The 55,099-nt window shown below is 69.0% G+C and carries 54 protein-coding genes, 1 tRNA gene and 1 riboswitch (2 of these 56 only partly in view); of the genes, 36 read left to right on the top strand and 19 right to left on the bottom strand.

From position 1 onward, the window contains the following. The 3 genes from AC1D2O_RS08090 to AC1D2O_RS08080 all read left to right on the top strand — a co-directional run. On the top strand, positions 1-343 hold the 3' portion of the coding sequence (locus AC1D2O_RS08090; protein ID WP_478156679.1) for a DUF2946 family protein. The gene continues 14 nt to the left of window position 1, outside the view; only the last 343 of its 357 coding nucleotides appear in the window; its start codon lies off the left edge, out of view; its stop codon occupies positions 341-343. A gap of 101 nt (positions 344-444) precedes the next feature. Then, positions 445-2,769: a TonB-dependent receptor gene (locus AC1D2O_RS08085; protein ID WP_478156677.1), complete on the top strand. Its 2,325-nt coding sequence runs from the start codon at positions 445-447 to the stop codon at positions 2,767-2,769. Positions 2,770-2,791: 22 nt separating this feature from the next. Further along, positions 2,792-3,676, top strand: a complete 885-nt coding sequence (locus AC1D2O_RS08080; RefSeq protein ID WP_478091064.1) for a copper chaperone PCu(A)C domain-containing protein — start codon at positions 2,792-2,794, stop codon at positions 3,674-3,676. Between the two features lie 5 nt (positions 3,677-3,681). Here the strand turns inward: AC1D2O_RS08080 and AC1D2O_RS08075 are convergent, their stop codons facing one another. Further along, entirely contained in the window at positions 3,682-4,386 is a 705-nt protein-coding gene (locus tag AC1D2O_RS08075) for a Crp/Fnr family transcriptional regulator (protein WP_478091063.1), read from the bottom strand. Positions 4,387-4,529: 143 nt separating this feature from the next. On the opposite strand from AC1D2O_RS08075, the gene AC1D2O_RS08070 reads away from it, so the two are divergent. Continuing rightward, positions 4,530-4,985 carry a hypothetical protein gene (locus AC1D2O_RS08070; protein ID WP_478091062.1) on the top strand — a complete coding sequence of 152 codons (456 nt, stop codon included), beginning with the start codon at positions 4,530-4,532 and terminating at the stop codon, positions 4,983-4,985. A 43-nt stretch (positions 4,986-5,028) separates the two neighbouring features. On the opposite strand, the gene AC1D2O_RS08065 is transcribed toward AC1D2O_RS08070, so the two are convergent. From AC1D2O_RS08065 to AC1D2O_RS08055, 3 genes are all read right to left on the bottom strand, one after another. Next, entirely contained in the window at positions 5,029-6,540 is a 1,512-nt protein-coding gene (locus AC1D2O_RS08065; protein WP_478091060.1) for a tripartite tricarboxylate transporter permease, read from the bottom strand. Positions 6,541-6,632: 92 nt separating this feature from the next. Continuing rightward, a complete protein-coding gene (locus tag AC1D2O_RS08060; RefSeq protein ID WP_478091059.1) occupies positions 6,633-7,193 on the bottom strand; it encodes a tripartite tricarboxylate transporter TctB family protein in 561 nt (186 codons plus the stop codon). A 184-nt stretch (positions 7,194-7,377) separates the two neighbouring features. Then, the gene (locus tag AC1D2O_RS08055) at positions 7,378-8,337 is read right to left on the bottom strand and encodes a Bug family tripartite tricarboxylate transporter substrate binding protein (protein ID WP_478091057.1); all 960 of its coding nucleotides are present in this window, start codon (positions 8,335-8,337) and stop codon (positions 7,378-7,380) included. A gap of 114 nt (positions 8,338-8,451) precedes the next feature. Here AC1D2O_RS08055 and AC1D2O_RS08050 point away from each other — a divergent pair, with 114 nt between their 5' ends. From AC1D2O_RS08050 to AC1D2O_RS08035, 4 genes are read left to right on the top strand one after another with little or no spacing between them, the layout of a single operon-like run. Beyond that, entirely contained in the window at positions 8,452-9,132 is a 681-nt protein-coding gene (locus AC1D2O_RS08050) for a response regulator (RefSeq protein ID WP_478091055.1), read from the top strand. After that, a complete protein-coding gene (locus tag AC1D2O_RS08045) occupies positions 9,129-10,544 on the top strand; it encodes a sensor histidine kinase (protein ID WP_478156676.1) in 1,416 nt (471 codons plus the stop codon). Before AC1D2O_RS08050 ends, AC1D2O_RS08045 begins: the two co-directional genes overlap by 4 nt. Before the next feature lie 3 nt (positions 10,545-10,547). Beyond that, the gene (locus tag AC1D2O_RS08040; protein ID WP_442282684.1) at positions 10,548-10,976 is read left to right on the top strand and encodes an RNA-binding S4 domain-containing protein; all 429 of its coding nucleotides are present in this window, start codon (positions 10,548-10,550) and stop codon (positions 10,974-10,976) included. Positions 10,977-10,990: 14 nt separating this feature from the next. Then, complete coding sequence (locus AC1D2O_RS08035) at positions 10,991-11,797, top strand: PPK2 family polyphosphate kinase (protein ID WP_478156674.1); 807 nt, start codon at positions 10,991-10,993, stop codon at positions 11,795-11,797. Between the two features lie 30 nt (positions 11,798-11,827). On the opposite strand, the gene AC1D2O_RS08030 is transcribed toward AC1D2O_RS08035, so the two are convergent. The 7 genes from AC1D2O_RS08030 to cysS all read right to left on the bottom strand — a co-directional run bounded on the left by AC1D2O_RS08030 (position 11,828) and on the right by cysS (position 17,931). Then, positions 11,828-11,995 carry a hypothetical protein gene (locus AC1D2O_RS08030; protein WP_478089425.1) on the bottom strand — a complete coding sequence of 56 codons (168 nt, stop codon included), beginning with the start codon at positions 11,993-11,995 and terminating at the stop codon, positions 11,828-11,830. Positions 11,996-12,436: 441 nt separating this feature from the next. Beyond that, positions 12,437-12,529 (bottom strand) — tRNA-Ser (locus AC1D2O_RS08025). A 22-nt stretch (positions 12,530-12,551) separates the two neighbouring features. Further along, complete coding sequence (locus AC1D2O_RS08020) at positions 12,552-13,820, bottom strand: aspartate kinase (protein WP_478089426.1); 1,269 nt, start codon at positions 13,818-13,820, stop codon at positions 12,552-12,554. Between the two features lie 85 nt (positions 13,821-13,905). Next, entirely contained in the window at positions 13,906-14,856 is a 951-nt protein-coding gene (gene tilS / locus AC1D2O_RS08015; RefSeq protein WP_478089427.1) for a tRNA lysidine(34) synthetase TilS, read from the bottom strand. Between the two features lie 37 nt (positions 14,857-14,893). Further along, positions 14,894-15,874: an acetyl-CoA carboxylase carboxyltransferase subunit alpha gene (locus AC1D2O_RS08010; protein ID WP_478089428.1), complete on the bottom strand. Its 981-nt coding sequence runs from the start codon at positions 15,872-15,874 to the stop codon at positions 14,894-14,896. A gap of 12 nt (positions 15,875-15,886) precedes the next feature. After that, positions 15,887-16,537 carry a DNA-3-methyladenine glycosylase family protein gene (locus tag AC1D2O_RS08005; protein ID WP_478156704.1) on the bottom strand — a complete coding sequence of 217 codons (651 nt, stop codon included), beginning with the start codon at positions 16,535-16,537 and terminating at the stop codon, positions 15,887-15,889. Between the two features lie 17 nt (positions 16,538-16,554). Next, positions 16,555-17,931, bottom strand: a complete 1,377-nt coding sequence (cysS, locus tag AC1D2O_RS08000) for a cysteine--tRNA ligase (protein ID WP_478089429.1) — start codon at positions 17,929-17,931, stop codon at positions 16,555-16,557. A gap of 194 nt (positions 17,932-18,125) precedes the next feature. Between cysS and AC1D2O_RS07995 the strand changes: the two genes are divergently transcribed. The 5 genes from AC1D2O_RS07995 (at position 18,126) to AC1D2O_RS07975 (ending at position 21,512) form a co-directional block, all read left to right on the top strand. Continuing rightward, positions 18,126-18,719, top strand: a complete 594-nt coding sequence (locus AC1D2O_RS07995) for a tetratricopeptide repeat protein (RefSeq protein WP_478156672.1) — start codon at positions 18,126-18,128, stop codon at positions 18,717-18,719. A gap of 100 nt (positions 18,720-18,819) precedes the next feature. Then, a complete protein-coding gene (locus tag AC1D2O_RS07990) occupies positions 18,820-19,359 on the top strand; it encodes a peptidylprolyl isomerase (protein WP_478089437.1) in 540 nt (179 codons plus the stop codon). A 14-nt stretch (positions 19,360-19,373) separates the two neighbouring features. Then, positions 19,374-19,883, top strand: coding sequence for a peptidylprolyl isomerase (locus AC1D2O_RS07985; RefSeq protein ID WP_478089431.1), 510 nt, complete (start codon positions 19,374-19,376; stop codon positions 19,881-19,883). A gap of 55 nt (positions 19,884-19,938) precedes the next feature. Further along, positions 19,939-20,718, top strand: a complete 780-nt coding sequence (locus AC1D2O_RS07980; RefSeq protein WP_478089432.1) for a UDP-2,3-diacylglucosamine diphosphatase — start codon at positions 19,939-19,941, stop codon at positions 20,716-20,718. After that, positions 20,718-21,512, top strand: coding sequence for a M90 family metallopeptidase (locus tag AC1D2O_RS07975; RefSeq protein ID WP_478089433.1), 795 nt, complete (start codon positions 20,718-20,720; stop codon positions 21,510-21,512). The genes AC1D2O_RS07980 and AC1D2O_RS07975 overlap by 1 nt, the downstream gene beginning before the upstream one ends. A 36-nt stretch (positions 21,513-21,548) precedes the next feature. Here the strand turns inward: AC1D2O_RS07975 and AC1D2O_RS07970 are convergent, their stop codons facing one another. Next, on the bottom strand, positions 21,549-24,353 hold the full coding sequence (locus AC1D2O_RS07970) for a DUF349 domain-containing protein (RefSeq protein ID WP_478156670.1): 2,805 nt from the start codon (positions 24,351-24,353) through the stop codon (positions 21,549-21,551). A 90-nt stretch (positions 24,354-24,443) separates the two neighbouring features. After that, complete coding sequence (locus AC1D2O_RS07965) at positions 24,444-28,274, bottom strand: DUF748 domain-containing protein (protein WP_478156668.1); 3,831 nt, start codon at positions 28,272-28,274, stop codon at positions 24,444-24,446. A gap of 593 nt (positions 28,275-28,867) precedes the next feature. On the opposite strand from AC1D2O_RS07965, the gene AC1D2O_RS07960 reads away from it, so the two are divergent. From AC1D2O_RS07960 to tolA, 19 genes are all read left to right on the top strand, one after another. Then, on the top strand, positions 28,868-29,698 hold the full coding sequence (locus AC1D2O_RS07960; RefSeq protein ID WP_478090294.1) for a lytic transglycosylase domain-containing protein: 831 nt from the start codon (positions 28,868-28,870) through the stop codon (positions 29,696-29,698). A gap of 37 nt (positions 29,699-29,735) precedes the next feature. After that, positions 29,736-29,864: riboswitch (ZMP/ZTP riboswitch) on the top strand. Between the two features lie 41 nt (positions 29,865-29,905). Further along, positions 29,906-31,150 (top strand): serine hydroxymethyltransferase, encoded by a 1,245-nt coding sequence (gene glyA, locus AC1D2O_RS07955; protein WP_478090295.1) that lies wholly within the window; start codon positions 29,906-29,908, stop codon positions 31,148-31,150. Between the two features lie 16 nt (positions 31,151-31,166). Beyond that, the gene (gene nrdR / locus AC1D2O_RS07950) at positions 31,167-31,610 is read left to right on the top strand and encodes a transcriptional regulator NrdR (RefSeq protein WP_442282704.1); all 444 of its coding nucleotides are present in this window, start codon (positions 31,167-31,169) and stop codon (positions 31,608-31,610) included. Positions 31,611-31,790: 180 nt separating this feature from the next. After that, a complete protein-coding gene (locus AC1D2O_RS07945; RefSeq protein ID WP_478090296.1) occupies positions 31,791-32,351 on the top strand; it encodes a GspH/FimT family pseudopilin in 561 nt (186 codons plus the stop codon). After that, positions 32,345-32,887, top strand: coding sequence for a type IV pilus modification protein PilV (locus AC1D2O_RS07940; RefSeq protein WP_478090297.1), 543 nt, complete (start codon positions 32,345-32,347; stop codon positions 32,885-32,887). The genes AC1D2O_RS07945 and AC1D2O_RS07940 overlap by 7 nt, the downstream gene beginning before the upstream one ends. Next, positions 32,874-33,656 carry a PilW family protein gene (locus AC1D2O_RS07935; RefSeq protein WP_478090298.1) on the top strand — a complete coding sequence of 261 codons (783 nt, stop codon included), beginning with the start codon at positions 32,874-32,876 and terminating at the stop codon, positions 33,654-33,656. Before AC1D2O_RS07940 ends, AC1D2O_RS07935 begins: the two co-directional genes overlap by 14 nt. A gap of 9 nt (positions 33,657-33,665) precedes the next feature. Continuing rightward, positions 33,666-34,271 carry a pilus assembly PilX family protein gene (locus AC1D2O_RS07930; protein WP_478090299.1) on the top strand — a complete coding sequence of 202 codons (606 nt, stop codon included), beginning with the start codon at positions 33,666-33,668 and terminating at the stop codon, positions 34,269-34,271. Positions 34,272-34,274: 3 nt separating this feature from the next. Beyond that, complete coding sequence (locus AC1D2O_RS07925) at positions 34,275-36,443, top strand: pilus assembly protein (RefSeq protein ID WP_478156666.1); 2,169 nt, start codon at positions 34,275-34,277, stop codon at positions 36,441-36,443. Further along, positions 36,440-36,868 carry a type IV pilin protein gene (locus tag AC1D2O_RS07920; RefSeq protein ID WP_478090301.1) on the top strand — a complete coding sequence of 143 codons (429 nt, stop codon included), beginning with the start codon at positions 36,440-36,442 and terminating at the stop codon, positions 36,866-36,868. The genes AC1D2O_RS07925 and AC1D2O_RS07920 overlap by 4 nt, the downstream gene beginning before the upstream one ends. Positions 36,869-36,882: 14 nt before the next feature. Further along, entirely contained in the window at positions 36,883-38,031 is a 1,149-nt protein-coding gene (gene ribD / locus AC1D2O_RS07915; protein ID WP_478156664.1) for a bifunctional diaminohydroxyphosphoribosylaminopyrimidine deaminase/5-amino-6-(5-phosphoribosylamino)uracil reductase RibD, read from the top strand. 44 nt (positions 38,032-38,075) lie between these two features. Continuing rightward, a complete protein-coding gene (locus AC1D2O_RS07910) occupies positions 38,076-38,729 on the top strand; it encodes a riboflavin synthase (RefSeq protein ID WP_478091338.1) in 654 nt (217 codons plus the stop codon). Next, positions 38,726-39,886: a bifunctional 3,4-dihydroxy-2-butanone-4-phosphate synthase/GTP cyclohydrolase II gene (ribBA, locus tag AC1D2O_RS07905; RefSeq protein WP_478091337.1), complete on the top strand. Its 1,161-nt coding sequence runs from the start codon at positions 38,726-38,728 to the stop codon at positions 39,884-39,886. The genes AC1D2O_RS07910 and ribBA overlap by 4 nt, the downstream gene beginning before the upstream one ends. Then, positions 39,886-40,350 carry a 6,7-dimethyl-8-ribityllumazine synthase gene (ribH, locus tag AC1D2O_RS07900; RefSeq protein ID WP_478091335.1) on the top strand — a complete coding sequence of 155 codons (465 nt, stop codon included), beginning with the start codon at positions 39,886-39,888 and terminating at the stop codon, positions 40,348-40,350. The genes ribBA and ribH overlap by 1 nt, the downstream gene beginning before the upstream one ends. Next, positions 40,347-40,880 (top strand): transcription antitermination factor NusB, encoded by a 534-nt coding sequence (nusB, locus tag AC1D2O_RS07895; RefSeq protein WP_478091334.1) that lies wholly within the window; start codon positions 40,347-40,349, stop codon positions 40,878-40,880. The genes ribH and nusB overlap by 4 nt, the downstream gene beginning before the upstream one ends. Further along, positions 40,877-42,076, top strand: a complete 1,200-nt coding sequence (locus AC1D2O_RS07890) for a pyridoxal phosphate-dependent aminotransferase (protein ID WP_478156662.1) — start codon at positions 40,877-40,879, stop codon at positions 42,074-42,076. Before nusB ends, AC1D2O_RS07890 begins: the two co-directional genes overlap by 4 nt. A gap of 61 nt (positions 42,077-42,137) precedes the next feature. Then, a complete protein-coding gene (ybgC, locus tag AC1D2O_RS07885; RefSeq protein WP_478091331.1) occupies positions 42,138-42,599 on the top strand; it encodes a tol-pal system-associated acyl-CoA thioesterase in 462 nt (153 codons plus the stop codon). After that, entirely contained in the window at positions 42,596-43,312 is a 717-nt protein-coding gene (tolQ, locus tag AC1D2O_RS07880) for a protein TolQ (protein WP_478091329.1), read from the top strand. Before ybgC ends, tolQ begins: the two co-directional genes overlap by 4 nt. A 15-nt stretch (positions 43,313-43,327) precedes the next feature. Further along, a complete protein-coding gene (locus AC1D2O_RS07875) occupies positions 43,328-43,765 on the top strand; it encodes an ExbD/TolR family protein (RefSeq protein WP_478091327.1) in 438 nt (145 codons plus the stop codon). Then, positions 43,765-44,730: a cell envelope integrity protein TolA gene (gene tolA, locus AC1D2O_RS07870; RefSeq protein ID WP_478156660.1), complete on the top strand. Its 966-nt coding sequence runs from the start codon at positions 43,765-43,767 to the stop codon at positions 44,728-44,730. Before AC1D2O_RS07875 ends, tolA begins: the two co-directional genes overlap by 1 nt. Positions 44,731-44,734: 4 nt before the next feature. Here the strand turns inward: tolA and AC1D2O_RS07865 are convergent, their stop codons facing one another. Continuing rightward, positions 44,735-45,277, bottom strand: a complete 543-nt coding sequence (locus tag AC1D2O_RS07865) for a phosphatase PAP2 family protein (protein ID WP_478091325.1) — start codon at positions 45,275-45,277, stop codon at positions 44,735-44,737. Between the two features lie 19 nt (positions 45,278-45,296). Beyond that, positions 45,297-48,797, bottom strand: a complete 3,501-nt coding sequence (gene dnaE, locus AC1D2O_RS07860; RefSeq protein WP_478156658.1) for a DNA polymerase III subunit alpha — start codon at positions 48,795-48,797, stop codon at positions 45,297-45,299. Between the two features lie 62 nt (positions 48,798-48,859). On the opposite strand from dnaE, the gene AC1D2O_RS07855 reads away from it, so the two are divergent. Next, the gene (locus tag AC1D2O_RS07855) at positions 48,860-49,645 is read left to right on the top strand and encodes a sulfurtransferase (RefSeq protein ID WP_478093274.1); all 786 of its coding nucleotides are present in this window, start codon (positions 48,860-48,862) and stop codon (positions 49,643-49,645) included. Between the two features lie 4 nt (positions 49,646-49,649). On the opposite strand, the gene AC1D2O_RS07850 is transcribed toward AC1D2O_RS07855, so the two are convergent. The 4 genes from AC1D2O_RS07850 to AC1D2O_RS07835 form a co-directional block, all read right to left on the bottom strand. After that, positions 49,650-50,537 carry a pirin family protein gene (locus AC1D2O_RS07850; RefSeq protein ID WP_478093276.1) on the bottom strand — a complete coding sequence of 296 codons (888 nt, stop codon included), beginning with the start codon at positions 50,535-50,537 and terminating at the stop codon, positions 49,650-49,652. Positions 50,538-50,679: 142 nt separating this feature from the next. Then, positions 50,680-51,231 carry a flavodoxin family protein gene (locus AC1D2O_RS07845; RefSeq protein ID WP_478093278.1) on the bottom strand — a complete coding sequence of 184 codons (552 nt, stop codon included), beginning with the start codon at positions 51,229-51,231 and terminating at the stop codon, positions 50,680-50,682. Positions 51,232-51,319: 88 nt separating this feature from the next. Beyond that, the gene (locus AC1D2O_RS07840; RefSeq protein WP_478156656.1) at positions 51,320-51,760 is read right to left on the bottom strand and encodes a DoxX family protein; all 441 of its coding nucleotides are present in this window, start codon (positions 51,758-51,760) and stop codon (positions 51,320-51,322) included. A gap of 35 nt (positions 51,761-51,795) precedes the next feature. Then, a complete protein-coding gene (locus AC1D2O_RS07835) occupies positions 51,796-52,497 on the bottom strand; it encodes a pirin family protein (RefSeq protein WP_478094694.1) in 702 nt (233 codons plus the stop codon). Positions 52,498-52,642: 145 nt separating this feature from the next. Here AC1D2O_RS07835 and AC1D2O_RS07830 point away from each other — a divergent pair, with 145 nt between their 5' ends. The 3 genes from AC1D2O_RS07830 to gluQRS all read left to right on the top strand — a co-directional run. Continuing rightward, positions 52,643-53,596, top strand: coding sequence for a LysR family transcriptional regulator (locus AC1D2O_RS07830; RefSeq protein ID WP_478156654.1), 954 nt, complete (start codon positions 52,643-52,645; stop codon positions 53,594-53,596). Positions 53,597-53,686: 90 nt separating this feature from the next. Further along, positions 53,687-54,757 (top strand): NAD(P)/FAD-dependent oxidoreductase, encoded by a 1,071-nt coding sequence (locus tag AC1D2O_RS07825; protein ID WP_478090584.1) that lies wholly within the window; start codon positions 53,687-53,689, stop codon positions 54,755-54,757. Positions 54,758-54,950: 193 nt separating this feature from the next. Continuing rightward, positions 54,951-55,099, top strand: partial view of a tRNA glutamyl-Q(34) synthetase GluQRS gene (gene gluQRS / locus AC1D2O_RS07820; RefSeq protein ID WP_478090583.1) — the beginning only. It continues 766 nt past the right edge of the window; 149 of the gene's 915 nt are visible here — the first part of the coding sequence; it begins with the start codon at positions 54,951-54,953; its stop codon lies off the right edge, out of view.

The following is a 55,099-nucleotide window of genomic DNA, read 5'->3' as shown; positions in this document are numbered from 1 at the left end:
CCACGCCCGCCTTCTCGCCAGCTTCGTGCTGGTGTGGTTCGCGCTGTCGCTCGGCGTCGCGGTGGCGTCGCCGCTGGTGCAGCCCAAGCCGATGGAAATCGTCTGCTCGGCCGCCGGCGCCTCCATGCTGGTGGTGCTGACCGACGACGGCGCGCAGGCGCCCGCTGCCGGCCACCTGGACTGCCCGCTGTGCCTGCCGACCGGCGCACCGCCGCCGGCCCTGCCGCTGGCCGAGTTGCCGACAGCCCAGCCCCTGGGCCATGCGGTCCAGCCGATCCCGGCCGCGCGTATCGCCGCGGCCACCGCGGCGCCGCTGCCGGCGCGCGGCCCCCCACGCTCCTGAGCTTGCTTCAGACCTGATGCACGAGGCGCCCTGGCGGGTGCTTCGCTGCGCTTTTCCAGCAATGCATCGGCACCGGATGAGGTGCCGAGGGGATTCTTCCAATGAACAAGACCATGCTGTCGCTCGCTTTGAGCGCTGCATTCCCATGGTGGGCCCTTCCCGCCGCGGCACAGGACTCGCAGAGCGCGCGCCCGGCCGACGAGGCCCCCGAGCGCACGCGCTCGCTCGGCGTCGTCACCGTGACCGGCGGCCAGCCGACCTCGCTGCCGACCCAGATTCCGACGACCATCGAAGGGGTGACGCGCGAGGAGATCGAGACCCGCATCAACGCCACCGACAGCGAGGACGCGCTCAAGTACCTGCCCAGCCTGCTGGTGCGCAAGCGCTACATCGGGGACTACAACCACGCGATCCTGTCCACCCGCGCCTCCGGCACCGGCAACAGCGCGCGCTCGGCGGTCTATGCCGACGGCATCCTGTTGTCGAACTACCTCGGCAACGGCATCGCCAACGGCACCAACTACGCGCCGCGCTGGGGCCTGGTGACGCCCGAGGAGATCGAGCGCGTCGACGTGATGTACGGCCCCTTTTCCGCCGCCTACCCGGGCAACTCGGCCGGCGCGGTGGTCGACTACGTGACGCGCATGCCCTCGCAGCTCGAGGCGCACGTCAAGATGGGCTACCAGTCGCAGCCGAACGACCTGTACAACACCCACAAGACCTTCAACAGCTGGCAGACCAGCGCCTCGCTCGGCAGCCGCAGCGGCGACTGGGCATGGTTCATCGACGTGAGCCGGGGCGACAGCCAGAGCCAGCCGCTGACCTTCACGACCGCGACGCTGGCTTCGGGCACGCCCGGGCGCGCCGGCACCCCCGTGGTCGGCTTCGTGCCGGGCCTCAACACCACCAACACGCCCTGGTACATCCTGGGCTCCGGCACCCAGTACCACGCCGTCCAGGACCACGCGAAGCTCAAGCTGGCCTACGACTTCTCGCCCACGGTGACCGCCACCTACACGCTGGGCTGGTGGCAGAACAGTTCGGAGGGCCGGCCCGAGAGCTACCTGAGCAATGCCGCCGGGCAGTCGGTCTACAGCGGACCGATCAACATCCTCGGGCGCAGCTTCACGCTGGCTCCGACCGCCTTTCCGCTCACCAACGACGCGCAGACGCACTACATGCACGGCCTCTCGGTCAAGAGCAATACCCAGGGCGAATGGGACTGGGAGGTCGCCGCCAGCCTCTACGACTATTCGACGGACCAGCAGCGCGCACCCACGGTGGCGCTGCCGCTGGCGGCCTTCGGCGGCGCCGGGACCCTGCAGGACCAGGGCGGCGCCACGGGCTGGAACACGCTCGCAGCCAAGGGGACCTGGCGGCCGCAGGGGATCGCCGGGGCGCACATCGTCGACTTCGGTGTCGGGCGCGATGCCTACAAGCTCGGCATCCTGAAGTCCAACGCGATCGGCAATTGGATCACCGGGCCCTCGGGCACGCGGGTCAGCGATGTGGGCGGCAACACCGAGACCGTCGCCGCATGGGCACAGGACAGCTGGTCGTTCGCTCCGCAATGGAAGGCCGTGCTGGGCCTTCGCCTGGAAGACTGGCAAGCCAGCAACGGCTTCACCTCCACCGCGACGAACACCTTGACCTACGCGTCGCGCAGCGAATCGGATGCATCCCCGAAGGCCGCGCTGGCCTACCAGCTGACGAAGGACACGGTGCTCAAGGGCTCGCTGGGCCGTGCCGTGCGTTATCCGACCGTGGGCGAGTTGTACGGCGCGACCACCGGCGGCGCGCTCTCCTTCATCAACGACCCGTTCCTCAAGCCGGAGAAGTCCTGGACCAGCGAACTCACGGCCGAGAAAGACCTCGGCAACGGCCTGGCCCGCGCCACGCTGTTCCACGAGACCACGCAGGACGCGCTCTACAACCAGCTCATCCCGAACACCAGCATCTCGCGTGTGCAGAACACCGAGAAGGTCCGCACCACCGGCGTCGAGCTGTCCTACAGCGGGCAGGACGTATGGATGCGCGGGCTCGACATGGGCGCGAGCCTCACCTATGCCAACTCGAAGATCGTGGAGAACCCGCTGTTCCCGGCCAGCGTGGGCAAATGGCAGCCCCGGGTCCCGCAGTGGCGCTCCACGGTCTACGCCACCTACAAGCCCGACGCCCACTGGGCCTTCACGGCGGCAGCGCGCTACAGCGGCCGGCAGTACTCGACGCTCGACAACAGCGACGTCAACGGCTTTGCCTATTTCGGCGCCAGCAAGTACTTCACGGTCGACCTGCGCGTGCGCTATCAGATCGACCGGCAGTGGTCGGCCGCCTTCGGAATCGACAATGCGAACAACTACCAGTACTGGAACTTCCACCCCTACCCGCAGCGCACCTACAGCGCCGAGCTGCGCTTCGACCTTTGACCCCCGACCCAAGGAGACTTCGATGACCGTTCCCTTCGCCACCCGATCGCTCGCCGCCTGCGCGGCCCTCTTCAGCGCGGCCGCCCTGGCCCACGTCAGCCTGCCCGCCGGCGGTGCCGCCGCCGGCAGCGAGTACGACGCCGCCTTCCGCGTCGGCCATGCCTGCACCGACGCCAAGACGACCACCGGCCTGCAGGTCCAGCTGCCCCAAGGCTTCACGCTGGTCCAGGCGCAGCCGCGCACCGGCTGGACGCTCACCGCCACGCCGCGCGAGGTGACCTGGAAAGCCGACTCCGCACAAACCGCCCTGCCCGGCGCCGAGCGCGCCGAGTTCATCGTGCGCGGCAAGCTGACCGACACGCCCGGCCCGCTCTACTTCAAGGTGCTGCAGAGCTGCGATGTCGGCAGCGCCGACTGGGCCCAGCTGCCGGTGGCCGGCTCGAGCGCGAAGCTGGCCCTGCCCGCAGCCCGCCTCGACGTACTGCCGGCGGGGGTCGCGGCGGTCGATGTGCGGGATGCCTGGGTGCGCCAGACCGTGCCCGGCCAGAGCGGCACCGGCGCCTTCATGAAGCTCACCGCGCCCTCGGGCGCCCGGCTGGTGGGCATCTCCACGCCGGTCGCCGGCGTGGCCGAGGTGCACGAGATGAAGATGGAAGGCGACACGATGAGAATGCGCGAGGTCCCGGGCGGCCTCGCGCTGCCGGCACGGGAGACCGTCGAACTCAAGCCGAGCGGCCTGCATGTGATGCTGATGGACCTGAAGCAACCGATCGCCAAGGGCGACACCATCCCGCTCACCTTGCGTTTCGAGGACGCCAAGGGCGCCAAGAGTTCGCTCAAGGTGGACGTCCCGGTCGGCGCGCCAGCCGGCAGCGCAGCCGAATCGCACGGCCACACGCACAACTGACCGGTTCAGGCGAAGCCCCGCACCTCCGCGACCAGCGCGGCCAGCCGAGCCACATCCGGCACCACCAGCGCCTTGCCGTCCTTGGCGAGCAGCCCTTCGCGGCGCAGCGCGTTGAGCTCCCGCGTCACCTGTTCGCGGTTGGTGCCGATCCGGCTGGCCAGGTCGGCATGGGTCGGCGCCGGCTCCAGCCGCCCCCTGTTGTCGATGACGCCAGCCAGCCGCGCCAGTCGCAGCAGTTCGGCGTGCACGCGGTTCTGCACCCCGAGCGTGCTCAGGTCGATGACCCGCTCCGACAACTGCCGCACCAGCGCCGCCAGGCCGCGCATCACGCGCTCGGCGACCACCGGCTCGTCGCGCAGCAGGCCCAGGAATGCACCCCGGTCCAGGTGGGCGACCACGGTGGGCGTGAGCGTGACGACGTCGGCCGATCGCGGCTGGCCGTCGATGGCGGCGATGTCGCCGAAATGCTCGCCCTCCTGCGGGTCACGAAAAGTGACCTGCCGGCCGTTGGCCGAGTACGAGGTCACGCGCAGTGCGCCGGAGACGAGGAAGTAGACATCGCTGTTGCGCTCCGAGCGCAGCAGCACCGGCGTCCCGGCCGGCAGGCTCTTCCAGTGGCAGTGCTGCGCGAGCCGGTCCAGCCGCTCGGCCGACAGTCCTTCCAGCAGCGCGATCTGCTGCAAGCCGAGACTGGATCGTTGGAGCGTCATGGCAGACCTCCCCGGAGTGTCGGATCGATTGCGAAAAGCCGTGCGCAAACGCACAGCGTGACAGGCTCCGGATCGCCACAGTTGCGTCCTGTGATGACCGCGATGTCCGTGGCCGCACATCCAAGCCTTCAGGAGATTTCATCATGAATGCCAAGCAACTTCTCGGTGTCTGCGCATTCGCACTGGCCAGCGCCACGGCCTTTGCCCAGACCGTCCCCGCCGAGCAGTGGGTCGGCACGCCGATCGCCACCGCGGGCAGCGCCTCCAGCCGCTCGGCCGTGACGGCCGACTACGCGGCCAGCCGGTCGATGGCCAGCGCGCCGTCGGAGTTGCGCGTCGGCCCCGCCGACACGGCGCCGGGCGCGATGAGCCGGGCCGAAGTCAGCGCCGACCTGAGCCTCTGGATCAAGTCCGGCATGAGCCAGGTCGCCAACCAGGAGAGTTACGACCCGTCGAGCGGGGCGTACCGCGCGCAACTGGCGGCTTACCAGCGCATGCGCAACGGCCCGGAATTCGTGGCCGAGGTGCAGCGCCGCAAGGGCGCCAGCACACCGATGGCCACCACCGCGAAGTACGGCTCGGGAGCCGAAGAGAACTGAGCCTGCGCGCTCGTTTTGGCGTCTCGTCTCGCGTCCGCCGCCGTCAATGAGCGGCGGCGACGCGCCGTTCGGCGATGCGCTTGGCAACGCGCGGGAGGATCATCACGGCCAGCACGATGATCACCAGAACGATCGACATCGGGCGCTGGAAGAACACCGCCGCACTGCCCTCGCCGATCGACATCGCGTTGCGCAGCTGCGCTTCGGCCAGCGGGCCGAGGATCATGCCGACCACCACCGGGGCGGTCGGAAAATCGAAGCGCCGCATGATGACGCCCAGCACGCCGATGGCGTAGAGCAGCACCAGGTCGAAGGCGCTCTGGCGCATGCCGTAGGCACCCACCGTCGCGAAGATCAGGATGCCCGCATAGAGCTGGGGCTTCGGGATCTTGAGCAGCTTGACCCACAGGCCCACCATCGGCAGGTTCAGCACGAGCAGCATCACGTTGCCGATGTAGAGCGACGCGATCAGTGCCCACACCAGCGCGGCCGAGGTCGTGAACAGTTGCGGTCCGGGCTGGATGCCGTAGTTCTGGAAGGCCCCCAACAGGATCGCCGTGGTGTTCGAGGTCGGGATGCCCAGCGTGAGCAGCGGAATCAGCGCGGCGGTCACGGTCGCGTTGTTGGCGGCCTCGGGGCCGGCCACGCCCTCGATCGCACCCGTGGTGCCGAACTCGGCCTTGGCGTCCGCGTCCTTGGCCAGCTTCTTCTCGGTGGCGTAGCTCAGGAAGGTCGGAATCTCGGTGCCGCCGGCCGGGATGCAGCCGAACGGCGTGCCGATGGCGGTGCCGCGCAGCCAGGCCGGGATCGAGCGTTTCCAATCGCGCGCCGTCATGTGGACGCGGCTCAGCTTGTTCTGGGCCTCGACCACCTTGCCCTCGTAGAGCACCGCATACAGCACCTCGGCCACCGCGAAGAGGCCCACCGCGACCAGCACGATCTCGATGCCGTCGAGCAGCTCGGGGATGCCGCCGGTGTAGCGGCCCTGCCCCGAGATCTGGTCGAGACCGATGCAGCCGGCCGCCAGGCCGATGAACAGCGCCGTCATGCCGCGCAGGGTGCTCTTGCCGAGCACCGCGCTGACCGTGGTGAAGGCCAGCAGCATGAGCAGGAAGTACTCGGGCGGGCCCAGCTTGACCGCGAAATCGGCGACGAAGGGCGCGAACAGCGTGACGATCACGGTGGCGATGGTGCCGGCCACGAAGGAGCCGATCGCAGCCGTCGCGAGCGCCGCGCCCGCGCGCCCGCTCTTGGCCATCTTGTTGCCCTCCATCGCGGTCACCATGCTGGCGGTCTCGCCGGGCGTGTTGAGCAGGATGGAGGTGGTCGAGCCGCCGTACATGGCGCCGTAGTAGATGCCCGAGAAGAAGATCATCGAGGCCGTGACGTCGACCTTGCCGGTGATCGGCAGCAGCATCGCGACCGCCACCGCCGGGCCGATGCCGGGCAGCACGCCGACCGCCGTGCCCAGGGCGCAGCCCACCAGGCACCAGAGAAGGTTCGCGGGCGTGATCGCCAGCGCGAAACCGTGCATCAATGCGTTGAAGATTTCCATGTCAGGCCTCCCGCCGGGCCGCCCCAAGGGAGGCCTGCGCCCCCTCGGGGGGCAGCGAATACACGAAGTGATGAGCGTGGGGGTTTGTCATGTCAGAGCCACCCGGTGCTGGTGAGACCCGGCAGATTGATCGCCAGGAACTGCGTGAACATCCAGAACACCGGCGCCGCGATCAGCAAGCCGGTCACGAGGTCGATGAGCCAGGTGCGCGGCGCATTGACGCCGCCCTGCCCGCTGGCGCGGCGCAGGCCCTGCACCGCAAGCACGTAGCACAGCGTGCAGCTCAGGATGAAGCCGATCGAGGTAATCAAGGCGGCGTTCAACAGGAGGCCCGCCGACACCCACGCGAAACCTGCCCAGTACGAGCGGACCGCGCCCGAGGGCGCGTCCATGTCGCGAAAGCCGCCGGTGCGCGCCTCCCAGATGATCCAGCCGCCGCACACCGTCAATGCGATCGAGACCAGCCAGGGCAGGAAATTGGGCCCGACGCCGCCGTAGCCGGCCTCGGAGGAAATGCCGATGGCGCCGAAGGCGAGGGCCAGGCCGGTGACGAGCACACCGACGCCGACCAGCGTCTGCGGCCAGATCGCCGGCGGTTCGGACGGGGACGCGTGCAATACGTGCGCGCTCAAAAGGGGGTCAATGTTGGACATTGTTCTGGACCTCGCGTGTCAATGAAAAAAGGAGCACGCCGCCCCGTACTTCGAGCAAGCGCGCTTGATCAGGCCTGCGCCGGGCCGCCAGCGCGGCGAAGTCCGCGCTTCGCGTGGACCGGCGGCCTGCGACTTCCCCCTCGGGGGGCAGCGAGTACACGAAGTGACGGAGCGTGGGGGCTCGTCAGACCATGCCGGACTTGACCATGGTGGCGCGCAGGCTCGCGAACTCGTCGTCGACGAACTTGGCGAAGGCCTCGCCGGACAGCACCGCAGGCGTCCAGTCGTTCTTCTTCAGGGCTTCGCCCCAGGCCGGCGTCTTGAGCGCCGCCAGCACCATGTCGGTCAGTGCCTTGCGCTGCTCGGGCGTGATCCCGGGCGCGCCATAGACGCCGCGCCAGTTGCCGATCTCGACGTCGATGCCCTGCTCCTTGAGCGTCGGCACGTTGATGCCCGGCAGGCGCTGCGCCGAGGTGACCGCGATCGCGCGCATCTTGCCGGCGTTGATGTATTCGGCGAACTCGCTGAAGCCGCTGCCGCCGACCGTGACGTTGCCGCCCAGGATCGCCGCCGTGGCCTCGCCGCCGCCCCGGAACGCGACGTAGTTGATCTTGGACGGATCGACGCCGACCTTCGACGCGATCATCGCGGCCGCGATGTGCTCGGTGGAGCCGCGCGAGCCGCCGCCCCACTTGACGCTGCCCGGGTCCTTCTTGAGTTGCTCGATCACGTCCTTCATGGTCTTGAGCGGCGAACTCGCGGGCAGCACGAAGACGTTGTACTCGCTCGTGATGCGGGCGATCGGCGTGGCCTGCGACAGGCTCACCGGCGGCTTGCCGGTGATGATGCCGCCGAGCATCACGGCGCCCATGATCATCATCGCGTTCGGGTCACCCTTGGAGCCGTTGACGAACTGGGCCAGGCCCAGCGCGCCGGCCGCGCCGCCCTTGTTGTCGTAGGTCACCGTGTCCGCCAGCTTGCCGTCGGTCAGCGCCTTGCCCAGCGCCCGCCCGGTGGTGTCCCAGCCGCCGCCCGGATTGGCGGGGATCATCATCTTGACGTTGGCGGCGGCCCAGGCCGACAACGGCAGGGCTCCGGTGGCGGCCAGGGCGGCCAGTGACTTCAGGAAGGTATCGCGACGCATGCATGTCTCCTTGGATGTATGGGCAAGCTGAGAGGAAGCTGACGCCGCTATGATGCGCCGCCCCGCTGTCAGTTGGCTGTCCGCAGCACTGGGGTAAACACCGAAAATCGCGGAATGAAGCTGCTGCTAATCGAAGACGATCCGTCGATGCAAACCACCCTGCAGCGCACGCTCGGACGCCGCCAGATCGACGTGCGCATCTGCGGCGACGGCGCCCGCGCGCTGGCGCAATGGCAGGAACTCGAGCCCGACGTGGTCGCGCTCGACCTGAGCCTGCCCGGGCTCGACGGCCTGCAGGTGCTGGCCCAGGCCCGCGCGGCCGGCCTGCGCACGCCGGTGCTGCTGCTGACCGCCCGCGGCACCGTGGGCGACCGCATCGTCGGCCTGAACGCCGGGGCCGACGACTACCTGCCCAAGCCCTTCGACCTCGACGAGCTCGAAGCCCGCATCCGGGCCCTGAACCGCCGCCACCAGGGCGCCGGCGCCGACTCGCCGGCGCGCCTGCCGGAAGTCGGCGGCCTGCGCTACGAACCCGACAGCGGCGCGATCTACCATCGCGCCGAGGTGCTCGAACTCACGCCGCGAGAGCTGGCGCTGCTCAAGGCGCTGATGGTCAAGCCGGGCCACGCGGTCAGCAAGGAGCGCCTGTTCGAGCTGGTGTTTCCGGGCGAGGCGGACGTGCAGTACGAAGCGGTCGAAGTCGTGGTGTATCGCCTGCGCAAGAAGCTGGCCGCCACCGGCGCCACCCTGATGACGCTGCGCGGGCTGGGCTACCTGCTGCGCGAAGAGACATGATGCGGGCGGCCTCGCTGCGCGCCAGGCTGCTGCTGGGCATCCTGGCGCCGATCGCGCTGTTCATCGTGATCAACAGCGTGAGCCTCTATCGCCAGAGCCTGGCGGCCGCGACCACCGCCTACGACCGCACCCTGCTGGCCTCCGCCAAGACCATCGGTGAGCAGCTCGACGTCGAAGGCTACGACCAGGCCGCCTCGCTGCGGGCCATCGTGCCCTACTCCGCGCTCGAGGCCTTCGAAGCCGACAACCAGAGCCGCATGTACTACCGCGTCTCCGGGCTCGACGGCCAGATGGTCTCGGGCTTCGCGGAACTGCCGTTCTGGCGCGGCAAGCTGCCCGACCGGCCGCCCTACGCGGCGCTGGTCGATTTCTACGACGCCGAGTTTCGCAGCATGCCGGTGCGCGTGGCGGTGCTGCTGCAGCCGGTCGCCAGCGCCCGCGGGCGCGGCATGGCCGTGGTGCAGGTGGCCGAGACGCTGGAGCTGCGCGAGACCCTGGCGCGCAAGCTGCTGCTCGACACGCTGTGGCGGCAGTTGGTGCTGCTGGGCGTGATTGCGGCGGTCACCGTCGTCGTGGTGCAGCGCGCCACCCGTCCGGTGCGGGCGCTCGGCGAGACGATCCAGGCCCGCGCCGCCGACGACCTCTCGCCGATCGAGGCGCCCGACGCGCCGCGCGAACTGCGGCCGCTGATCGATGCCACCACCCAGGTCATGGGCCGCCTGCAGCGCCTGCTGGACCATCAGAAACGCTTCGTGCGCGACAGCGCCCACCAACTGCGCACGCCGCTCGCGGTGCTCAAGGCGCAGGTGCAGTCGGCACGCCGCGGCGACGTGCCGCCCGACCAGGCGCTGGGCGAAATCAGCGAGACCGTGGAACGCGCCACCGCGCTCGCCAACCAGATGCTCTCTCTCGCCAAGGTCGAGCAGTTGCGCCAGCAGCCGGAGTCGGTCACCCTGGACCTCGGCGAGGCGGTGCGCGAGATCGCACTCGACCTGTCGCCGCTGGTCGCGGACAAGGCGCTCGATTTCGAGCTCTGCACGGATCCGGCGCCGGTGCCGGTGCGCGCCCACCGCTGGATGCTGCAGGAGCTCGCACGCAACCTGCTGCACAACGCGATCAAGCACAGCCCGCGCGGCGCCGCGCTGACGGTGAGGGTGCATGCCGAAGGCGACACGGCGCTGCTGGTGGTGAGCGACCACGGCCGGGGCATCTCCGACGAGTTGCGGCAACGCCTGTTCGCGCCCTTCGCAGCCGGCGACGTCGCCAGCGGCTCCGGCCTCGGGCTGGCGATCTGCCGCGAGATCGTGCTGGCGCTGGGCGGCAGCATCGCGCTGGAGAACCGGACAGCCGACGGACGGACCATCGGGCTCGACGCTGTCGTGCGATTCCCGCAGGCGCGCGACAATCGCTGACACATGGACCGTCTTCGCATCGACAAATGGCTCTGGGCCGCGCGCTTCTTCAAGACGCGCTCGCTCGCCGCCGAGGAAATCGGCAAGAACCGCGTGCAGGTCAACGGCGACGTCGCCAAGGCCTCGCGCGAAGTCAAGGTGGGCGACACGGTGACGATGCGGCTCGGCAGCCTGTCGCGCGTGGTGCGGGTGCGCGGCATCAGCGGCCAGCGCGGCCCGGCCCCGGTCGCGCAGCAGCTCTACGAAGAGACGCCCGAGAGCCTGGCGGCGCAGGCCGCCGCGCGCGAACAGCGCCGGCTCGGCAGCGAACCGGCGCTCGCCATCGAGCAGGGCCGGCCCACCAAGCGCGACCGGCGCGAGCTCGACGGCGCCCGCCGCGCCGACTGGGACAACCGCTGGAGCGCCTCGCTCGAGCCCGACGACAACGAGTGAAGGAACCCCCACCGATGGCCAGCTTCAAGAAGTACCGCGTCGACAGCAAGTTCAGCCTGGCGGGCGTCGACCCCGCCGAGACGCCCTTTCTCGAGGGCAACGACGATGCGCAGCGCGCCGAGCTCGATGCCCTGGCCATCGAACTCGACACGCTGCAGAACCTGCTGCACGCCGAAGGGCGGCGCAAGCTGCTGCTGGTGCTGCAGGGCCTGGACACCAGCGGCAAGGACGGCACGATCCGCTGGGTGTTCTCGCGCACCTCGCCGCTGGGCGTCAAGGTAACCGCTTTCAAGGCCCCGACCGAGGAGGAGCGCGCGCACGACTTCCTGTGGCGCTGCCATGCCGCGGCGCCGCGCACCGGCGACATCACCGTGTGGAACCGCAGCCACTACGAGGACGTGCTGGTGCCGGTGGTCGAGGGCACGATCGGCAAGGACGAGACGCGGCAGCGCTTCGCGCTGATCAACGACTTCGAACGGCTGCTGACCCAGACCGGCACCGTGATCGTGAAGTGCATGCTGCACATCAGCAAGGACGAGCAGCGCGAGCGCCTGCAGGCCCGCATCGACGAACCCGGCAAGCAGTGGAAGTTCGCGCTGGCCGATCTCGAGGTCCGCAAGAAATGGGATGCCTACCAGCAGGCCTACGACAAGGCGCTGGTCGCCACCTCGACCGACGAGGCGCCCTGGCACGTGATTCCGGCCGACAGCAAGCGGCACCGCAACCTGATGGTCGCGCAATTGCTGGTCAAGACACTCAAGGGCATGAAGTTCAGCGTGCCCGAGGCCGACCCGGCGTTGAAGGGGCTGATCGTCGAATAGCGAGGGTCGTCTCCGAACCCCGACCCTGGCTCAGAACCTCGGCACGATGCCGTACGCGATGATGGCCAGGAAGCCCACGATGCCGACCATCATGAGCGCCGGACCCCACTTGCGTTCGCGCCAGGCGAAGCCGACGGTCATGATGGAGGCAAAGGTCACAGCGACGACGGAGGCAAGTTCGAGGGTGAATTCGGGCATGCAGGGATGTTACCCGGCGACCTGGACCACCCTACGCAACGCGCCGCAACGCAGCCATGACCTCCGCTGCCGGCGGTAGCTCGCTGGTGTGCCAGACCAACCGGGCCTCGCGATCGAACACATAGACCTGGCCGGTATGGCGGTCACCGGCGGCCGCGCCCCCTTGAACAGCGAGAGCATCGGGTCCAGCGCCTCGGGGACGGGTGCCTCCTTTTTCATCGTCATCCGACGTGCGCGCAGCTTAGTCCTCGCGCGATCGAGAAGCAATGAGAAAGTACTCAGGAGAAATGGCCGGAGGCCACGCTGTGCCCCGAAACCGAGCGTGAACCGATTTCACCCGCCGCCCCGCCGCGCTGGTTCGACGATGGATGCGGTCCCCAATGGAAAAAGCCCCGCAGCACGAATGCAGCGGGGCTTTTTGGGATCGTCCAAGACGATGTCTGGCGGAACCGGAGGGATTCGAACCCTCGATGAGGCTCTACACCCCATACTCCCTTAGCAGGGGAGCACCTTCGGCCACTCGGTCACAGTTCCTGAGCCGTCGATTATGCCACGTTCAAGCCGTCGGCAGGTCCAGATCGAAGGCTTTGTGCAACGCGCGGACCGCGAGTTCCATGTATTTTTCGTCGATCACGACCGAAGTCTTGATCTCGCTGGTCGAGATCATCTGGATGTTGATGCCCTCTTCGCTGAGCACGCGGAACATCTTGCTCGCCACGCCGACGTGGCTGCGCATGCCGATGCCGACGATGCTGACCTTGCAGATCTTGGTGTCGCCGACGATGTCGGCCGCGCCCAGCGTGGGCAGCACCTTGTCCCTGAGCAGGTCGATCGCCTTGGCGTAGTCGTTGCGATGCACCGTGAAGCTGAAGTCGGTGCGACCGTCCTTGCTCAGGTTCTGGATGATCACGTCGACCTCGATGTTGGCGTCCGCGACGGCGCCGAGGATGTGGTACGCGATGCCCGGCTTGTCGGGCACGCCGAGCACCGAGATCTTGGCTTCGTCGCGGTTGAAGGCAATGCCGGATACGACGGCTTTTTCCATGTTTTCGTCTTCCTCGAAAGTGATCAGCGTGCCGGACTTGGCTTCTTCCTCGATGTCGATGTCCCAGGGCGTGAAGCTCGACAGCACGCGCAGCGGCACCTTGTACTTGCCGGCGAATTCGACCGAGCGGATCTGCAGCACCTTGGAGCCCAGGCTCGCCATCTCGAGCATTTCCTCGAAGCTCACGGTCTTGAGCCGGCGCGCGTCGGGCTCCACGCGCGGGTCGGTGGTGTAGACGCCGTCGACGTCGGTGAAGGTCAGGCACTCGTGGGCCTTCAGCGCCGCCGCGATCGCCACCGCCGAGGTGTCGCTGCCGCCGCGCCCGAGGGTGGTGATGTTGCCGCCCTCGTCCACGCCCTGGAAACCGGTGATGACGACGACGCGGCCGGCGTCGAGGTCGGCGCGCACGCGATCGTCGTCGATGCTCTCGATGCGCGCCTTGGTGTAGGCGCTGTCGGTCTTGACCTGGACCTGCCAGCCCGCATAGCTCACGGCCTCGAGGCCCTCGGCCTGCAGCGCGATCGCCAACAGGGCCGATGAAGCCTGCTCGCCGGTGGCGGCAAGCATGTCGAGTTCGCGGGCGTAGGTGGTGCCGGCATTGCCGGGCGCCAGTTCCTTGGCCAGGCCGAGCAGGCGGTTGGTCTCGCCGCTCATGGCACTCGGGACCACGACCATCTGGTGGCCGGCGCGCGCCCACTTGGCGACGCGTTTGGCGACATTGCGGATGCGCTCGGTCGAGCCCATCGACGTGCCGCCGTATTTATGAACGATCAATGCCATGGGTGAAGTCAAAGAGAAGGGTTCGGACGCCGCAATGCCGGAATCCGTGCGCCCGCCGAGCCGAACTCAGCGCCAAGGCTGCGGGCTACGACAAGGGCGAAGCATTGTACCAACGCAGCACGCCGCCTTCCCGCTCGACCCGCCCGGCCGCGATCTTGAGGCGGATCCGGTGCCCCCGCGTGCTGCAGGCGGCGATCTGCGCCTGCAGCTGCAAGAGCTGCGCTTCACTGGGCACCGCGCCATGGTCGCGCCGCAGCCAGTGGCGCAGCGCATTGGCCAGACGCTCCTGCGGCAGCGCCCGCAACACGGCCAGCGCCGGCGGCGAACCGGCCTCGGCCAGATCCTGCTCGGCCAGCCCCGCGAGCAGGACGGAGGCCCTGGCGGCATTGCGTGCCGAGCGCGCAAAGGTGTCGCGGTACTGCGGCAGCGCCGCCTGCAGGGCCGGCAGCAGCAACTGGCGGATCCGGTTGCGCGTGAAGCGCAGATCGCTGTTGCTGGGGTCTTCGATGTGGCTCACGCCGGCGGCGGCGAGCCATTCGCGCAGCGCATCGGCCCGGAGTTCCAACAGCGGCCGGTGAAAGCTCACGCCGTGCCGCTCCATGCGGCGCGGCATGCCGGCCAGCCCGTCGAGCCCGGCGCCGCGGCCGAGCGCGATCAGCATCGTCTCGACCTGGTCATCGGCGTGCTGGGCCAGCGCCACGTGCCGCAGCCCCTGCGCCAGCGCCAGCGCCGCCAGCGTGGCGTAGCGAGCGCGGCGCGCGGCATCCTCCGGGCTCTCGCCGCTCGCGTGGCGGGCATCGACGCGGGCCGCGTGCAAGGGCACGCCCAGGGCCGCGCAAGTGGTCGCGCAATGGCTCTCGAAGCGATCGGCCGCCTGCTGCAGCCCGTGATGCACGTGCAGCGCATGCACCTGCCCCGGCCAGCGCGCGGCGGCGGCATGCAGCAAGGCGGTGGAATCGGCGCCGCCGCTGTAGGCGACCGCCAAAGGCAGCGGCGCCGGCCAGGCCGCGAGTGCGTGGACGGCGGGGTTTTCCATGGCGACGGGCGAAACGGCGGCCAGCGGCCGCGGCGCCCTACTTGCCGCTGTCGGCCTTGGTGTCGGCGAAACGGCCGTAGCTCTGCAGCCGCTCGTAGCGGCGGTTCAGCAGGTCCTTGGTCGACAGGTCGCTGACCTGGCGGAACGAGTCGTTGAGCGCGCGCTTGAGGAAGGCCGCCATCTGGCGGTGGTCGCGATGCGCGCCGCCGACCGGTTCGTTGACGATCTTGTCGACCAGGCCCAGCGCCTTGAGGCGGTGCGCCGTGATGCCCAGGGCATCCGCGGCTTCCTGGGCGCGATCGCTGGTCTTCCAGAGGATCGAGGCGCAGCCTTCGGGGCTGATCACCGAATAGATCGAGTACTGCAGCATCACCAGCTGGTCGCCGACCGAGATCGCCAGCGCGCCGCCGGAGCCGCCCTCGCCGATGATGGTGACGATGATCGGCACCTCGAGCTGCGCCATCTCGAAGATGTTGCGGCCGATGGCCTCCGACTGGCCGCGCTCCTCGGCGTCGATGCCCGGATAGGCGCCCGGTGTGTCGACGAAGGTGAAGACCGGCAGCTTGAACTTCTCGGCCGTCTTCATGAGCCTGAGCGCCTTGCGGTAGCCCTCGGGCTTGCTCATGCCGAAGTTGCGCGCGGTGCGCTCCTTGGTGTCGCGGCCCTTCTGGTGGCCCAGCACCATGCAGGGCGTGCCGTTGAAGCGCGCCAGGCCGCCGACGATCGACAGGTCGTCCGAGAAGTGGCGGTCGCCATGCAGCTCGACGAAGTCGGTGAAGATCTCGTTCACGTAGTCGAGCGTGTAGGGGCGCTCGGGATGGCGGGCGATCTTGGTGATCTGCCAGGGCGTCAGGTCGCTGTAGATGTCCTTGGTGAGCTGCAGGCTTTTCTTGCCCAGCTGATCGATTTCTTCAGAGATGTCGACCGCGGATTCGGTCTGTACATAACGCAGTTCTTCGATCTTGCTTTCGAGCTCGGCCACGGGCTGCTCGAAGTCGAGAAAGGTTCGTTTCGCCAACGTCTTCTCCTGTTATTCAGTAACGACCGGTTGCGGGTCGAGCGATCGCCAAATATACCAAGTCGCCACGCTGCAATACGGCGCCCAGGCGACCGCCACCTCGCGGGCGTCGCTGCGGCTGACCGGATCGCCCGAAAAATAGTTCTGGCTGATGCCGGTGATCAGGCCCGGATCGTCCAGCGGCAGCACGTTGGGCCGCATCAGGTGGAAGATCAGGAACATCTCGGCGGTCCATCGAGAGATCCCGCGGATCGCGATCAGTTCCGCGATGATCATCTCGTCGGACATGTTTTCCCAGGCGTCGACGTGCACCGCGCCCGAGTCGAAATGGATCGCCAGGTCGACCAGGTATTCGACCTTGCGCACCGAGAGGCCGGCGCCGCGCATGTCGTCGACCTTGAGCTTCAGCACGCTGGCCGGCGTCAGCTTGCGCGGCAGCTCCACGAAGCGGCGCCAGACCGTCTGCGCCGCCGGCACCGAAATCTGCTGGCCGACGATACTGCGTGCGAGGGTCGTGAATGGGTCGCCGCGCGACTCCAGGCGGACGTCGCCGAAGCGCGGGATCAGCCGCTTCATGACGCGGTCCTTCCGGGCCAGGTGCTTGCAGGCGTCCTCCCAGTAATCGGGCGTGAAGACCTGGACGATCGGCTCTTTGGCGGCCATGGTGCGGGTGGCGGCGCTCACTGCGCCGAGGTCCAGGTGGTGCCGCTCGCCGAGTCCTTCAGCACGATGCCCTGGGCCAGCAGCTCGCCGCGGATGCGGTCGGCCTCGGCGAAGTTCTTCGCTGCCTTGGCATCGGCGCGCTGCTGGATCAGGGCCTGGATGGTGGCCTCGTCGAGCGTGCTGCCGGCCTGCAGGAAGGCCTGCGGATCGGCTTGCAGCAGGTTCAGGCAACCGGCCAGCGCCTTCAGCAGGCCGGCCGTCTCGCGCGACTGCGTGCGATTGACCTCACCCGCCAGATCGAACAGCACGGCCACGGCTTCGGGGGTGCCGAAGTCTTCGTCCATCGCCGCCTTGAAGCGCGCCGCATAGGGGTTGCCCCAGTCGATCGCCACCGGGGCCGGCGGCACCAGGGCGAGCGCGTTGTACAGCCGCCGCAGCGAATTGCGCGCGTCGCCCAGATGCACGTCGCTGTAGTTGAGCGGGCTGCGGTAGTGCGCCCGGACGACGAAGAAGCGCACGGTTTCGGCGTCGAATTTCTTCAGCACGTCGCGGATCAGGAAGAAATTGCCCAGGCTCTTGGACATCTTCTCGTCGTCGATGTTGATGAAGCCGTTGTGCATCCAGGTGCGGGCCAGCGGCTTGCCATTCGCGCCTTCGCTCTGCGCGATCTCGTTCTCGTGGTGCGGAAACTGCAGGTCGGCGCCGCCGCCATGGATGTCGAGGGTCTCGCCGAGCAGTTGGCAGGCCATGGCCGAGCACTCGATGTGCCAGCCGGGACGGCCGGCGCCGAAGTCGCTGGCCCACTTGACCTCGTCGGGCTCGGCCGGCTTGGCGCTCTTCCAGAGCACCGGATCGAGCGGGTCGTCCTTGCCGTCGAGCACGGCCACGCGCTCGCCGGCATGCAGCTCGTCGAGCGTCTTGCCGCTGAGCTTGCCGTAACCGGGGAACTTGCGCACGGCGAAGTTCACGTCGCCGTTGGACGAGCGGTAGGCCAGGCCCTTTTGCTCGAGCGTGGAGATCATCGACAGCATCTGCGGAATGAACTCCGTGGCGCGCGGCTCGTGTGTAGGCCGTTCGATGCCGAGTGCGTCGGCGTCTTCGTGCAAGGCGTCGATCATGCGATCGGTGAGTGCCCGGATGCTCTCGCCGTTCTCGACCGCGCGGCGGATGATCTTGTCGTCGATGTCGGTGATGTTGCGCACGTAGTCCACTACCAGGCCCGAGGTCTTGAGCCAGCGCTGCACCACGTCGAAGGCGATCATCGAACGCGCATGGCCCAGGTGGCAGTAGTCGTAGACCGTCATGCCGCACACGTACATGCGCACCCTGCCGGGTTGCAGAGGGGAAAATTTCTCCAGTTCACGCGAGAGCGTGTTGTAGATGCGAAGACTCATGAGGCTCGGAAACGTCGATTCGCGCACGTGCTGGAACGGGCGAACGATGGGGGTTTTTCAGGGGTGACGGGGGGTGTGGCGACGAACGGCTGGAGATGGCCCCTCGGCTACAATCACGCCCAGTATAAACGGCCACCGCCGGATGTTTTCCGCGTGTTTACGAGGCCCGCGTCCCCTCCTACTCTCGAGGCTTCATGCAGCACGCCGCTTTCTACCCCTCCTCTTTCATGCCCCGCACCTTCCGGATCCTCGCCGCACTCCTGCTCGCGCTGCTGGTCRGCGCCGCCCACGCGGACGACTACGCCGACGTCAACACCCTGCTGCGCCAGGGCAAGGCCGACCAGGCGCTGGCCAAGGCGGACGCCTACATCGCCGGCAAGCCGCGCGACCCGCAGATGCGCTTCCTGCGCGGCGTGATCCTGACCGAGCAGGGCAAGCAGGCCGACGCGGTCGCGGCCTTCACGGCGCTGACGCAGGATTTCCCGGAACTGCCCGAGCCCTACAACAATCTGGCCGCGCTCTATGCAGCCCAGAGCCAGTTCGACAAGGCGCGGGCCGCGCTCGAGATGGCGATCAAGCTCAACCCCGACTACGCGACCGCGCACGAGAACCTCGGCGACGTCTACGCACGGCTGGCGGCCCAGTCCTATGACCGCGCGCTGAAGCTGGAGGCCGGCAACGCCACGGTGCCGCCCAAGCTCGCGCTGGTGCGCCAGATGTTCGGCGTGCCAGTCTCCGCGGCCCTGCCGCCGGCGATCCCGGCCGCCCGCAAGCCGGTGCGCAACTGACTTCCCCTTTCCAGACCGCGCCGAGGCGCATCCATCCGAAAGCGATCCAACCGTGATTCTTCAAGCCCTTTCGCGCCGCCGGGCGCTGGCCCTGGCCGCAATGCTCGCTGTCGCCGGAAGCGCCGCCACCAGCTGGGCGCAAGGCGCCCCGCGCGTCAAGCTCGCCACTTCGGCCGGCGACATCGTGATCGAACTGGCGCCCGACAAGGCGCCCAAGACGGTCGAGAACTTCCTCCAGTACGTCAAGGACAAGCAGTACGACGGCACGGTGTTCCACCGCGTCATCGACGGCTTCATGATCCAGGGCGGCGGCTTCACACCCGACCTGAAGCAGAAGCCGACCCGCGCGCCGATCCCGCTCGAGGCCAAGAACGGTCTGAAGAACGACAAGTACACGATCGCCATGGCGCGCACGTCGGACCCGAACTCCGCCACCGCGCAGTTCTTCATCAACGTGAAGGACAACACCATGCTCGACGCACCGAACCCCGATGGCCACGGCTACGCGGTGTTCGGCAAGGTGGTCTCGGGCGCCGACGTGGTCGACAAGATCCGCGCCGCACGCACGGGCATCAAGGCCGGCATGCCGGACGTGCCGGTCGAAACCATCACCATCCAATCCGCCACCCTGGCGAAGTAAACAAAGGAACTCCCATGAGCAACCCGCAAGTCGAACTGCACATCAAGGACAAGGGCGTCATCACGCTCGAACTCGATCAGGACAAGGCCCCCAAGACGGTCGAGAACTTCCTCGCCTACGTCACCAAGGGTCACTACGACAACACGGTGTTCCACCGTGTGATCCCGGGCTTCATGGTCCAGGGCGGCGGCTTCGAGCCCGGCATGACCCAGAAGCCGTGCGGCGCCGAGATCCAGAACGAGGCCAACAACGGCCTCAAGAACGACAACTACACGGTCGCCATGGCGCGCACCAACGCGCCCCACTCGGCCACCGCGCAGTTCTTCATCAACGTGGCCGACAACGGCTTCCTGAACCACACGGCCCCTTCGGCTCAGGGCTGGGGCTATGCGGTGTTCGGCAAGGTCGTCGGCGGCAAGGAAGTGGTGGATGCGATCAAGGCCGCCAAGACCGGCCGCAAGGGTTTCCACGACGACGTGCCGCTCGAGGACGTCGTGATCGAGAAGGCCGTCGTCAAGGCCTGAGCCGCTGGGCCGCTCCCGACGCGAAGACCGCAGTGCGAAGCACGGAGGTTGCGGAATGACCCTGGCAGCCCGCATGGCGCCTTTCGCCGAGATCGTCGCGCCCTCGGCCTGGCGCACGGTCGACCTCATCTCCGACCTGCACCTGCAGGCGGCGGAGCCCGCCACCGTCGACGCCTGGCAGGGCTACCTCGACACCACGCCGGCCGACGCCGTGTTCATTCTCGGCGACCTGTTCGAGGTCTGGGTCGGGGACGACGCCGCCGCCCTGCCCGGTTTCGAAGCGCAATGCGCCGAGGTGCTGCGGGCGGCATCCGCGCGGCGGCCGGTCTTTTTCATGCACGGCAATCGCGACTTCCTGATCGGTGCCGACTTCGCGGCGCGCTGCGGCATGACGCTGGTCGCCGATCCGACGGTGCTGGTGCTGCACGGCGAACGCTGGCTGCTGAGCCATGGCGACGCGCTGTGCCTCGAGGACACCGAGTACCTGCGTTTCCGGGACCAGGTGCGTACGCCCGAGTGGCAGCAGGCGCTTCTGGCCCGCCCGCTCGAGGAGCGCCGCACGCTCGCGCGTTCGGTGCGGGCCCAGAGCGAAGACCGCAAGCGCAGCGCCGACATGGTGTGGGCCGATGTCGATGCCGATGCCGCACGCGCCTGGCTGCGGCAGGCCGGCGCCAGCACCCTGGTGCATGGCCACACCCACAGGCCGGCGATCCACGACCTCGGACAAGGCTTGCGCCGCATCGTGCTGAGCGACTGGGACGCGGCGGCGCATCCGCCGCGCGCCCAGTTGCTGTGCCTGTCGAGCGCCGGCGCCCAGCGCGTCGATCTGCGCTGATGTTCGGCTGGCTGCGCCGGCTGCGCGCCCCCGCCCGCCTGCCCGACGCCGCCTGGCAAGCCACGCTGGCACGCTACCCGTTCCTGGCCGAACGGCCGGCGGCCGACCTGGAGCGGTTGCGCGGACTGGCCGCGGCCTTTCTTCGGGACAAGCAGTTCCATGGCGCGCACGGCTTCGCCATCACCGACGAGGTGGCGCTGGCGGTCGCCGCCCAGGCCGTGCTGCCGGTGCTGCACCTGAAGAGCGGGCTGCGCTGGTACGACGATTTCGTCGGCATCGTGATCCATCCCTCGGAGGTGGTGGCGCACCGCACGGTGACCGACGCCACCGGGGTGGTGCACCAGTACGACGAGATCGTCGCCGGCGAGGCCATGGACCGCGGGCCGGTGATGCTGAGCTGGCAGGACGTGTTGGCCAGCAGCGTCACGCGGGCCGATGGCTACAACGTCGTGATCCACGAGTTCGCCCACAAGATCGACATGCGAAGCGGCGCGGCCGATGGCTGTCCGCCACTGCCGCCGGGCTTCCTGGGCACGCGCAGCGCGCGAGAGGCACGCAGCGCCTGGTTCACGGTGCTGCAGCCGGCCTATGAGGCCCTGCGCGAGAAAGCCATCCTGGCCGAGCGTTTCGGCGGCGAGGAGCCCTGGCTGGACCCCTACGGGGCCCAGTCGCCGGCCGAGTTCTTCGCCGTGGCGTGCGAGGCCTACTTCGTGAACCGCGCGGCGCTGCAGGCCGAGTTCGGCGCGCTGGTGCAGATGTTCGACGCGTTCTTCACCGCGCCTCAGAGCCGCTGAGCAGCGGTCGCCCCGCCCGGGGCAACCGCGCCGCCGTCACTTGCGCAGCAGCGCCTTGAGTGCGTTCTGAAGCCGGCGTGCCGAGACCGCATCGTGGCTGGCGGCCAGCACCTTGCCGGCGTCCTGGCCCCAGGTCTGTTCGGGTGTCGGGTCGCCGCGCCGGGTCAGGAGCTTGAGCTGCAAGGCGCGACGGGCGTCCAGCTGCTCGGCCGGCGTCGGCACTTCCGCCGCCATTTCGAGCCGCAACAGCGCCTCGGCCGCGTCGGCCGACGGGGCCGAGGGCGCGGTGCCCAGGGCCTGCGACCAGCCGCTGCGCACCGCCGGCGTCACCGCGCGGCCCAGTTCCTGGACGCTGGGCAGCTGCGCGGCGTCGCGCTTTTCCCAGGCGCCGAGCACCTGCGTGAGCGCTTCGCCATGGGCTTGCGAAGCCAGCTTGCGCAGCGCGAAATCGGCGCGCTCGAGCGCTTCGCGCTGGGCCCGGAAAGCAGCATCGCCCAAGCGGGGGCCGCGATCCTCGAAGCGCGGCGGGCGGTCGCCGAAGCGTCCGCCGCCGGCCGGCGCACCCCGGTCACCGGGACGGCCACCCGGGCCGCCAGGCCCGCGGCCATCGCGTCGGTCGCCGAACTTGCCGCCGCGCCCGGCGGGCACGGCATCGGCCTTCTTGTTGCCGGGCCGGTCGTCGCCGCGCACGGCGATCACCGGCTTCGGGGCCGGCTTCGGCGCGGGCGCCGGGCTGGCCGGCACCGCTTCGGCGTCGGAGCGGGCGGAAGGATCGGCCCCATCGGCCGGCGCGACGAGGTCGGGCGCGGGCGAAGCTGCGTCCGCGGACGCGGCGACAGGCAGCGCCTCGGCGTCCTCGGGTGCGGGCGCCTGCTCGGCGCTCTCGCCGAACTCGGCCGCAGCCTGGCCCGGGGCCACCACTTCGGTCGCTCCCATGGCGGGTCCATCGGCGGCCGCTGCCGGCGCTGTTGCCTTGGGCGCCGGCGGTGGCGCTTCTCCGCGCAGCGCGGCTTCCAGCTGGGCCACCGCGGCGCGGATCTTCTGCGCATCACCCGTGCTGTTGGCGGCCTCGAGCGCCTTGGAGGCATTCAGCACGTGACGATCGTGATCGCTCATCGCGGCCGAGACTTTTTCGCGCTCGGCGGTCTTGCGATTGAAGGCCTCGTCGATCGGGGCCCGGAAGGCATCCCAGAGCTTTTGCTCGTGGCGGCGATCCAGCGGCACCGATTGCGCCTCCTGCTGCCAGCGCTGCTGCAGCGCCTTGACCGCATCGATGCGCAGCATCGGCGCCGCGCCGAGTTCGGCCGCCTCGGCGATCATGGCCTGGCGGCGCTCGACGCTGGCTTTTTGCGCCGTTTCGAAAGGCGCGCGGGCGGCGCCGAAGGCCTCGTTCCACTGCGCCTGCAGCTCGGCAAAGACCTTTTCTCCCACGTGGCCTGCATCGCGCCAGCGATCGGCGAACTGATGCAGCGCGCGGTTGTGCGCCTTCAGATCCGACGCCTGGGCATGCTCCGCCGCCCAGGCCTTGACTTCCTCGATCAACGCGGTGCGCAGCGCGCGGTGCTCTGCGGCATCGGCGCGGACCTTCTCGAGCCAGGCCTCGACGACCTTGTGGGCTTCGTTGCAGGCTTCATCGAAACGCTTCCAGAGCGCATGGTTGGGTACGCCGCCCTGGTCGGATTGCTTCCATTGCTCGCGCAGGGCGCGCAGGGTCTCCTGCATCTTGCGTCCCCCGAGCGCCTGGCCTTCGGGCCGCTTCAGCAGGCCCTCGGCCTTGGCGACCAGGTCTTCGCGCACCTTGTCGGCGCTCCAGCGCTGCCAGCCCTCGAGCTCGCCCGCCGCCACCAGGGCCGCATGGACCCGGGCCTCGAGCGGCGCCTCGACCAGCTTGCCGTGTTCCTTGAGCACCGCGCGCAGCGCGGCCGCCGCGCCGGCGCTGGCCTTGCCATGCCCCTCGGCGGTTTCCTGCTCGAGCTTGGCGAGCGCGGCTTGCACCGCATCCTGCGCCGCTGCACGCTTCTCCGGATCGACCTTGGGAGCCGCCGGCCTGGCCGCTGCGGCGGGCGCGGCTTCGGCCGTGCCGCCACGGGCCACGCGCAGTTCGTCGGCCCACACGGGCACCGGCGGCAGCGCCGCGGCGGCGTCCGCCGCGGCGGCCACGGCCAGCGCCAGTGCACCGTTGAAGGCTTCGGAAACCACCAGCAGCTGCGCCTTGGAGGAGTCGAGTTGCGGCGCGAAACGGGCGTCCAGACTGCTCCAGTTGGGGTCCGCCGTGATCTCGGCCGCCTGCTGCTGCCAGTGGGCGACGTCGGCGCGCAGCGCCTCCTCGACCCCCTGGGCATCGCGCCAGCTCTTGGTCGAGAGCACTTCGAAGCGCTGCGCCAGCAGCACCGCCGCCTCGCGATGCACCTGCGCGCGATGCTGCAGGTCCTCGATCCCCTTCACGCGCTCGGCCAGCCGGGCCTTGAAGCCTGCAAGCGGCTCGCGCGAGAGCGGCGCACCGGCCTTGGCGGCATCACGCTGCCAGGCCAGCGCATCGGCGATGTTGAGCTTCGGCTGGGCCAGCAGGGCCTCGGCCTTGTGCGCCCATTCGACGGCGATCGCCTCCTGCCCCTTGGCGCGCTTGAGCTCGTCGAGCTTCTCGCGCAGCAGCCGGGCGGCGCCCTTGTCGCGCCCGCTCAGTTCCTTGAAGACGTCCTGCATCTGCTCGGGCGACGGGTTGGCCGCGAGCCAGTCCCGGATGCGCTGGGCGCGCTCGCCCGAGGTGGGCGCGGTGAAGGCGCCTCCGGTCAAGGTATCGAGGGACTGGAGGTCGTGAGGCTTGGAGGAAGTTGAAGTCACTGAGCGAATGTCGTTATCTTTAGGGGAAAAGCGAGGCGCCGGCATTTGCCGGCGCAGGGCTCCATTTTCACCGACTTGCGGCGATCCGGGTCAACGGGTCGCCAGTTTCAGTTCGGCACCGGGTTTCCAGTCGGCGCCTTCGGCCTTGGTGCGCACCGCGCCGAGGAACAGGCGCTCACTGGGCAGCTTCTGCGCCAGCAGGTAGTCGCGCGCCGCGGCGCCGCGCTCCACGGCCAGTTGCCGCATCGACTCCTCGTCGACCGCGATGCTGGCCAGCAGCAGATTTTCCATCTCCTGGGTCGGCAGGTCCTTGGCCAGGCCGACCATGTTGCGCGGCTTGGTGACCTCCGAGCGCTTGTAGACCGCGGCCAGCAACTCCGGATACTCGGCGTCGGTGACCGGACCGACCTCGGCCGCATCCTTGCCGGCACGCACCGCGATGCGGCGCTTCTCGACCTGCGTCAACGCGCGCAGGCGCTGGCGCTGGTAGGCGTCGCGCTCCTTCTCGAGGCTCGAGGTGCCGATCACCGTCATCTGCAGGGCCGGACGGTCGTTCAGCGCCTTGGCCACCTTGTCGAGGTTTTCCTTTGCCTCCTGGGACAGCTCCGAACTGCCCGGCGCGAAGGCGATCGTGCTGGCGTCGCCGCCGCCGCCGCCGAACCCACCGGTCAGCAAGGCGAAGGGCGCGGTGGCGGCCTTGGCGATCAGGTTGACGATCGCCTTCAGGATCAGCGGGCCGACGCTGAACTCGGGGTCGTTGATCGACCCCCGCAGCGGCAGGTCGATGTCGATCACGCCGTTGCGGTCGGCCAGCAGCGCCACGGCCAGCCGCACCGGCAGGCTGGCCGGCGCGCCTTCGACCGGTTCGCCGAACTGCAGCTGGTTCAGCACCAGCTTGTTGGCCGCGGTCAGCGTGCCGTCGGGCGCGATCTTGTAGTTGACGTCCATGCTGAGCTTGCCGCGCTCGATGCCGTGCCCCGCGAATCGGATCGTGTAGGGCGACAGCGGCGGCAGGTCGAGCTCCTTCATCCGGGCCGTGATGTCGAGTTCGAGCGGCTTGACCAGCGGGTTGAGCTTGCCGGTGATCTCGAGCGAAGCGGTCTGCTGGGCCTTGCCGCGCAGTTCGAGGTCGGCCAGGACCGGCTTGTCGCCCTGGGGCCTGGACGAAAAGGCGCTCAGCTTGCCGGTCAACTCGGTCAGGTCGGCCGAGTAGTTGGGCTTGATGAACAGGTCGGAGAAGTCGATCCGGCCGTTGACGAGGCTCATGGGGCCGAAGGTGATGACCGGTGCCGGGCCGCTGTCGGCCTCGGCCGGCGCCGCGGCCGCCACCGGCGCCGGGGCCGGGGCTGCGGCACCGCCGCCGACCATCAGCTCCGCCGGCGGCGCCGCCGCTGGCGGCACCCGAGCGGAGGAGCGCGCCGAGCGTGGGCGGCTGGTGGTCGTGGTGGTGCCCGACAGGGTGCGCTTGGTTTCGACTTCGGCAGCTGCCGCTTCCGCCTCCACCGGCTGACCGGGCTTCTTGACCAGGTACAGCAGATTGAGCTTGCCGGTCGGATCGATGATGACGCGGGCGAAGAAGTCGCTCAGCGAGGTCTCGCGCACATCGACCGTGAGCGGCGTGCCCGGGACCATGTTCACCTCCAGGCCGCGCAGGCCCAGGGTCTTCCAGCTCAGCAGCTGCCGGTTGGTCGAGAGGCCCGGCGCCTGCGTCAGCACCACGCTGTTGGCACGGAAATCGTCGATGGCCGTGTCACCGGCCAGGCGCACGCTCATGCCCGCGGGCAGGGTCGCGACCTTGACCGTGCCCCGATAGCTCGCGAAGGCGCGGCGGATGTCTATATTGAGTGCATCCGCGTAGTAGGCCTTGAAGGCATGGGCCGGCATCGAAGCCAGCACCAGCCGGCCTTCGGCCGCGATCGGCTTGAGCACCAGGTTGCCGTCGTACTCGAAGCGGCCAGGCTCCGCGCGACCGGCGGCGATGCGCCCGGACAGCTTGAGCGGCGACACCGTGGCGGTGTTCGGCGTGACCTTCTGGGCGTTGAGCTTGAGCGCGCTGATCTCGAAGGCCACCGGCGTGGAGCCGGCATTGTCGGCATAGGACAGCGTGCCGTTGTCGACCGCCAGCGTGCCGATGGCCAGCGCCCACGGCGTCGTGTTGGCGCCCGGCGGCACCGCTCCCCCACCCGCCTTCGGACTCCTGGGCGCTGCGACCTTCGCATTCTCGGCCACGCCCTGGCTGTTGCCCGCAGGCGCCTTCAGCCAGCGCTCGAACATCCAGCGCTTCTGGTCGTCGCGCTCGATGCGCACCTTCGGGTTCGAAGCGGTGAACGAGGCGATCGCCAGCGTGTGCTTCGTCATGTCGACTTCGGCATCGGCCAGTTCGAAGCGGCCGACGCTCGCCAGCGCGGTCTTCTCCTGGGTCAGCGCCAGTCCCTCGGCCACCACGCTGCGGGCCTTGAACCTGAGATCGGGGCCGCTCCACTCGACGTCGATCTTGCCGCTCAGCTTGCCGTCCAGCGTGGGTTCGAGGCTCTGGGCCAGGTAGGGCGCGGCCAGCGACAGCGGCAGCGCATCCACCTCGGTGCTGACCTTGGCCTGCCGGTCTGTGGCCTCGCCGTTGAACTTGAGCGCAGCGCCGCCGATCGAGCTCGAGCCGCTGAAGGTGGCCGGTTTCTCCATCGGCCAGGCCACGGCGTGGACCTCGACCGCCAGTTGCTTCACGTCGATGGCGGCGGCGGGCTGGGTGGTCTGGTCGCGCCAGCCGATCCGGCCATCGCTCAGCGCCACCTTGTCGACCTGGACCCGCCAGGCCAGCGGCTCGGGCACCTTGGCCGCGCCGTCGTCCGCCGGCGCCGAGACCGGGACCGCCGCCACCTTCTCGCTCGCCCCGGTCGCAGGGTCGGTCGCCAGCAGGTTGAGCCGTCCGGCCGCGTCGCGCGCCACGACGAGGTCCGGCCCGGCCAGTGCCACTTCGCCCAGGTGGACCGCCCGCTCCAGTGGCCGGACGTCGGCCAGCGCGATCTTCAGCGAATCGAAGCCCAGCAGGTCGCGCCCCTTCGAATCGGCCAGCTTGATGCCGTTCGCGGCGATGCTGCCGGTGATCTTGAGTCCTGTGGTGGCGGCTTGCTCGAAATCGATCCTGAGGTCGGCATCGAGCTTGCCCGCCTGCAGCGCCACCGGCAGGCCGCCCGGGATGTAGCCCAGGTAGGGCACCAGATCCAGCCCCTGGAAGTTGATGTGCGCGTCGGTCTTGCGGTTGTCGGCAAAGGGCGTCGACTGCGCCGCCGAATCGAACTTGCTGCCGTTCAGGACGAAAGCCAGCTTCGGTTCGGTCTTGATCTCGCGCTGGGAGGCCAGGTTGCTGAGAAAAGGCACGCTGAGGGCGAAATCGCGCAGCTCATGCCTGCGCTTGACCGTTGCATCGGTGAAATCGACGGCACCGTCGGTGATCGCGATGTTGTAGATGGCGAAGCGCGGCGGCGCTTTCTTGGGAGCATCGGGCGGCTCCGGTGCGGGCGTGAGCCTGGCCAGGATGTCGTCGATGTCGTAGCGGCCATCGGCCAGGTGCGACAGCTGGATCGAGGGCGCCTCGATCCTGATCGCGTCGATCACCGGCGCCAGGCGCAGGATCGACTGCAGTTCGGCATCGGCGTAGATCCGCTTCACCGCCACCTGCGGCTGGCTGCCGTCGGCGGTGGCGATGCGCAGGTCGTGCACCGCGACTTCGAGCGTCCAGGGCTTGAAGTCGATCTTGCCCACCGTGACCTGCCGGCCCAGCTTCTCGCTGGCGATCTTTTGCACCTGTGCCTTGACGATCGGCGGCACCGCGAGCCAGGCAATCAACCAGACGGAAAGCAGGATCAGCAATGCCAGGACCCCGCGCCGCACCCATTTGTTTTGTTTCAGCAAAGCAGCATTCATCGAGGGGAGAGTGTGCCCCAAACGCCAAGCGATGCCCAAATGAGAAAGCCCGGCGACCCGACGCGAAGTCGTGCCACCGGGCTCGATGGCGGGCGCAACGCCCATGCCATCCTTTCGCTCGACCAGAAGTTCAATCGTTCCGGTCATGCTGGCAGCAAGAGATTGCCACCGTTGGGCCTCAGCCGCTGAACCGTCGGATGACTCCTTCGGCTACTGGACCTTGGTAGACGCCTGAAAGCTCAGGCATGTTCAGCCTAAGCGCTGCGCGAAGGGTTTGCAAATCGCGTTTTCAATGAAACTTGCCGCGCCGATTCGCGTACTATTTCATACATCTTTTTACATCGAAATTAGAATAACAAGCCAAGTCGTTATTCTTGACCGGGTATTTAGCCACTCCTAGAATGCCAACCTTTCCCGGATCGCAAGGCGGCCGGGCTCTCCGAATCCGCTGCCGGCATCTGCCGGCTTGATCAGGCGGCCGCGCTCTCTCCCCATTTCGCGCGGACCTGATTCGTACCAATCCAAGCGCCGCTCCCCTTTCTGCTTTCGTCCCCTTGACGTTGCGAACGGGTGCCGCACAGAAAGGAAGAGCGATGCAACAAGCGTTAGATGCCACAGCCCGCGGGCTACGGACCTTCGTGTCCGACGTGGTCGACGGCTTCTTCGAAATCACCCACAACAGCTTCGCCCTGCTGGGGCTGGCGACCGTGTTCGCAGTGCTGGCGCTGGCTGCCCGCCCGGACCTGCGCCAGACCGGCGAGGAACAGCTGATGGGCTGGCTGCAGTCGCGCAAGCCCGTGCCCGAAGCCACCGACCTCGAACCCACCGCGATCGAGCGCACCACCGCGGCCAGCCCGCACGTGCTGCCGAAGCAGCAGGCCGCCGTCGCCTACTGGTTGAGCAAGAAATACCGCGTGGCGGCCGAGCCGCTGAGCGCCCTGGTGGCCGAAGCCTTCGAGCTCGGCAAGAAAACCAAGCTCGACCCGACCTTGATCCTCGCGATCATGGCGGTCGAATCCAGCTTCAACCCCTTCGCCCAGAGCCAGGTGGGCGCACAGGGCCTGATGCAGGTCATGACCCGCGTCCATGGCGAGAAGTACGAAAGCGCCGGCGGCACCTTGACCGCCTTCGACCCCGTGACCAACATGCGCGTGGGCGTGAAGGTGCTGCAGGAATGCATCGCCCGCGCCGGCTCCCTCGAAGGCGGCCTGCGCTACTACGTCGGCGCCGCCAACCTGGCGGACGACGGCGGCTATGCGGGCAAGGTGCTGGCCGAGCACGAGCGGCTGCGGCAGGTCGCGGCCGGCCGCACCCCGGCGGCCACGCCGCCGACGCTGCGGGCCAACCCGGTCCAGGTGGTCGTGCCGCCGGCACCGAAGCGCGTCGAACCCGATCCGCAAGTGGCCCTGCTGGGGGATTCCTAGGTCTTTGGCCGCGGCGGTTCTCGCTGTCGGCTACACTCGGCCGGCACGCGACTGGCGATAGGCGCAACCCTTTTCAGGTGCATTGCGCTGACGTGGACTACCACTGGGAAGCGTGCCGCCTGCGGTCTTCGTGGCAGGTGTTCAGCCGTTCGCCTGGGCAGCCCTTGTTTGGTTGAAGAACAAGGACCATTGTCTTGAAGGACTGCCATGTACCACCGCAACATCCTGGTCGAACAGACCGATCCTGAAATCTGGGCTGCCATCCAGGCCGAGAACGCCCGACAGGAACATCACATCGAGCTGATCGCGAGCGAGAACTACGCCTCGCCGGCCGTCATGGCCGCCCAGGGCTCGCAGCTCACCAACAAATACGCCGAGGGCTACCCCGGCCGCCGCTACTACGGCGGCTGCGAGCACGTCGACGTGGCCGAGCAACTGGCCATCGACCGCGTCAAGCAGCTGTTCGGCGCCGATGCCGCCAACGTGCAGCCGCACTGCGGCGCCTCGGCCAACGAAGCCGTGATGCTGGCCTTCCTGAAGCCCGGCGACACCATCATGGGCATGAGCCTGGCCGAAGGCGGCCACCTGACCCACGGCATGCCGCTCAACATGAGCGGCAAATGGTTCAACGTGGTGAGCTACGGCCTGGACGCCAAGGAAGAGATCGACTACGACGCGATGGAGCGCAAGGCGCGCGATGCGATGCCCAAGCTCATCATCGCGGGCGCCTCGGCCTATTCGCTGCGCATCGACTTCGAGCGCTTCGCCAAGGTGGCCAAGGACGTCGGCGCGATCTTCATGGTCGACATCGCGCACTACGCGGGACTCGTGGCCGCAGGCGTCTACCCCAACCCGGTTCCGCACGCGGACGTGGTGACCTCCACCACCCACAAGAGCCTGCGCGGCCCGCGCGGCGGCATCATCCTGATGAAGTCGCAGCACGAGAAGGCGATCAACAGCGCCATCTTCCCGGGCCTACAGGGCGGCCCGCTGATGCACGTGATCGCGGCCAAGGCCGTGGCCTTCAAGGAAGCGCTGTCGCCGGAATTCAAGGCTTACCAGCAGCAGGTGGTCAAGAACGCGCAGATCGTCGCCGAGACGCTGACCGAGCGCGGCCTGCGCATCGTCAGCGGCCGCACCGAGAGCCACTTGATGCTGGTCGACCTGCGTGCCAAGGGCATCACCGGCAAGGAAGCCGAGGCGGTGCTGGGCGCGGCCCACATGACGATCAACAAGAACGCGATCCCGAACGACCCCGAGAAGCCGATGGTCACCAGCGGCGTGCGCATCGGCACGCCGGCGATGACCACCCGCGGTTTCAAGGACGAGGAAGCGCGCGCCACCGCCAACCTGATCGCCGACGTGCTCGAGAACCCGCGCGATGCGGCGAACATCGACGCGGTGCGCGCCAAGGTGCATGCGCTGACCAGTCGCTTCCCGGTTTACGCCTGAACACGAGCCGCCCTGCATGAAGTGCCCCTTCTGCGGTCACCTCGAAACCCAGGTCGTCGAGACCCGGGTGTCGGAAGACGGCGACTTCGTGCGGCGCCGGCGCCAATGCGGCGCCTGCGACAAGCGCTTCACCACCTATGAGCGGCCGGACGTCAACTTCCCGGTCGTGGTCAAGAAGGACGGCAGCCGCGCCGACTTCAACACCGCCAAGGTGCGCGCCTCGATGATGCTGGCGCTGCGCAAGCGGCCGGTGAGCATCGAGCAGATCGACAACGCGCTGCTGCGCATCGAGCAGAAACTGCTGTCCAGCGGGCTGCGCGAGATCGAATCGACCAAGGTCGGCGAACTGGTGATGCGGGAACTCAAGCGGCTCGACAAGGTGGCCTACGTGCGCTTCGCGTCGGTGTACCGGAGTTTCGAGGACGTCGACGAATTCAGGCAGTTGCTCAGGGATATCTGAGCCGTGCCGGCGGCCCGGCGCCGCGCCGGGCCTTGAGCCCGCCGGGCGCGTTTGGATTGCTGCCAACTTTGTCGCGAATCGTCGTTCCCGGCCGCCGTCCGACCGCCTGGCCCGAAGACCGGGCCGGCGAGCCGTCGGAAGCCACGCGGAGGTGCTGGCGCTTCTAGCATTCGAAGCGTCATGCCCCGCGCCGTCTCACTTCAGCTTTCGCTGCCCGATACGCCCCTGGCCGGCTTCACGCTGGTCGAGCTGCTGGTGGTGCTCGCGATCGTCGCGATCCTTGCCGGGCTCGCGATGCCGGGCTTCGGCCGGACCCTTGAGCGCTATCGGCTGCGCAGCGCCGAAGAAGACCTCCGGTCCGCGATCCATGTCGCGCGGTCGGAAGCGCTGCGGCGCGGCGGCCGCGTCACCCTGCGCCGGGCATCGGCCAGCGGATGCGCGCCCCGAAACGACCAGGACTGGAGCTGCGGCTGGATGGTCTTCGCGGACGGCCACGACGACGGCGATCCGGGCGAGGCGCTGATCCAGGCCTGGCCACCGTTGCGCGGCGTCGAGGTGACGGTGAGCGTGCCCAGTCCCTCGACCTACCTGAACCTGAACCGATGGGGCCGCTTCCACAACCTGGGCGCCTTCAGGTTCACGCTGAGGCCCCCGGGCAGCACCGACCGCACCGCCGCGCGGGTGCTGTGCATGTCCTCCGCCGGCCGGCTCCAGACCCTCCAGGGGACCGAAAAATGCTGAAGCACGCTGGCCGGTTCCGCGAGCAGCGCGGCATCACGCTGCTCGAATCCCTGGTGTCGCTCACCCTCCTCGTGCTGATCGCCTTCGGCTTGCTCGGTGTGCAGCTGCGCGCCCTGGCCGATGCCCGGACCAGCGTCCACCGGACGCAGGCCATCCGCCTGATCGAGGATCTCGCCGAGCGCGTTCGCACCCATCCCGGGCACATGCACCCGCTGCCGGCCGAAGCAGCGCACTGGGACCTGCCACCTCCTTCGCACCCGGATTGCCGCACGGCCGCCTGCGAACCGACAGCGCTCGCGCGCTGGGACATCGCCCGCTGGAAGCAGGCGGTCGCGAACGCACTGCCCCGGGGCCGCAGCGTGGTGTTCGAGATGAGCGACAGCCCGCGGCAACTGGGCGTGATGGTCGCCTGGCACGCCAACGCGAATGGCCCGTCCGACCCGGCGCTCGACGCGCCTTTCCGGGTTGACGGCCTGGCCGCCGGTGTGCGTTGTCCCGCCGGCCTCCTGTGTCATTTGGCCCATGTCCACCCCTGATGCTCACCCTGGCCTGCGCCATCGGCAACAGGGCCTGAGCCTGATCGAACTGCTCGCGGGCATGGCGATCGGCCTGCTGGTGATCGCAACCGCTTTCGGAACGCTGCTGCTGGCGCGCGGCGCGGCCGCCAGCGTCAGCGAACTGGGCCAGTTGCAGCAGCAGGGCTCGTATGCGCTGCACGTCATCGGCCAGCAACTGCGCCAGGCCGGCTCGCTGGAGCCCGTGCGCGACGAAACCACCGGGCTGTACGCCTTCGCGCCCGACGCCGCCGGGACCGGGGACGCCGTGGCGGTGATTTCCGGCACCGAAGGCGCGGACGGCGCCAGCGACAGCGTCTCGGTGGCCGCCACGCGCGCCCGCTGGCCTGCGGCCAGCGGCTCTCCGAGGATCTGGGCCCAGTACGACTGCATCGGCGCCAACGTCGAAACCGAGAACCTGATCAGCGCCACCTTCTCGCTCGACGCCAAGGGACAGTTGATGTGCCGCAGCGCCAAAGGCCTGCAACCGGTGATCGGCAACGTCGCGGACTTCCAGCTCGGCTACCGGGTCGATACCGGCAGCGGCATCCAGGTCATGGATGCGGGCGCCGTCCAGCGCGCCAAGCTGTGGGCCGCAGTCACCGCCATCGAGGTCTGCCTGGATCTGCGGGGCAGCGAGATCAGCGCGGGCGCAACCAAGGACTACCGCGGCTGCGACGATGCCGACAAGCCGCGTGCCGGCCGCACGCACCTGGTCTTTCGCAACCTCTTCCGTCTGCGCACCCGGTAGGAAGGCGGCATGCACGCGACGCTCTCCGCATGGCCACCACAGCGCGGCTTCTCTCTGCTGGTGATGATGGTCACCGTCCTGCTGGTCACGATGCTGGTGCTCACGGCCTCCCGCACTGCGCTGCTGGACGAGGCGGCGACCGGCAACGACGGCGATTTCCAGCGCGCCTTCGAGGCTGCGCAGGAAATCCTGCGCGACGCCGAGTCCGACATCCTGGGCGAAGGGGCCGGCATGCCCGATGCTTCGAACGACGCGCGCCACTATCCCGGCAGCCCTGCCGAGCTGTTCGCGCTGCAGGACCTGCTCGGCCAGCGCAGTCCCTCGTGCGCAGCGGGCATCTGCATCCCCGACCAGGTGCCGCCGCGCTTCTGGACCGACCGCATCGCGCTGGAGCGCATGAAGAAGGTCGCGGTCTCCCGGCCGCCCGGCTGGTACTGGGTCGAGTTGCTGCCCTGCGACACGGCGGCGGCGACTGCGGGCGGCGCCGCCGAGCGTTTCACGCCCGACGCCGCCCTGCCCTTCATTTACCGGATCACCGTGGTGGCGAACGGGCGCAAGCCGACGACCCAGGCGGCGATCCAGAGCACGCTGGTGCGCAAGAAGACGAGGTCCTGAACCATGAGATGGAAATTCGCAGTGCAGGCCGGCGGATTCGCCGCGGCGATCCAGGCCTGCGTCTTGCCGGCCCAGGTGCTCGACGCGCAGCCGGAAGGGCTGCGGGCGACCGCGCAGGTCAGCTCGCTGGCCGCCAGTGCGCGTTCGAGCCGCCACGAGGCCGCGTTGTTCGTGGCCGCCTTCGACCCGCCCGGCTGGACCGGATCGATCACCGGCTACCGACTCCGGTCCGGGAGCGCGACCCTCGATACGGCCGGGTTGTGGGGCGTCATGCCCGCGACCCCGGCCAGCGACGCCGGCGCGGCCCGGCCGGTACGCCCGCGCTCCACGGCCTCCCTGATGGATGCCCGCGGCAGCGACTGGCCCGCATCGCGCGTCGTGCTCTCGGCCCGAAGTCCGGGCGGCGGAGCGCCGGCGACCGGCATCGCCTGGGAATGGGCCGCGCTGTCCGAGGCGCAGCGGACGGCACTCATGGCCCTCGGCGACGGCGGCGCTCCCGCTGCCGCGGACGAGGCGATGGCGAAGGATCGCCTGGCCTACCTGCGCGGAGACCGCAGCAAGGAACAGGGCGGCACACCGGGCGGGCCCCTGCGCCGCCGCACCTCCCGGCATGGCGCCATCGTGCATTCGAAGCTGTGGCACCAGGCGGGGCCACCGCCGGCCGCCCATGCAATGGAAGCGCATGCGGGCTTCCGCCGCGCCCTGAGCCAGCGGCCATCGATGCTCTATGTCGGCGCCAACGACGGCATGCTGCACGGCTTCGACGCCGCCACCGGCGAGGAAAGAATCGCGTACGTGCCCGATGGCCTGCACGGCCGACTGGCGCAACTCACACGGCCGGACGACCGACCCCAGCCCTTCGTCGATGGCTCGCCGCTGGCCGGCGATCTGTACCTCGGTGGCCCGGGCAGCGGCGATCCCGGTCTCTGGCGAACCTACCTTGCGGGCTTTCTCGGCGCCGGGGGCAAGGGCTACTTCGTCCTCGACGTCAGCGACCCGGCTGCGTTCGACAGGGCCGGGGCCGCCCGATGGGTGGTCCTGGACCGCACGGGCACCGACACCATGGACGAAGACATCGGCGAGATCCTGGGCGAGCCCGTGACCGAACCCGGCGATCCCTCGATCAGCCGGCAGATCACCCAGCTGAACGACGGTCGCTGGGCCCTGGTCATCGGCAATGGCCCCCGCAGCGCCCACCGCAAGGCGGTGCTGCTGATCCAGTACCTCGACCGCGACCGGGAATTGCTCAAGATCACCGCCTCCCCGGCCGGGGACAACGGGCTCGCCATGCCGCGTCTGATCGATCTCGACGGCAACGGCACGGCCGACGTCGCCTATGCGGGCGATCTGCTCGGCAACCTGTGGAAATTCGACCTTCGTTCGACCGCCGCCCGCGGCTGGAAGACGGCCTTCGGCGGCGTTGCGCTGTTCGTGGCCCGCGACGCATCGGCGGCGGCCGCGCACCAGCCGATCACCACGGCGCCGGTCTGGAAGCCCCACCCCCAGGGCGGCCTGCAGATCGCCTTCGGGACCGGCCGCCGAAGCGGGCCCGGCGACGGCTCGGAGCGCCAGGTGCAGACGATCTACGGCATCCATGACGATACGCCGATCCTGCGCCGCAGCGCAGCGGCGCGACCTGCGGGCGAGGCGTCGCTGGAATTCGGAGCGGGCCAGGGCGCGGTCACCGACGGCCGAAGCCGCCTGGCAGCCCAGACCGTGCAACTGGACGCCGCCCAAGGCGCGGGCACCCTCTCCTCCCATCCGGTCCCCTACACCGGCAGCGAAGCACGGCGAGGCTGGTTCCTCGATCTGCCGCTGCCCGGCGAGCGGGTGCTGCAGAACCCGGACTGGTTCGAGGGCGACCTGATCGATGTCTGGAGCCAGGTGCCGGCGGTCAGCGCGAGCGCCGACACCGATTTCCCGCCGCCGCCCGCTCGCCGCTACCGCACCACCCTCGACATCCTCAATGGCTCGGCCCCCCGGTCGACGCTCTACGCCCACCTGCCGCGCACGAGCAGCGGCCAGCCCTCGCGCGTGGAGGCCGGCCTGAGCGTGGGCATCCGCAACGGCAAGCTGGAGACGGCGGTATCCGCGCCCGGCATGCCGGTGGCGCCGCCCGTGCAGCAGCTGGACAGCATCCTGCTGCGCCCGAGTTGGCGCCAGCTGCAATGACTGCCCGGCGTCCGCGCGGCTTCACGCTGACCGAGGTGCTGATGGTCGTGGCGCTGATCGCCGTCCTGGCGGCGGTCGCGCTGCCGGCCTACCAGGCCTACCTGAAGCGCAGCCTGCGCGCCGAGGCCCGCGCCGGGCTGCTGCAGGCGGCTCACTGGCTCGAACGCGTCGCGACGGCCACGGGCCTCTATCCGGCGGACGCCGCCGCCTTTCCGGAAACCCTCCAGCGCGTGCCCTCGGGCGCCTATCGGATCGGCTTCGAGCCCGCGGACGCCCAAGGCAGCGGCTACACTTTGACCGCACGTCCCCAGGGCGCCCAGGCCGCCGACCGGTGCGGCGGCTACACGCTCGACCAGGCCGGTGTGCGGGGGCTCGCCGTTCCCGACGCTTCGGACGAACTCAAGGCGGAGTGCTGGAACCGCTGAAGCCCCACCCGAGCATGATCCCGACGCCCTCCCCAACCCTGCCGCTGTCCGCCGACGAGGCCATGCGCCTCGCCCTCTCGCTGGCCCGCGCGGCCAGCACCACGGCGCCGCCGAATCCCGCGGTCGGCTGCGTCATCCTGGCGGCCGACGGCCGCATCGTCGGCAGCGGCCAGACGCAGCGCACCGGCGGCCCGCACGCCGAAGTGATGGCGCTGCGCGATGCAGCGGCGCGCGGCGAATCGACGACTGGCGCGACCGCCTTCGTGACACTCGAGCCCTGTGCCCACCACGGCCGCACCGGCCCTTGCTGCGACGCACTGGTCGAGGCCGGCATCGCCAAGGTCGTCGCCTCGATCGCCGACCCGAACCCGCTGGTGTCGGGCCAGGGCTTCGAGCGCCTGCGCGCCGCCGGCGTCGAGGTCGAGATCGGACCCCAGGCCGAAGCGGCGCGCGCACTCAACATCGGATTCCTCAGCCGCATGATCCGCCACACCCCCTGGGTTCGCCTCAAGGCGGCGGCATCGCTCGACGGCAGGACCGCGCTCGAAAACGGCAGCAGCCAGTGGATCACCGCCGAGGCGGCGCGCGCCGACGGCCACGCCTGGCGGGCCCGCGCCGGCGCCATCCTGACCGGCGTGGGCACGGTGATCGAGGACAACCCCCGGCTCGACGTGCGCGGGGTCGACACCGTACGCCAGCCGCCCCTGGTGATCGTCGACAGCCGCCTGCAGACGCCGCCCGACGCGCGCCTCTTCGACATCCAGGATCGTCCGGTCTGGATCTACGCGGCCGCGCGCAACGACGACAGGGCCCGCGCGCTCGAGGCGCGCGGTGCCACCGTGCACTGCCTGGCCGATGCCGCCGGCAAGGTCGACCTCCCGGCGCTGCTCGGCGACCTCGCCCGGCGAGAAGTCAACGAGCTTCACGTCGAGGCCGGCCACAAGCTCAATGGCTCGCTGATGCGCGAAGGCCTGGTCGACGAACTGCTGATCTACCTGGCGCCGAAGTTCATCGGCGACGGCCTGGGCATCGCCAGCCACCCCCATGCGGGCGGCGCCCTGACATCGCTCGGCGCCGCGCTGGCGCTCGAATTCCAGTCCTTCGAGGCCATCGGACCCGATCTCCGGATCGTCGCCCGGGTCGCCGGCCGGGATCACTTTTAGGACCGCGTCGAAAGACCGACCCGCATCTCTGCGAAAATGCGCTCATGTTCACCGGAATCATTACCGGCGTGGGGCGCATCGCCGCCGTCCACGACCTCGGCAGCTCTTCATCCCACGGCAAGCGGCTCAGCATTGCGGTGCCCGACGGCTATCTGGACGACGTGGGGCTCGGCGACAGCATCGCGCTCAACGGCGCCTGCATGACCGTCACCACGCTCGATCCAGCCCAAAAGCAGTTCACCATCGACATTTCCGCCGAATCGCTGGACAAGACGGCCGGCCTGTCCGATCCCGCGACGCGCGTGAATCTGGAGAAGGCGCTGCGCGCCAGCGACCGCCTGGGCGGCCACATCGTCTCGGGCCATGTCGACGGCATCGGCATCGTGAATCGCTTCGCGGCCGTCGGCGAGAGCTGGGAACTGCGCGTGCTCGCGCCGCCCGCGCTGGCCCGCTTCCTCGCCTACAAGGGCTCGATCACCGTCAACGGCGTGAGCCTGACGGTCAACAGCGTCAGCGACGGCCCGGACGGCAGCGAAGTCAGCATCAACCTGATTCCGCACACGGTGGAAAACACCGCACTCGGCGGCCTGAAGCCCGGCAGCCGGGTCAACCTCGAAATCGACACCGTCGCCCGCTACGTGGAGCGCATGCTCCAGGCCGGCGTCATCCAACCACCCCAGAAAGACAGCACCCCATGAACGCCTCCGTCACGCCGATCGGCGCCCCGCGCAGCGGCCGTGCGCCCGCGCCCATTTCCCCGGTCGAGGAGATCGTGGCCGAGCTGCGCGCCGGCCGGATGGTGATCCTGGTCGACGAGGAAGACCGCGAAAACGAGGGCGACATCGTGCTCGCCGCCGACCACGTGACGCCCGAGGCGATCAACTTCATGGCGCGCCATGCGCGCGGCCTGATCTGCCTCACCTTGTCGCGCGAGATGTGCGAGCGGCTGCAACTGCCGCCGATGGTGGCGCGCAACGGCGCCAAACATTCGACCGCCTTCACGGTCTCGATCGAGGCCGCCGAAGGCGTGACCACCGGCATCTCGGCGGCCGACCGCTCGCGCACGGTGCAGGCGGCGGTGGCGCCCGACGCGGTCGCCTCCGACCTGGTCCAGCCCGGCCACATCTTCCCGCTGCAGGCGGTCGACGGCGGCGTGCTGATGCGCGCCGGCCATACCGAGGCGGGTTGCGATCTCGCGGCCATGGCCGGCTGCTCGCCGGCTTCGGTGATCTGCGAGGTGATGAACGAGGACGGCACCATGGCGCGCCTGCCCGACCTGCAGCTCTTCGCGGCCGAGCACGACATCAAGATCGGCACCATCGCGGCCCTGATCGAACACCGCAGCCACACCGAAACGCTGATCGAGAAGGTCGGCTGCCGCGAGATCCAGACCGCCTGGGGCCCGTTCACGGCGCATGCGTTCAAGGACAAGCCCAGCCGCGGCGTGCACCTGGCGCTGGTGCGCGGCAAGTGGAATGCCGGCGACACGGTGGACGTGCGCGTGCACGAGCCGCTCTCGGTGCTCGACGCGCTCGAAGTCAATCGCGGCCTGCATTCGTGGAGCCTCGACGCCAGCCTGGCCCATATCGCCGGCCAGGGCCAGGGCGTGGCCGTGCTGCTGAACTGCGGCGAGACCGGCGCCGAGCTGCTGTCGCAATTCGACGGCACCGCACGCCCGGCGCAGGCGCCGGAGCGCGGCCGCATGGACCTGCGCAGCTACGGCATCGGCGCCCAGATCCTGCGCGAGTGCGGGGTCCACAAGATGAACCTCCTTGGCACGCCGCGCCGCATGCCGAGCATGGCCGCCGGGTACGGTCTTGAAATCGCCGGCTACATCACGAAAGACGAGAGCTGATGCAACACGCGAACAAGGGCGCCGACGTCGCGCTCGACGGCAAGGGACTGCGCATCGGGATCGTGCAGGCGCGCTTCAACGAAGACATCACGGATGCGCTGGCTACGGCCTGCCGCGCCGAGCTGGCGGCGCTCGGCGTCGCCGAGGCCGACATCGAGCACCTGAGCGTGCCGGGCGCGCTCGAAGTCCCGGTGGCCCTGCAGGCGCTGGCCGAGCGCCAGCGCTACCACGCGCTGGTCGCGCTCGGCTGCATCATCCGCGGCGAGACCTACCACTTCGAGCTGGTGGCCAACGAATCCGGCGCCAGCGTGAGCCGGCTGGCGCTGGACTACCGCATCCCGATCGCGAACGCGATCCTCACCACCGAAAACCTCGAACAGGCCGTGGCGCGACAGACCGACAAGGGCCGCGACGCCGCGCGCGTGGCGGTCGAGATGGCGCGGCTGCTCGCCACCCTTTCATGACCGACGACACCAAAGCATCCAGCGGCAAGCCGCGCCAGACCCGCACCGGGCTCACCAGCACGGGGGCCCGCAAGGCCTCCGCCAAGTCGAACCGCAGCCGGGCGCGCGAGTTCGCGCTGCAGGCGCTCTACCAGCACCTCGTGGGTCGCAACGATGCGGCGTCCATCGACCAGTTCACGCGCGACCTGGCCGGCTTCCACAAGGCCGACGCGGCGCACTACGACGCGCTGCTGCACGGCTCGATCGAAGGCGCGGCCGAACTCGACGCGCTGATCGTGCCGCTGCTCGACCGCAAGCTCGAGGAGATCTCGCCCGTCGAGCATGCCGTGATGTGGATCGGCGTCTACGAGTTCCAGAATTGCCTCGACGTGCCCTGGCGCGTGGTGCTCAACGAGTGCATCGAGCTGACCAAGGAATTCGGCGGCACCGACGGCCACAAGTATGTCAACGCGGTGCTCAATGGCCTCGCCCCCCAATTGCGCCGCGACGAGGTCGAGGCCGACCGATTGACCGGCAAGGCCAAGCCATGAGGATTTCGAGCCGCGCTGAGCGCATCGAGCCCTTCTACGTGATGGAAGTGGCCAAGGCGGCCTCGAAGCTCGCGCGCGAGGTCGCGCACACCGACCGGCCGATGATCTTCCTGAACATCGGCGAGCCCGACTTCACCGCGCCGCCGCTGGTGCAGGAAGCGGCCGCGCGCGCGGTGCGCGCCGGCGCCACGCAGTACACGCAGGCCACCGGCCTCGATCACTTGCGCGAGCGCATCAGCGGCTGGTACGCCGAGCGCTTCAAGGTGGACGTGCCGGCGCGCCGCATCGTGATCACGGCCGGCGCCTCGGCGGCCCTGCAACTCGCCTGCCTGGCCCTGATCGAGGCCGGCGACGAGATGCTGCTGCCGGACCCGAGCTATCCCTGCAACCGCCACTTCGTGACCGCGGCCGACGGCCGTGCCGTGCTGGTGCCGACCACCGCGGCCGAGCGCTTCCAACTCAGCGCCGCCAAGGTCGAGGCCGCATGGACCGAACGCACCCGCGGCGTGCTGCTGGCCTCGCCGTCGAACCCGACCGGCACCTCGATCGCGCCCGACGAACTGCGCCGCATCCACGAGGTCGTGAGCGCGCGCGGCGGCATCACGCTGATCGACGAGATCTATCTCGGCCTGTCGTACGACGATGCCTTCGGCCAGACGGCGCTGGCGATCGACGACCAGGTGATCAGCATCAACAGCTTCAGCAAGTACTTCAACATGACCGGCTGGCGCCTCGGCTGGCTGGTGGTGCCGGATGCACTGGTGCCGGCCGTGGAGCGCCTGGCGCAGAACCTCTTCATCTGCGCCAGCACGGTGTCGCAGTACGCGGCGCTCGCCTGCTTCGAAACCGACAGCATTGCCGAATACGAACGCCGGCGGGCCGAGTTCAAGGCGCGCCGCGACTGGTTCATCCCGCAGCTCCAGGCGCTCGGCCTCGAGGTGCCGGTGATGCCCGATGGCGCCTTCTACGCCTGGGCCGACTGTTCCTCGTTCGCCGGGAAGCTCGGCATCTCGGGCAGCTGGGATTTCGCCTTCGAGGCCATGAAGCAGGCCCATGTCGCGGTCACGCCGGGCCGCGACTTCGGTGCCGCCGAGACCGGGCGCTTCATCCGTTTCTCGACCGCCAGCTCGATGGCACACCTCGAGGAATCGATCGCCCGCCTGCGCGCCTGGGCCGGCGCCGCGGTCCCTGCATGAGCGCAGCGCCGCGCCGCCCCAAGCACGCTGGCACCGCAGTGCGAAGCACGAAGGTGCGCCGATGAGCTTCGCGCTGCCGATCCGCGTCTACTGGGAGGACACCGATGCCGGCGGCATCGTGTTCTATGCCAACTACCTCAAGTTCATGGAGCGCGCCCGCACCGAGTGGCTGCGCTCGATGGGCATTGCGCAGCGCCAGCTGCGCGAGGACACCGGCGGCATTTTCGTGGTCAGCGAGACCCAGCTCAAGTACCACCGCCCCGCCCGGCTCGACGACGAACTGCTGGTTACAGCCGAGCTGCGCCAGATCGGCTCGGCGTCACTGATAATCGCCCAGCGCGTGCTATCAAATTCAGAGCAATCCGCAAGCGACGTGGCGGCCGGTCCCGCCCTGTTGTGCGAGGGCACGATTCGCATCGGCTGGGTCGATGCGGCCAGCTTGCGTCCTGCGCGCATCCCGCGCCAAGTTTCGGGAACCCTCGAGCACTTCGCCGGTTCCATGTCTCAACCTCTCAAGCCATGAATCAACAAGACCTGTCGATCCTCTCCCTCCTGATCCACGCCAGCCTGCCGGTGCAGCTCGTGGTGCTGCTGCTGATCCTGGTTTCCGTTGCCAGCTGGGCAGCGATCTTCCGCAAGTACTTCGCGCTCAAGCGCACGCGCTCGTTGAACGATGACTTCGAACGCGACTTCTGGTCCGGCACCAGCCTGAACGAGCTGTTCTCCTCGGCCGCGCAGAACGCCAAGTTCGCCGGCCCGATGGAGCGCATCTTCGCCTCCGGCATGCGCGAATACCAGAAGCTGCGCGAACGCCACGTCTCGGATGCCGCCACCCTGCTCGACGGTGCACGCCGCGCGATGCGGGCCAGCTACCAGCGCGAACTCGATGCGGTCGAGCAGAACCTGTCCTTCCTGGCGACGGTCGGCTCCGTCTCTCCCTATGTCGGCCTGTTCGGCACGGTCTGGGGGATCATGCACGCCTTCACCGGCCTGGCCGCGCTGGCCCAGGTAACGCTCTCGACCGTGGCACCCGGCATCGCCGAAGCGCTGGTCGCCACCGCGATCGGCCTGTTCGCGGCGATCCCCGCGGTGGTCGCCTACAACCGCTTCGCGCGCGAGATCGACAAGATCGCGATCGCGCTCGAGACCTTCATCGAGGAGTTCTCGAACATCCTGCAGCGCAACCTGACGGCCCACGTGAACCCGGCCACGGTGACCCCGGCCGGCGGCCGCTGAACGGAGCACCGCACCATGCCCGCCATGTCCTCCCGCGGCCGCGGCCGCCGCACGATCAACGAGATCAACATGGTCCCGTTCATCGACGTGATGCTGGTGCTGCTGATCATCTTCATGGTCACGGCGCCGCTGATCACGCCGAGCGTCATCAACCTGCCCACCGTCGACAAGGCCAACAAGCAGCCCGACCGCCCGATCGAGATCGTGATCAAGAGCGATGACGAAGTGCAGATCAAGAAGGATTCGTCCACCGGCACCGGCGGCAGCTCGATCCCGATGACGCAGATCGGCGCGGCCGCCAAGACCGCCCAGGGCGGCGACGCCGACCGGCCGGTGGTCATCAGCGCCGACAAGACCGTCAAGTACGAGACCGTGGTGAAGGCGATGAACCAGTTGAAGCGCAGCGGCATCGAGCGCGTCGGCCTCTCGGTCCAGACCACCGGCGCGAAGTGATGTCGCTGGCCGCCGACCGTCCCGAATTCGCGCCACCGCCGCAGCGCGGCACCCCGCGCGCCGTGGCGCTGGCGCTGATCGCCCATGCCCTGCTGATCGCGGCGCTGACCTGGGGCGTGAACTGGCGGCGCGAGGCCGAGAACGACGCGGTCGAGGCCGAGCTGTGGTCCTCGACCATCCAGCAGGCCGCACCGCGCGCCGTGGCGCCGGTGCCCGTACCGCCGGCCCCGACCCCCACGCCGGCACCGCCGCCGCCCCCACCGCCTCCACCTCCACCCCAGGCGGTACGGCCACCGGAACCGACGCCGGTTCCCAAGCAGCCCGACATCGCGCTCGAACGCGAGAAGAAGCTGAAGGAGCAGAAGGAACGCGAGCGCGAGCTCGAACAGCAGGCCCAGCAGCAGAAGAAGCTCGAAGCGGCGAAGAAGGCGGCGCAGGAAAAGCGCGAGGCCGAGGCCCGCGAGCGCGCCGAGGACGAGGCCGAGCGCAAGAAGGAAGAACAGAAGAAGCTGGCCGAGCAGAAGCGCAAGCAGGAGGCCGAGGCCAAGCAGGCCGAAGCCGCGAAAAAGAAGGAAGCCGAGGCCAAGCAGGCGGCCCAGGCCGCGGCCGACCGCTCGGCCACGCTCAAGCGCATGCAGGCGATGGCGGGCTCGGGCGGCGAAGGCGCCGCGGCGAAGTCCTCGGGCCCGTCGGGCAGCTACGGTGGCAAGGTCAACGCAGCCGTACGACCCAATGTCGTCTTCCCCGGCGTAGACCTTGTGAGCGGCAATCCAGTCGCCGAGTTCGATGTCCGGCTGGCACCCGACGGCACCATCGTCGGCACGCCGGTACTGGTCAAGTCCAGCGGACTTCCAGCCTGGGACGAGGCCGCCCTTCGCGCCTTGCAGAAGACCGAAAAACTGCCACGCGACATCGACGGCAGCGTGCCGCCGCGGCTGATCGTGGCGCTAAGGCCGAAGTCCTGAGGACTCAGGCAGACGGCACGATCCGCGGCCCGGCCAGCCGATCGATCAAGGCGTGCGCGGCGATCGCCGAAAGGCATCCGATCGCCATGCCGATCGCGATGTCCAGCGGGTAGTGCACGCCGACGACCACCCGTGAAATGCCCACGAGGCCGGCGAGCGCAAGCAGGAGGCCGCCCACCGACCGGTAGCGCGGCACGAGCAGAAACGAGAACGCCAAGGCACCGTAGGCGGTGGCGTGGCTGCTCGGAAACGACGGGCTCGGACCGTGCGCCAGGTGCTGGTAGCCCAGGCCGCTCTCGAAGGGCCGCGGCCGATCCCATGCCAGTCCGATGAGTTCGCAAGCCAGGCTGCCCAGCAGGATCGCCAGGACGGCGGCCACGACGGGCCTGACCAGGGGCCGCCATCGATGAATCGCCAGACCCGCCAGGAGCGCCAGCAACAGCCAATGGGCGTGGACGGACAGGAAGTACCCCGCCTCGACCAGCCACCTCCGATCGCCCGCATCCGCGTTCAGCAGCAGGAACAGCTCCCGGTCCAGCGCAATCATGGGGGCGGCCGCTGTGGCGCTATTCGTAGACCACCGACGCCTTGCCCGCCTCGGCCTGCGCCGTCCAGCTCGCCAGTGCCGCATCGGTCGGAAAGAACTTCGCCCGCTCGCCCAGTTGCAGCTCGACCTGCGCTCCGCCGCGTGCCAGCGACAGGCGCACGCCCAGCCCCTGCAGCAGTTCGCCATGCTCGCTCTGCTCGGTGCGCGGCGGAAAATCCTTCACCAGCCGCGCGATGTCGGGCGCCTTGCCGTTGACCGCCACGCGCAGGAACTTGCCGAAGCGGCAGCGCGCCGTCGCCAGGTCCCACACCTGCTGGACCTGGAAGCGGGCCTCGAAGCCGCCGCGGCCCGGCTGCAGGCGTCCGCTCACGATCACCAGTTCGTCGTCCTTGAGCACGTTGCGGTTGGCGTTGAACAGCGCATCGTCGGCCGTCGCATCGATGGCGCCCGACTTGTCGTCGAGCTTGAAGATGGCGAGCCGGCCGCGCTGGCCGTTGATCATGCGGAAGTCGCTCACGATGCCCGCGATCACCTGTTGGTCGCGGCTGTCGAGCAGGTCGTCGATCTCGCGCTTGCAGAAGCGCCGCACCTCGTGCGCGACCTCGTCGAACAGGTGCCCCGACAGGTAGAAGCCGACCGCGGTCTTCTCGTAGGTCAGGCGCTCCTTCACGCCCCAGGGCGTGGCGTCGATCATGTCGGGCTCCTGCGTCGCCGAGCCGTGCTCGCTGTCGCCGAAGATGTCGACCTGCGCCGCGTTCGCCTGGGTCGCACTGGCGAACTCGAAGGCCCGGTCGACCGAGGCGATCAGCGAGGCCCGGTTCTGCTGCAGCGAATCGAAGGCGCCGGCCTTGATCAGCGCCTCGACCGTGCGCTTGTTGATGCGCTGGCGATCCACCCGGACGCAGAAGTCGAACAGGCTCGTGAACGGGCCGCCCTCCTCGCGCGCCTTGACGATCGCTTCGACCGCCAGTTGCCCCGTGCCCTTGACGGCACCGAGGCCATAGCGGATGACCTTGTCGTTGACCGGCTCGAAGCGGTAGTTGCCGCGGTTCACGTCCGGCGGCTCGAAGGTGATGCCGAAGTTCTTCTGCGCGTCCTCGAACAGCACCTTGAGCTTGTCGGTGTCGTCCATTTCGACGGTCATGTTGGCGCAGAAGAACTCGGCCGTGTAGTGGACCTTGAGCCAGCCGGTGTGGTACGCCAGCAGCGAGTAGGCCGCCGCGTGCGACTTGTTGAAGCCGTAGCCCGCGAACTTCTCCATCAGGTCGAAGATCTCGTCGGCCTTCTTCTGGTCGATGTCGTTCTTGGCGGCACCTTTGCGGAAGATCTCGCGGTGCTCGGCCATCTCCTCGGCCTTCTTCTTGCCCATCGCGCGGCGCAGCAGGTCGGCGCCGCCGAGCGAGTAGCCGCCCAGGATCTGCGCGGTCTGCATCACCTGCTCCTGGTAGACCATGATGCCGTAGGTCTCGGAGAGCATGTCGGCCACCAGCGGATGCGGATACTCGACCGGCTCGCGCCCGTGCTTGCGCGCCACGAAGCTCGGGATCAGGTCCATCGGGCCGGGCCGGTACAGCGCGTTGAGCGCGATCAGATCCTCGAGCCGGGTCGGCCGCGCGTCCTTCAGCATGCCCTGCATGCCGCGCGATTCGAACTGGAACACGGCCTCGGTCTTGCCCTCGGAAAAGAGCTTGTACGTGGGCACGTCGTTGAGCGGAATGTTCTCGAAGGCGAAGTTCTCCTGGCCCTTGTGGCGCGCGACGATGAAGTCCTTGGCGATCTCCAGGATCGTCAGCGTGGCCAGGCCCAGAAAGTCGAACTTCACCAGGCCGACCGCCTCGACGTCGTCCTTGTCGTACTGGCTCACGGCCGAGTCGCTGCCCGGCTGCTGGTAGAGCGGGCAGAAGTCGGTGAGCTTGCCCGGCGCGATCAGCACGCCGCCGGCGTGCATGCCGATGTTGCGCGTCATGCCTTCGAGCTTCTGCGCCAGCTCGACCAGCATGCGGACTTCTTCCTCCTTCTCGATCCGGGCCGCGAGCTGCGGCTCGGCCGCGATCGCGTACTTTTCGCGGTCGGCCTCCGACAGGTCCGCGGGCGGGTACTGGATCGTCACCGGCTTGCCCGGCTTGTTCGGGATCAGCTTGCTGATGCCGTCGCAGAACATGTAGCTCATGTCGAGCACGCGGCCGACGTCGCGGATCGCGGCGCGTGCGGCCATGGTGCCGAAGGTGGCGATCTGGCTCACCGCGTCGCGACCGTACTTGTCCTTGACGTAGTCGATGACGCGGTCGCGGTTGCCCTGGCAGAAGTCGATGTCGAAGTCGGGCATCGAGACCCGCTCGGGGTTCAGGAAACGTTCGAACAGCAGCTTGTATTCGAGCGGGTCGAGGTCGGTGATCTTGAGCGCATAGGCGACCAGCGAACCGGCGCCCGAACCCCGTCCCGGGCCGACCGGGCAGCCGTTCTTCTTGGCCCAGTTGATGAAGTCGCCGACGATCAGGAAGTAGCCCGGGAAACCCATCTTCAAGATCGTGTTGATCTCGAACTCCAGCCGCTCGACGTAGCGTGGCCGCTCGGCATCGCGCTTCGCGGCCTCGGGGTACAGGTGGGCGAGGCGCTGTTCCAGCCCTTCGAAGGAGGCGACGCGGAAATACTCCTCGATCGGCATGCCGTTGGGCGTCGGGAAGTTCGGCAGCTGCGGCTTGCCGAGCACCAGCGTGAGGTTGCAGCGCTTGGCGATCTCGACCGTGTTGGCGAGCGCGCTCGGCACATCGGCGAAGAGCGCGGCCATCTCGGCCGACGACTTGAAGTACTGCTCGCGCGTGAACTTGCGCACCCGGCGCGGGTTGCCGAGGATCTCGCCCTCGGAGATGCAGACGCGCGCCTCGTGCGCCTCGTAGTCGTCGGCGGTGGCGAACTGCACCGGATGCGTCGCGACCACGGGCAAGCGCAGGCGGGCGGCGAGCTTCACGGCCGCGATCACGTGCGGCTCGTCCTCGGGCCGTCCGGCGCGCTGGAGCTCGATGTAGAAGCGATGCGGGAACAGGCCGGCGAGCTGCAGCGCGATCTCCGCGGCGCGCTCCTCCTGGCCTTGCAGCAGCGGCGCGCCGAGCGGTCCGGCCTGCGCGCCCGAGAGCGCGATCAGCCCGCCCTGCAATTCTTCGAGCCAGGCCAGCTTGCAGGCGGCCTGGGACTGGCCTCGGCCGACGTTCTGGGTCCAGGCGCGCGCCAGCAGCTCGGACAGGTTCAGGTAGCCTTCCTTGTTCTGCACCAGCAGCACGATGCGCGTGAGGGCGCCGGGCTCGGCGCCCAGGCCTTCGACGAAGACCTCGGTGCCGAGCACCGGCTTGACGCCCTTGCCGCGCGCCTCCTTGTAGAACTTGACGGCGCCGAAGAGATTGTTGAGGTCGGTGATCGCCAGCGAAGGCTGGCCGTCGGCGGCCGCGGCCTTGACGACTTCATCGATGCGGTTGGTACCGTCGACGACGGAAAACTCGGTGTGCAGGCGCAGGTGAACGAACATCCGGTCATTGTAGAAAACGCCGCCTCCACGATGTGATGCGGGCATCCCTACAATCGCCTCCCGTGCAAGAAATACTGAATATCGCGGCTTACAAGTTCGTCGGCATCGACGACGGCGCCGACCTGCGCGAGCACTTGCGTGCCCGCACCCATGCGCTGGCGCTCAAGGGCACCATCCTGCTCGCGCCCGAGGGCATCAACCTGTTTCTCGCAGGGGAAAAGGACCACGTCCGGGCGTTCCTGGGCGAACTGCGCGCCGATCCGCGCTTCGCCGATCTGGAGGCCAAGGAGAGCTGGTCGCAGGCGCAGCCGTTCCGGCGCATGCTGGTCAAGCGGAAGCGCGAGATCATCCGGATGGACCATCCCGCGATCCAGCCGGCCGCGGGCCGCGCGCCGGGCGTGGATGCGCCGACCCTGAAGCGCTGGCTCGACCAGGGGCACGACGATGCCGGCAAGCCGATCGCGCTGCTCGACACGCGAAATGCCTTCGAGGTCGATCACGGCACGTTCGATGGCGCGATCGACTGGCGGATCAGCAAGTTCACCGAATTCCCGAAGGCGCTGACCCGACATGCGCAAGCGTTCGCCGGCAAGACGGTCGTGAGCTTCTGCACCGGCGGCATCCGCTGCGAGAAGGCCGCGATCCTGATGCGCGAGGAAGGCGTCGCCGACGTGCTGCAACTCGAAGGCGGGATCCTCAAGTACTTCGAGCAGGTCGGCGGTGCGCACTACCACGGCGAGTGCTTCGTGTTCGATGGCCGGGAGTCCCTGGCGCCCGACTTGAGCGCGCGTTCGAACCGCGCCAGCGCCCGGGCGCAGGAAGACCCGGACCTGGCGATCAAGCGCTGAATTCCTAAGACTGCACCTGGAACGGGTGCCCCGGCAGCGGGATGAATTCGGTCTCGCCGGGCACCTGTCCCAGGCGCTGGGCGGCCCACTCGGCGCCGGCCTCGAGGATGCGCTCGCGCCGGCTCGAGACGAAGTTCCAGGTGATGAAGCGCGGGCCGTCGAGCGGCTCGCCGCCGATCACCACGAGACGGACCGCACGCTCCGCCGCCAGCATGCCGCCTGCGCCTTCGGGCAGCATCGCCATGGTGTGCCGCGCCACCGGCATGCCGTCGAGCGTGAGGTCGCCGTCGACCGGATAGATCGCCAGCTCGGGCGCAAGCGCCGGCAGCTCGAAGCGCGCGCCCGCCGGCAGCGCGAGGTCGAGATACAGGGTCTGCGACAAGGTCGCGACCGGCGAGCGGACGCCGAAGGCTTCGCCGACCAGCACCCGGACCGGCACGCCCTGCACGTCCAGCGCCGGAATGTCCGCCGCCTCGGTGTGCACGAAGCTGGGCTCGACCTCTTCGTGGGCCTGCGGCAAGGCAGCCCAGAGCTGGAGCCCGTGGTTCACATAGGTGGCGTCGAGCAGCGACTCGGGCTTGCGCTCCGAATGCACGATGCCGCGCCCCGCGGTCATCCAGTTGATCGCGCCGGGACGGATCTCCTGCACGCTGCCGAGGCTGTCGCGATGCATCATCGCGCCCTCGAAGAGGTAAGTGACGGTGGCCAGGCCGATGTGCGGATGCGGCCGCACGTCATGCGCCTTGCCGGGCGTCTCGGTGGCCGGCCCGAAATGGTCGAAGAAGACGAAGGGGCCGACCGAGCGGCGCTTCGCCGACGGCAGCAGGCGCCGGACGTTGAAGCCGCCCCCCAGGTCCTTGTCGTGCGGTTGGAGCAGAAGCGGTGCGGTCATCGTGATTCCTCGGTGAAGGGTTGCGTTTTCCACCCCATGAACCCGGCACGGGTCCATTCCAGGGATACCGCGGAACCGGCTTCGCCGGGCCGCTGGTATCGCCCCCTCGAGGGGGCGGCGCCGCAGGCGCTGCGGGGGTGTTTCATCGCTTTGATCTTGCCACCACGGCCACGCGTTCGCCAAATGCGATCGCGGTGTCGAGGTCGCCCCGTGCCATCTCGGCCGGGCTCGCATCGGAGGGCGAGGTGGTCAGCAGGCCGTTGTAGCCGCCGACGTAGTTGATCGAGTCGCGCCGGGCCGCCTTGCTGTTGGCCGGCATGATGCCGAGGCTGACCCAGAGGCCGCTGTGCTGCATGGCCAGGTGCCACAGGTAGGTCAGCGTGGCGTCCTTGTCGCCGTTCATGGCGGCGCTGTTGCTGAAGCCCGCGAAGAGCTTGTTCTTCCAGCCCTGGACGTACCAGACCTTGGAAGAGGCGTCCGCGAATTTCTTGAACTGCCAGCTCGGGCCACCCATGTAGGTGGGCGCGCCCATGATGATCGCGTCCGCCGCCGCCAGCAGCTCCCAGCCATGGGCCGGAAGATTGCCATCGGCGTCGATCGCGAGCAAATGGGCTCCCGCGCCGTCGGCCACCGCCTGCGCGACGCGCTGCGTGTGGCCGTAGCCCGAATGAAAAACGACAGCGATGTCGGCCATGAACTTTTCCTAGTCAACGCAAAAAGCGCATCCTAAGCCCGCGGCCGACGCCGCCCCGGCACGACGTGCCGGCCAACCTGGGGGCGAGCTACTTCTTGTCGATGCTGAAACGGCCGGCGCCGAGCGCGGCGATCGCGAGCAGGCCACCGGCGATCGCGATGTTCTTGAAGAACATCAGCTGGTTGATGTACGCCTTGTCGGCGGGCATGGCCCAGAAGTTGTGGAAGAACACGGCCGTCGCGACCGTGAACACGGCCAGCACGATCGACACGATGCGCGTCTTGTAGCCGACCAGCAGCAACAGGCCGAGACCCAGCTCGACGACGATCGCGATGACTGCGCCGAGTTGCGGCAACGGCAGGCCGACTGCGCCGATGTAGCCGACGATGCCGGCAAAGCCGCCGATCTTGGCGAAGCCGGCGGGCACGAAGAGCAATGCGATCAGCACGCGGCCGAGCAGCGCGAGCGAGTCTTGGGCGGCGCCGGTGGTGGCCGGAGCGGCGTACGGAGATGCGGTGGTGGTGGACATGGGATGGACTCCTCTAGGTTGAAAAAAAGTGAACTTCAGGCGGCAAGATCGAACACGAGCACTTCAGCATCCTTGGCGGCGCCGAGGGTCAGCCGGCTTTCGCCTTCGAGCAAGGCCGCATCACCCGTAGCGAGCTTCGTGCCATTGGCCTCGAGTTCGCCGCGCACGAGATGCACGTAGCTCTTGCGCTTCGGGTCCAGCGCCAGGCTGGCTTGTTCGTCGCCGTCGAGCAGGCCCGCGAACAGCCGCGCATCCGCATGCACCAGCACCGAACCGTCGGCGCCGTCGGGCGATGCGACGAGGCGCAGCTTGCCGCGCTTCTCCTCGGCCGCGAAGGTCTTCTGCTCGTACCCCGGCGCGATGCCGCGCACGTTGGGCTCGATCCAGATCTGCAGGAAGTGCGTGGTCTGGTCGGCCTTGTGGTTGAACTCGCTGTGCATCACGCCGCGGCCCGCGCTCATGCGCTGGACGTCGCCGGGCGGGATCGATTCCACGTTGCCCATGCTGTCCTTGTGCGCCAGTTCGCCCGACAGCACGTAGCTGATGATTTCCATGTCCTTGTGGCCGTGCGTGCCGAAGCCGGCACCGGCGGCGACCCGGTCCTCGTTGATCACGCGCAGGTTGCCGAAGCCCATGTGGGCCGGATCGTAGTAACCCGCAAAGGAGAAACTGTGAAAGGAACGCAGCCAGCCGTGGTCGGCATAGCCTCGTTCCTGGGATTTACGGACTTGCAACATCGTCGAACTCCTGCCCTCTCGTGGAGGGCGCTTCGAATGCCGCGCCCTGTGCGCGGCGGATGTGTGGAACTTTAGGCCCCGCGCCCCGGCCTCAAGACGTTCTGCTTTGATGGCATCATTCAATTTTTTTGAATGATCGACCGCCATGCCTACTGCCCGTGACGTGCTGACGCCCGACGCGTTCGCGATGCTGCAGACCGTGGCCAGCACGGGCAGCTTCGCCGCCGCGGCCCGCTCGCTCAACCTGGTGCCCAGCGCGCTGAGCTATCGGGTCCGCCTGATCGAGGATGCGCTCGACGTGCTGCTGTTCGACCGCAGCGGGCGCCAGGCACGGGTCACCGAAGCCGGGGTGGAGCTGCTGCGCGAATCGGCCCGGCTGCTGAGCGAGATCGACGCGGTCGCCAACCGGGTCAAGCGCATCGCGACCGGCTGGGAGCCGATGCTCACGATCGCGGTGGACAGCGTGATCGCGCGCGATCCGCTGCTCGATCTGGTGAACGCGTTCTTCGCCCTCGATCCTCCGACGCGGCTCAAGCTGCGCGACGAGACGCTGCTGGGCACCCTCGAGGCGCTGACCAGCGGCGAAGCCGATCTGGCCGTGGGCGCGGTGCTCGACGCCGCCAACCTGGCCTTCACGGCCACGGGGATCCGCAGCCGCCCGCTGGGCGAGCTGCGCTTCGTCTACGCAGTGGCGCCGCACCATCCGCTGGCGCGACTCCCCGAGCCGCTCAGCGATGCGGTGCTGCGCCAGCATCGCGCCGTGGCCGCAGCCGACTCGGCGCGGTCCGGCCCGGGCATGACGGTCAACCTGGTTGGCGGGCAGGACGTGCTCACGGTGCCGACCATGCAGGCCAAGCTGGCAGCCCAGTTGCACGGATTGGGCGGCGGCTTCCTGCCCGAACCCATGGCACGGCCGTACATCGAGGCCGGGCACCTGGTCGAACGCCGCACCGGGCGCGTGCCGCCGGTCGCCACCATGCACTGCGCCTGGCGCGTGCGCAGCGCCGGCAGCCCGGGGCGCGCGATGCAGTGGTGGCTCGAGCGCTTCGAGCATGAGGGAACGCGTCTCGCGTTGCTGGAGCGCCACCGCGGCCGCTAGGGCCTGTTCAGGCCCTAGCCGGCGTGGCGGCCGGCGCGCCCGCCAACCCGGTTAGAGTCACATGGCCCGCCACCCGACAAAGAGACTGCCATGACCATCCGACCCGCCGCCGACCGCCACCGATCCACCGCCACTCGCCACTACGCCGTCGTCGGCGCGGGCATCGCCGGCGTGGCTTGTGCCCGCACGCTGGTGCAGGCCGGTCACCAGGTGACCGTGTTCGAACGTGAAGCCACCGCCGGCGGCCGCATGGCCAGCGAGGCCACGCCCTTCGGCCGCTTCGACAGCGGCGCGCAGTACTTCACCGTGCGCGACCCGCGTTTCGCGCGCGTGCTGGAAACCACCCCGAAGATCTGCAAGCCCTGGAGCGCCAACCTGGTGCGCGTGCTCGACGCCCATGGCCGCGTCGCCGAGGCCGCCCGGCCCTCCCGCGAGCCCCATTTCGTGGCCCAGCCCGGCATGGACGCCCTGGTCGCCCATTGGGCGGCGCCGCTGGGCGACGCGCTGCTGACGCGCACCCAGGTGACGCAGATCGAGCGCGATGCGCTGGACGCCAAGCGCTGGCAGTTGCGCACCGCCGGCGTCGACGATTCGCAGCGTGTCTATTCGGGCTTCGATGCCGTGCTGATGGCGGTGCCGCCGGCGCGCACGCGCGCCCTGCTCGGCGACGGCCGGCTGTCCGCCGAATTGAGCCGCCGGATCGAGCCGGTTCGCATCGCGCCCTGCTGGACACTGATGATCGCCTTCCCTCAGGCCAACCAGCCCACGCTGTCGCACCTCGGCCCCCAATGGAACGCCGCCCGCAGCACGCACCATCGGGTGGCCTGGCTCGCGCGCGAGTCGTCGAAGCCCGGCCGCGATCCGATCGAGCGCTGGACGCTGCAGGCCAGCGCCGCCTGGTCGCACGAGCACCTGCGCGACGACGCCGCGCGCGTCAGGGCCAAGCTGTTGCGCGCCTTCGCCGAGATCACCGGCATCCGGGCCGAGCCTGCGCATGCCGAGGCCCGCTGCTGGGCCGAGGCGCAGACTCAGGTGCCGGCAGGCAAGCCGCACCTGTGGGACGCCAAGGCTCGCCTCGGCGTCGCCGGCGACTGGTGCACCGGGCACCGGGTCGAGGACGCCTTCCTCTCGGGCCTGACGCTGGCGCTCAAAGCCGCTTGAAATGAAACACCCCCGAAGCGCCTGCGGCGCTGCCCCCTCAAGGGGGCGATACCAGCGGCCCGGCGAAGCCGGTTCCGCGGTATCCCTGGCATCGGGCTGCGCCGGTTTCATGCGTCGTGGGTCGCTGCTCCCCCGAGGAGGGCGCAGCCGCCTTGGGCGGCCCGGCGGTGTCTGAACTGCCTGTCGCGGGGTCATGACCCGAATCGGCCGTTTCGCGCCTTCTCCGACCGGGCCGCTGCATGCCGGCTCGCTGGTCGCGGCGCTCGCGAGCTGGCTCGACGTCCGCGCCCGCGGTCCCCAGGCGCGCTGGCTGGTGCGCATCGAGGATGCCGACACCGAGCG

Source organism: Variovorax sp. P1_G12, from assembly GCF_056405555.1.
The sequence above is the reverse complement of the archived record's forward strand: the minus strand, read 5'-3'. Positions and strand labels throughout refer to the sequence as shown.

What these genes read in the sequence shown, in the direction of transcription:
- AC1D2O_RS08085 (WP_478156677.1), top strand. Translation starts at nt 445, where the DNA reads ATGAACAAGACCATGCTGTCGCTCGCTTTGAGCGCTGCATTCCCATGG.
- AC1D2O_RS08080 (WP_478091064.1), top strand. Translation starts at nt 2,792, where the DNA reads ATGACCGTTCCCTTCGCCACCCGATCGCTCGCCGCCTGCGCGGCCCTC.
- AC1D2O_RS08075 (WP_478091063.1), bottom strand. Translation starts at nt 4,386, where the DNA reads ATGACGCTCCAACGATCCAGTCTCGGCTTGCAGCAGATCGCGCTGCTG.
- AC1D2O_RS08070 (WP_478091062.1), top strand. Translation starts at nt 4,530, where the DNA reads ATGAATGCCAAGCAACTTCTCGGTGTCTGCGCATTCGCACTGGCCAGC.
- AC1D2O_RS08065 (WP_478091060.1), bottom strand. Translation starts at nt 6,540, where the DNA reads ATGGAAATCTTCAACGCATTGATGCACGGTTTCGCGCTGGCGATCACG.
- AC1D2O_RS08060 (WP_478091059.1), bottom strand. Translation starts at nt 7,193, where the DNA reads ATGTCCAACATTGACCCCCTTTTGAGCGCGCACGTATTGCACGCGTCC.
- AC1D2O_RS08055 (WP_478091057.1), bottom strand. Translation starts at nt 8,337, where the DNA reads ATGCGTCGCGATACCTTCCTGAAGTCACTGGCCGCCCTGGCCGCCACC.
- AC1D2O_RS08050 (WP_478091055.1), top strand. Translation starts at nt 8,452, where the DNA reads ATGAAGCTGCTGCTAATCGAAGACGATCCGTCGATGCAAACCACCCTG.
- AC1D2O_RS08045 (WP_478156676.1), top strand. Translation starts at nt 9,129, where the DNA reads ATGATGCGGGCGGCCTCGCTGCGCGCCAGGCTGCTGCTGGGCATCCTG.
- AC1D2O_RS08040 (WP_442282684.1), top strand. Translation starts at nt 10,548, where the DNA reads ATGGACCGTCTTCGCATCGACAAATGGCTCTGGGCCGCGCGCTTCTTC.
- AC1D2O_RS08035 (WP_478156674.1), top strand. Translation starts at nt 10,991, where the DNA reads ATGGCCAGCTTCAAGAAGTACCGCGTCGACAGCAAGTTCAGCCTGGCG.
- AC1D2O_RS08030 (WP_478089425.1), bottom strand. Translation starts at nt 11,995, where the DNA reads ATGCCCGAATTCACCCTCGAACTTGCCTCCGTCGTCGCTGTGACCTTT.
- AC1D2O_RS08020 (WP_478089426.1), bottom strand. Translation starts at nt 13,820, where the DNA reads ATGGCATTGATCGTTCATAAATACGGCGGCACGTCGATGGGCTCGACC.
- tilS (WP_478089427.1), bottom strand. Translation starts at nt 14,856, where the DNA reads ATGGAAAACCCCGCCGTCCACGCACTCGCGGCCTGGCCGGCGCCGCTG.
- AC1D2O_RS08005 (WP_478156704.1), bottom strand. Translation starts at nt 16,537, where the DNA reads ATGGCCGCCAAAGAGCCGATCGTCCAGGTCTTCACGCCCGATTACTGG.
- cysS (WP_478089429.1), bottom strand. Translation starts at nt 17,931, where the DNA reads ATGAGTCTTCGCATCTACAACACGCTCTCGCGTGAACTGGAGAAATTT.
- AC1D2O_RS07990 (WP_478089437.1), top strand. Translation starts at nt 18,820, where the DNA reads ATGCTCGCTGTCGCCGGAAGCGCCGCCACCAGCTGGGCGCAAGGCGCC.
- AC1D2O_RS07985 (WP_478089431.1), top strand. Translation starts at nt 19,374, where the DNA reads ATGAGCAACCCGCAAGTCGAACTGCACATCAAGGACAAGGGCGTCATC.
- AC1D2O_RS07980 (WP_478089432.1), top strand. Translation starts at nt 19,939, where the DNA reads ATGACCCTGGCAGCCCGCATGGCGCCTTTCGCCGAGATCGTCGCGCCC.
- AC1D2O_RS07975 (WP_478089433.1), top strand. Translation starts at nt 20,718, where the DNA reads ATGTTCGGCTGGCTGCGCCGGCTGCGCGCCCCCGCCCGCCTGCCCGAC.
- AC1D2O_RS07965 (WP_478156668.1), bottom strand. Translation starts at nt 28,274, where the DNA reads ATGAATGCTGCTTTGCTGAAACAAAACAAATGGGTGCGGCGCGGGGTC.
- AC1D2O_RS07960 (WP_478090294.1), top strand. Translation starts at nt 28,868, where the DNA reads ATGCAACAAGCGTTAGATGCCACAGCCCGCGGGCTACGGACCTTCGTG.
- glyA (WP_478090295.1), top strand. Translation starts at nt 29,906, where the DNA reads ATGTACCACCGCAACATCCTGGTCGAACAGACCGATCCTGAAATCTGG.
- nrdR (WP_442282704.1), top strand. Translation starts at nt 31,167, where the DNA reads ATGAAGTGCCCCTTCTGCGGTCACCTCGAAACCCAGGTCGTCGAGACC.
- AC1D2O_RS07945 (WP_478090296.1), top strand. Translation starts at nt 31,791, where the DNA reads ATGCCCCGCGCCGTCTCACTTCAGCTTTCGCTGCCCGATACGCCCCTG.
- AC1D2O_RS07940 (WP_478090297.1), top strand. Translation starts at nt 32,345, where the DNA reads ATGCTGAAGCACGCTGGCCGGTTCCGCGAGCAGCGCGGCATCACGCTG.
- AC1D2O_RS07935 (WP_478090298.1), top strand. Translation starts at nt 32,874, where the DNA reads ATGTCCACCCCTGATGCTCACCCTGGCCTGCGCCATCGGCAACAGGGC.
- AC1D2O_RS07930 (WP_478090299.1), top strand. Translation starts at nt 33,666, where the DNA reads ATGCACGCGACGCTCTCCGCATGGCCACCACAGCGCGGCTTCTCTCTG.
- AC1D2O_RS07925 (WP_478156666.1), top strand. Translation starts at nt 34,275, where the DNA reads ATGAGATGGAAATTCGCAGTGCAGGCCGGCGGATTCGCCGCGGCGATC.
- AC1D2O_RS07920 (WP_478090301.1), top strand. Translation starts at nt 36,440, where the DNA reads ATGACTGCCCGGCGTCCGCGCGGCTTCACGCTGACCGAGGTGCTGATG.
- ribD (WP_478156664.1), top strand. Translation starts at nt 36,883, where the DNA reads ATGATCCCGACGCCCTCCCCAACCCTGCCGCTGTCCGCCGACGAGGCC.
- AC1D2O_RS07910 (WP_478091338.1), top strand. Translation starts at nt 38,076, where the DNA reads ATGTTCACCGGAATCATTACCGGCGTGGGGCGCATCGCCGCCGTCCAC.
- ribBA (WP_478091337.1), top strand. Translation starts at nt 38,726, where the DNA reads ATGAACGCCTCCGTCACGCCGATCGGCGCCCCGCGCAGCGGCCGTGCG.
- ribH (WP_478091335.1), top strand. Translation starts at nt 39,886, where the DNA reads ATGCAACACGCGAACAAGGGCGCCGACGTCGCGCTCGACGGCAAGGGA.
- nusB (WP_478091334.1), top strand. Translation starts at nt 40,347, where the DNA reads ATGACCGACGACACCAAAGCATCCAGCGGCAAGCCGCGCCAGACCCGC.
- AC1D2O_RS07890 (WP_478156662.1), top strand. Translation starts at nt 40,877, where the DNA reads ATGAGGATTTCGAGCCGCGCTGAGCGCATCGAGCCCTTCTACGTGATG.
- ybgC (WP_478091331.1), top strand. Translation starts at nt 42,138, where the DNA reads ATGAGCTTCGCGCTGCCGATCCGCGTCTACTGGGAGGACACCGATGCC.
- tolQ (WP_478091329.1), top strand. Translation starts at nt 42,596, where the DNA reads ATGAATCAACAAGACCTGTCGATCCTCTCCCTCCTGATCCACGCCAGC.
- AC1D2O_RS07875 (WP_478091327.1), top strand. Translation starts at nt 43,328, where the DNA reads ATGCCCGCCATGTCCTCCCGCGGCCGCGGCCGCCGCACGATCAACGAG.
- tolA (WP_478156660.1), top strand. Translation starts at nt 43,765, where the DNA reads ATGTCGCTGGCCGCCGACCGTCCCGAATTCGCGCCACCGCCGCAGCGC.
- AC1D2O_RS07865 (WP_478091325.1), bottom strand. Translation starts at nt 45,277, where the DNA reads ATGATTGCGCTGGACCGGGAGCTGTTCCTGCTGCTGAACGCGGATGCG.
- dnaE (WP_478156658.1), bottom strand. Translation starts at nt 48,797, where the DNA reads ATGTTCGTTCACCTGCGCCTGCACACCGAGTTTTCCGTCGTCGACGGT.
- AC1D2O_RS07850 (WP_478093276.1), bottom strand. Translation starts at nt 50,537, where the DNA reads ATGACCGCACCGCTTCTGCTCCAACCGCACGACAAGGACCTGGGGGGC.
- AC1D2O_RS07845 (WP_478093278.1), bottom strand. Translation starts at nt 51,231, where the DNA reads ATGGCCGACATCGCTGTCGTTTTTCATTCGGGCTACGGCCACACGCAG.
- AC1D2O_RS07840 (WP_478156656.1), bottom strand. Translation starts at nt 51,760, where the DNA reads ATGTCCACCACCACCGCATCTCCGTACGCCGCTCCGGCCACCACCGGC.
- AC1D2O_RS07835 (WP_478094694.1), bottom strand. Translation starts at nt 52,497, where the DNA reads ATGTTGCAAGTCCGTAAATCCCAGGAACGAGGCTATGCCGACCACGGC.
- AC1D2O_RS07830 (WP_478156654.1), top strand. Translation starts at nt 52,643, where the DNA reads ATGCCTACTGCCCGTGACGTGCTGACGCCCGACGCGTTCGCGATGCTG.
- AC1D2O_RS07825 (WP_478090584.1), top strand. Translation starts at nt 53,687, where the DNA reads ATGACCATCCGACCCGCCGCCGACCGCCACCGATCCACCGCCACTCGC.